The organism is Bacillus basilensis (genome assembly GCF_050630465.1).
Classification (GTDB): domain Bacteria; phylum Bacillota; class Bacilli; order Bacillales; family Bacillaceae_G; genus Bacillus_A; species Bacillus_A basilensis.
This window is the reverse complement of sequence record NZ_JBNTQO010000002.1, coordinates 1-57671: the sequence shown is the minus strand read 5'-3', so window position 1 is coordinate 57671 and position 57671 is coordinate 1. Positions and strand designations below refer to the sequence as shown.

Sequence of the window (57671 nt, the reverse complement as noted above, 5' to 3'; positions counted from 1 at the left end):
GGAAAATACATTTCCACCTTCTCCACATCCGAAGCAATGAAAAATTTGCTTATCAGATGAAACAGAGAATGAAGGAGAATTCTCACCATGAAATGGACAAAGGCCGAAATAGTTACGCCCCTGTTTTCTAAGTTGAACGTATTCACCAATCACTTCTACTATGTCGGATGACGTCCGAATCTGTTCAACAACTTCTTCGGGAATTCTGTTCCCCATAACTCCATCTCCGTGTCGTATTTTGTATTCGATATAAATTAAAAAATTCCTTTATAATTCGACAATATTTTTTCTAAACTTATTAGAAAGTGTTGTCGATTACGTTATCAAACGATTTTGCAGACCCTTTTCTGCGTAACTTCGCAGACACGTACCTACTATATAAAATTGTATCCATTTACTCATCTGTTACAAATGTACCTCCTGGAGACAATACATATGCACTTTTTTACAAGAAGACTAGCAAGTATCATATCCTATGTGATCACGAGATCTGTTTCTTTTGCATGTTGATACATATAAAGAAATCAACTTTAGCTCATTCAGCATCTACATAGATCCAATTTCCCTTGCTGTTTCCTTAAACGATGAGCATACGATGTGACAAACAAAATTTCGACATGAAATTTCGTTCCAACTTGCACAATTTTCAGCCTTCACAGGATATGCATCTGCATCAACTAATACCATATTGATGTTTTGCATATTTCTGTATTCTACATCCCTTCTGCGAATCCTTCCATAATGTGCGTTTTCTTGTATAGATTTTGTCGATTTAACGTAATTACATGTCTTTTCGTAAATCCTATCCCTAGTTTATTCTGAAAAATTAAAGTCTAAACGTAAAATATAGGTTTTTATCACAATTTTTTATTATAATATATTTTCTTCAGCTACGCTACATATCCCTTTATTTTTTCATCCTCTATTTCAGGATAACGAAACCCTACCTTTAACGTAATAAAAGGACAGAAGAATATAAGTATAACCACTCCGGTATAATCTATTACGAAATCAGCAAGGATTGTGTTTCTCACGAGCGAAAAAAGCACATTCACCTTTGGTAAATGTGCTAAAACATTTTTTGGTTTTGCACTGCATTCACAATAATGTTAGCTGTTTCTTCAATCGCCTTATTCGATACATCAATTACTTGACAATTTATTTTACCAACTACATTCTCAAAGTGATCAATTTCTTCTTTAATACGATTAATATTGGCATATGTTGCACCGTCACTTAGTCCAAGTGATTTCAATCGCTCTTTTCGAATATGATTCAACTTATCTGGCGTAATTTTCAAACCGAAACATTTTTCTTTTGCCACTTGATATAATTCCTCAGGTGGATCCACTTCTGGTACAAGTGGTACATTGGCAACTTTCAAACGTTTGTTATGCGCTAAATATTGAGAAAGTGGTGTTTTTGATGTACGCGAAATCCCAATCAACACGATATCCGCTTTTAAAATACCGCGCGCATCTCTACCATCATCATACTTTACAGCAAACTCAATCGCTTCAATCTTTTTAAAATATTCTTCATCTAATCTACGAACAACACCCGGCTCATATCTCGGTACTTGCCCTGTAATTTCTTCAATTTGATCGATTAGAGGCCCGATAATATCATATGCCTCTACGCCTTCTTTTGCAGCCTCTGTTACTAAATACTGACGCATGTCAGGTTTTACTAACGTAAAACAAATAAGCGCTTGATTGCTCTTAGCAATCGAAATCACTTCTTTTAATGTCCCTGTATCTTCTACATACGGCACACGTCTAATATCAGGAGCAAATGGGAATTGCCCCATTGCTGCTCGAACAACCAAATCAGCCGTTTCTCCGACAGAGTCAGATACGACATATACGATTTTATTATCCATTACATTACCTCACTTTAAACAAATTACACTTATTCGTTATTTACTAAGTTTACAAACGCACGTGTAATATTTGTTTTTGTAATTCGTCCAATCACTTCTAAACCTTGTTTCGTATCTTTTACAACTGGCATCGCATCAATCTGTCTTTCTATTAATTCCATCGCAATATCATATAAAGAATCTTCTCTACGACACATCGCAATGTTTGGCATCCTTGTCATGATAATATTAACCGGAAGAGAGGTTAAATCCTGCTTTCCTAAGCTAGCTCGTAATAAATCTTTACGAGATACAACACCAACTAATAGAGTCGATTGATCTACAACGAATAATGTACCTACATCCTCTAAAAACATCGTACAAATTGCATCGTATACTGATACATTTTTATCAATTACAACTGGTCTAGATTGATAATCTTGTACTTTAATTTTCTTAACAGCTTCAGATAATAGCTGTCCCCCAGTTTTTCCCGTATAAAAATAACCTACGCGTGGGCGTGCTTCTAAATAACCAGCCATCGTTAAAATTGCTAAGTCTGGCCTTAGCGTTGCACGTGTTAATCCCAATTGCGCAGCAATTGACTCCCCTGTAATAGGACCGTGATCTTTTACAATCTGAATGATATGTTCCTGCCGTTTATTCAGCTCTATGATAATCACCACCTTTAATGCACAACGAAAAAAGTTATACTATCTCTTAAATATTATATACTAAATATGCTATTCGAAAAAGATAGGATGTAAAAAGGACCATATACGGCCCCAAATTATATTTGAAACTTATCAAGTTGTTCTAAGAAACGTCTTGATTTCAAATAAATCCCGCAATATTCATCATAATATGTATTCAACACTAAACGCATTTGTTTTTTTGTGCTATCCTTCACTGATACATTGCCAAGTCTATGTAAATCGAAGTGGTAGAAAAGACGTAATAATTTATGAACGGCTTCCCCCACTGGTATACGATACTGATCTTGCTCAGCATGACGCGAGCACAGAAAACCGCCTTCCCGGACAGAGAAGGCGACAAAATCTGTTTCTTGATGACAAATCGCACATGTATCAAAGTACGGGCGCATCCCTAATACCGGAAGCATTTTCGTTTGATAAATTAATGATAATACTTCTGAATCAACACCCTCACACATGTAATGCAACGTTTGATATAACATTTCAAATAAATATGGATTATGTTTTTTATCTTCTGTTGCTTTATCAGTTAACTCAACAATAAATGATGCATAAGCAGTTAAAAATATATCCTCGCGAATTTCTTTCATAGTTGAAATAATCTCGCCTTGTTGCAAAGTTCCAAGTCCAGATCCCATTTGTATAAGGAAATGACCATGTGTCATAAGTTGCGAAACAGATGCTAACCGGCTTTTCGGTTTTTTCGCTCCTCTTGCCATTGCACTTACCTTACCAAGTTCTCTTGAGAATATTGTAACAATCTTGTTCGTTTCTCCGTAATCTGTCGTACGGATAACGATGCCCTCAACTTTTTGAAACATGTTCGTCACCATCCAAGGTTTGAACAAAACGGGTCAAGAAATTGGAGAGTCTAGATGCGCTAGCTCCTCTTCATGTTGATCCATCTCATCGTTTACGTCTTTTTCCATTTCTTTCAAAAGCAAATACGTTTCAATGCTTCCTGTTTTGGAGAAAAACTTCCAGGTAAAATCTAGCATAAGAATCCACCTTTCTCAATAAGCGTAGCCTATAAACCAATTTCCTTTGTTGTTATTAAATTGACCCATTTTGTCCATTTTCATGTGAGAAAAATTTTTCCTAATTTATCAAAACTCATAAAACCAATAATCAGCGGATGAACAAAACATCCGCTGATTACAGCTTTACTCTATTTTAGTACTCGTCTTCGCGGAAACCAAGGTCACGAAGCTGAGACATTTTATTGCGCCAATCTTTTTGCACTTTTACCCATACTTCTAAAAATACTTTAGAACCAAGTAATGCTTCAATATCAAAACGAGCTCTCTTACCAACTTCTTTTAACATCTTCCCTTGTTTACCGATAATAATCCCTTTTTGCGATGGACGTTCAACAACAATCGTTGCATTGATATAAACTGCCCCGCCTTCGCGTTTTTGAATTGCATCGATAACAACAGCCACAGAATGCGGCACTTCTTCACGTGTTAAATGTAGTACTTTCTCACGAATAAGCTCTGCAATAATAAATCTCTCCGGATGGTCCGTTACTTGATTATCTGGATAGTATTGTGGTCCTTCTGGTAAATACTTTTTAATCGTTCCAATTAAAGCGTCCACATTATTACCATCTAATGCAGAAATCGGTACAATCTCTGCAAATTCATGTAGTTTGCGATATTGATCAATTAACTCTAATAATTGTTCTGGATGAAGTTGGTCAATTTTATTAATGACTAAAAATACTGGTTGCTTCGTTTCTTTTAACTTCTCAATGATGAATTCCTCACCACGACCAAATCCTTCGACTGCATTGACCATAAACAGAACGATATCAACTTCTTTTAATGTCGTTTGAGCCATCTTCACCATGAAGTCACCTAGTTTATGTTTAGGTTTATGTATTCCTGGTGTATCAATGAAAATTACTTGTGAATCATTTTCTGTATATACGCCTTGAATTTTATTACGAGTTGTTTGTGGCTTGTCACTCATAATAGCAATTTTTTGGCCGATAATACGATTTAAAAATGTAGATTTCCCAACATTCGGTCTGCCAATAATAGAGACAAAACCTGATTTATAACCTTTTCTATTCATGTAAATCCTCCGCTAAAAATGCTCCTGGTAACAATTCTCCGACCGTTGTCTCTTGAACATCACCATGTAAATTTGACAGGTATACTTTCGTATCCTGTTTACATAATTCTACCATAACTTGTCGACATGCTCCACAAGGAGGTACTGGACGCTTTGTATCCGCCACAATCGCGATAGCTACAAACTCTTTATCTCCTTCAGAAACCGCCTTAAATAAAGCTGTTCTTTCTGCACAGTTACATAGGCCATATGATGCATTCTCAACATTACATCCACGATACACTTTTCCATCCTGTGTTAATAATGCTGCACCTACTTGAAATTTAGAATATGGTACGTACGCTTGTTTACGCGCTTCGATTGCTTCTTGAATTAATTGTTTACTATTCATATTCCCGCATCCTTCCTGTTCACAGCTGTGAATAGATACACTCTCTTATTAAAGGCCTTTACGGCACTTCCAAAGCTTAATAAAAACTTTGGAATGCAACTATACCACATACGGTAAAAAGATAATAGCACCAATTATAACAGCTATTATAGCAAACAATAAAACTGCTCCCGCTGCGACATCCTTTGCAATTTTCGCAAACGGATGTATATTGATAGTCGCTAAATCTACGGTTTTTTCCACAGCTGTATTTACCATCTCTAAACTCATTACAATTCCTATTACAATAAGTAATACCATCCACTCTACTTTCGTAATATGGAAATAAAAGCCGCAGCATATAACAATGACTGCGGCTAAATAATGAATTTTCATATTTCGTTCATGACGAAGGCAAAAGAATACACCTGCTATAGCATACCCAAAACTATCTATAAGTTTTCCTTTTTTCATCGCCCTAATCCAAATGCATCTAAAATTTCTTTCTGTCTTCCAAACATTTCTTTTTCATCCTCTTCTGTCATGTGGTCATAACCAAGTAAATGCAAAAAGCCATGTAACGCTAAAAAGCCAAGTTCACGATCAAAAGAATGTCCATACTCTTCAGCTTGTTCTTTCGCTCTCGGAATAGAAATAATAAGGTCACCTAACATACGCGGCATCTCTACACCTACAATTTCCATTTCCCCTTCTCCCATTTCTTCCATAGCAAAGGAAATGACATCAGTAGGCTGATCCTTATCTCGGTAATCACGATTAATCTCGCGAATGCGTTCGTTATCTACAAATGTCACTGATAACTCCGCACCATCCTCTATTTTTTCCATTTGAGCTGCTTTTCCTAATATTTCATGAATTAAATTCACATATTCTTCTTTCACTTCTTCTGTTTCATCAATGAAATCAATTAATAAACTCATTCTTTCTCCTTCTCTTCCGGTGGTTCCGGATATGTAATACGCGAATGGAAAATACCATTTAACGTTTCACATAACGTTCTTCCAACGATTTGTAGTTCCTTAAATGTCAAATCACATTCACTAAATTGCCCATCTTGCAGGCGATCTTTAATAATACTTTGTACTAAATTATTAATTTGATCTGGTGTTGGGTGATTCATAGAACGTACCGCCGCCTCAACACTATCAGCGATACCAACGATTGCCGATTCTTTAGAAGTTGCTTTTGATCCCGGATAACGGAACATCTCTTCTGTATATTTTTCTTTATCTTCTTTAATCGCCTTATAATAAAAATATTTAAGGAGCGTTGTACCGTGATGTTGTCCAGTAATATCAATAATTTCTTGCGGAATATGGTATTCTTCGAGCATCCTTACTCCATCAGTTACATGAGCAATGATAATCTCTTTACTCGTCACAGGATCTAATTTATCATGTGGGTTTTCAATTCCCATCTGGTTTTCAATAAAGAATTGCGGTTGTACTGTTTTTCCTACATCATGATAATATGCCCCTACACGTGCTAATACACCATTTGCTCCAACTGCTTCACAAGCCGCTTCAGAAAGATTCGCTACCATTACACTATGATGATATGTTCCTGGTGCTTCTAACAAAATTCTACGCAAAAGCGGATGATTCGGACTTGATAGTTCCATAAGCTTCATGCTTGATACAATTCCAAGTCCACTTTCTAAATAAGGTAATATCCCCATAGCTAAAACGGAAGAGATAATCCCTGAAAGTGAAGCCATTAATAATTGCGTACCAATTTCAAGAGGTGAAAAATTCCCATTACGTAATAATAATAATGCCGCCAAGACGACTACATTTAAGATAGAAACAAGTATACCAGCTTGCAAAATCATCGTACGACGATTTTTTTCTCTTAAGAAAATACTCACTGATAATGAACTTAATAACACATAAATACCTACACTATAATTCAGTGTACTTGTTACCCCTTCATTAAACATAATACTTCCGCACACAGAAAAAATCATACTTGTTAAAAATACAAATCGATCGCCAATCATTAGTTTTACAAGTATTGTTCCCATCGCAACCGGGACAACATACGCAATTCCTGCATATTCAAGCTTTTGAAACAAACTAATAATTTTCATTAAAACAATCGTGATAGACAAAATTGTAATATACGCTAAAATATACGGTCTATCTTCTCTTTTCCGCTGTAAAAATACTTCAAACTGCTTATGCATAAAGTATAATAACACACCAATGAGCACCGCTAATCCAACATAAGGTTGAAAACTATTACCTTTCTCTAATAAACCGACTAATTTCAACTGATTATACATATCACTTGAAATTGTTTCGCCTTCTCTAACAATAACTTGTCCTTGAAGAATATAAACAGGTGGGACTAAATCCTCTTCCGCTTTCTTCTTCTCTTTCGTTACAACCGGATCATAAAAATAATTTGCTGTAATCGCATATGATCCTAGCGCATTAACAGCTTCCTTCAATCCGCTATTCACATTAAGGCTTTTCATTTCATTAACAAATCGCTCTTTTGCTGCTATTTCTTCGGACATTTTAATATTTCCACCCATAATAACACTAACAGACGTTAAAGCCGCGTTCTTTGCTAATTCTAGTTGATCCGGTTCTGAATTAATAAAGTACAGTAAAATCTCATCAGATAATTCCTTTGTTAAATTAGATGGCAACTTCTTCTTCAACTTTTCTAATTTATTAGCATCGGTCATCTTTTTTTGCTCTTCAGGTCCAGCAGCTTTCATCTCCTGAATTACTTCATTTACCTTGGCAAAAACATCATTTACAATATCTACTCTATTTTGTTTATATTCACTTCTATATGTATATTGATCCCCGACTTTTTGAGCGGCCTCTTGTTTTTTTCTGTCCGTTATAACCTTATCTTCAATTTTAATAGGAGAGTGAATTGTTTTTTTCGCAATAGAATACATATCAACATCTAATTGCTCTGGTTTCACATTATTCATAAGTGCAAAAAACAGCACTGCTCCTAATAAAACGTAAGAAATCCAACTTAGTTTTTTCGAATGTTGTAAATTACGAAACCACTTAGAAATTTCTTGAGATCTTAACATGATTTCAATACCTTCTCCTCTCCAGAAATAAAGTGAAACTATTTATAGCTTTCATTTCTTCTAGCTAACGATACTTTTAGGTAACATTTTTATACACCAGTACCTATAGTTTATTTCTCTTATCTTTTATGATAGTAAAAAATATGCCGTTCGCCAACCTTAATACAAAAAGAAATGACCCTGACAAATAGGATCATTCCATTTTATCATATGCCTCAATAATACGTTGCACCAGTGGATGCCTCACAACGTCCGTTTGTTCTAATGTAATGAACGAAAGACCTGATACACCAGATAAAATGTTAGAAGCTAGCGAAAGCCCTGATTTTACCCCTTTTGGTAAATCTACTTGTGAAGGATCTCCCGTAATAACCATTTTAGAACTAAAACCTAATCTTGTTAAAAACATTTTTATTTGTGCACCCGTTGTATTTTGCGCTTCATCTAAAATAACAAATGAATCATCGAGTGTACGCCCTCTCATATAAGCAAGAGGCGCGATTTCAATTACACCTCTCTCCATCATACGCTGCGTATATTCTTGTCCAAGAATATCGTGCAGAGCATCATACAACGGACGTAAATACGGATCTACCTTCTCTTTCAAATCCCCTGGTAAAAAACCTAAACTTTCGCCTGCTTCTACAGCCGGTCTCGTTAAAATAATTTTCTTTACATACCCTTGCTTTAAAGCTCTCACAGCCATTACTACAGCTAAGTATGTTTTCCCAGTCCCAGCAGGTCCAATTCCAAATACAATGTCATTCTTCTTCATTGCATGAATGTATCTTCTTTGCCCCATTGTTTTTACACGAATGGATTTACCTTTTGCCGTTTTAAAAATTTCTTCTTCATATAACTCTTCAAATTGAGCAATTTTCCCTTGTTGTGCGAGCTGAATTGCATACGCAACATCTCTTTCTGTAATTGACACACCTTTTCGAATAACAACAAGTAATTGCTGTAAGATTTTTTCTACGAGTGTCACAGTTTCAACTGCTCCAGATGCATGAACAGTTTCACCTCTAGTTACAATCGATACATTCAGTTCCCGTTCAATTACTTTTAAATGAGCATCATTGACTCCAAAAAGAGCGATTGCTTCGTTAGTATTTTCCAATTGTTGGTTCATTTCTACTAATTGTTCTGCCATTACTCAGTCTCCTTGAATATCGGATTCGGATATTGGTTGTGGCTCTGCAATATTTTCAATCACAGTATAATGCAATGTGACTTTTAGTTGATCCGCCTCAACCTCTTTACTCAAAATCTTATCACTTACAATCATAGCATGTTCATCCAATTTTTTCTTTAGTTCTTTTTCAGCCATCTCTTTTGCTACTTTCATTGCCTGTTTTTCTGTATATTCCCGGTTCGCTTCTTCCTCTTCTCGCACTATATCTTTTTCGTATGCAATCGGTAGTGTAAAACCAAATAATTTCACATCATGCTTTACACTTTCCGTACGGGAGCGTTTATACTTATCATGTTGAAATCCCCATATTTTTATTTTCGCACTCCCCAATTTAAGGTAATGCTCATTATACGTATTGCCAGTATATACTTGAAATTGCGTCTTCAGTGGCACATTCACATTAGATGTATACCACGTTTCACCATATACAATACCTTTCGCCGAAACAATCGTCTGACTCTCCTCATTACCGTATACCCCCGATACGAGAAGCTGCCCTTTTTCTACATGATCATTTTTTAGAACGACTGGTTTTCCTACTTCAACAAATGTTTTTGTAACAATCGCTTCTTTTTTTGCCACTAAATTTTGCGGTCTTTGTTCCTTTTCTTTTTTCGGCTCATTTTTTTCAACAATTTTAAAGTGGTACGTCGTTCCCCTTATTTCTAGTCCTGCCCAAGTAATCGCATTAATATTGTCTGTCAAATGACGTTGTACATCTTCTACACTAGGCATTTGGAATTGTAATTTTCCTTTTTTAATACCCATTTTGTCCAATTCTTTCATTAATATATATTCTGTTTCAGGTTTCGCTCCTGTAATTTCAATTTTCCAAACCATATTTGATAATGCAATCATGCCAAAAAAGAAAATTAAAAAACCAATTAAGAATCCACTATTTTTAATTAAGCGCTTATTCAAAAAAGGAAAACCGTAACGCCCAATAAAGTATAATTTACATTCATTTTTTCTATAAATCGGCTTGATTTTTTTCACATCTCGTAATAACATACAAAAAACTAACGTTTCATCAGCAATCTTCTTAACGTCCCAAACTAATAATTTTCTACGTACACATTCGTTAACGAACCGTTCCGCTCCTCTACCTTCAATTCGTACCTTTACATATCCAAGCCACTTTATAAACCATTTATTTTTCATCTACTGCCTTCACTACCTTTCCAAAAGTAGACACACTACTTTTCACTTTAATTAGCAAAATAGCTCGTACGAAAATGAAATACAAAGTTTTATTGTCCATAAATAGTAGGGTCAAATTGTTAGAATAAAGAAGAAAAACTTCACATACGGAAGTTTCCCTCACTTCTCTTTCTTTTCGTCTTCTAAAAATGTCACTTGCTCAATTATCCCTTCCAGCAAAAGTTCTTCCGGAAGGATTGTTTTAATAACAAAGGACTGTCCCTTAATTAATAATTGACCATGCTTTAATAACAATCTTACTTCTTTATCTGAAAACACTAATAAACCTCGATGATTTTCTATATAGATATGCACTTGCCCAACAAGCGTGATCCGAGGTAGATCCATTAGCACATCCACTGGCAGGTCTATTTGCTTCGTTAACCAATTCTTCATTTGTTCTAATTTTTTCATCTCAAAAGACCCCCTCTCATCCCATATGTATGAAAAAAGAGCTTGTAATATCACGTCCAAACTGAAAAAAAGCATAAAAAAACGTCTCATACGAAATGAGACGTTTTTTTATGCTAATAGCTGGATAACCAGCTTATTCACAAGTGATCCGTCTGTTTTACCTTTTACTTTCGGCATAACAGCAGTCATCACCTTACCCATATCTGCTTTAGAAGTAGCACCAACTTCAGAAATAACTTGCTTAATTACATTCGCTAATTCTTCTTCCGTTAATTGCTCTGGCAAATATGCGCTTAAAATCTGAATTTCACTTTGCAGTTTATCAACAAGGTCTTCACGACCAGCTTTTTTAAATTCAAGGAGGGAGTCCTTATACTGTTTTACTTCACGAGCTAAAACTGTTAATTCCTCTTCTTCAGTAAGAGTATGTTGCAGTTTAATACCTTCATTTTGTAAAGCAGCCTTAACCATACGAATGACGGTTAATTTTTCTTTTTGTTTATTCTTCATCGCTTGTTTCATATCATCGTTTAAACGACCGAGAAGACTCATAACTTACACCCTCTCTTAGAATTTACGCTTTCTTGCCGCTTCAGATTTCTTCTTACGTTTTACACTTGGTTTTTCATAAAACTCGCGCTTTCTTGCTTCAGCAAGTGTACCAGTTTTAGAAACCGATCTTTTAAAACGGCGAAGTGCATCCTCCAAAGACTCGTTTTTACGAACGACTGTTTTTGACATTCTCTTTCCCTCCCTCCGAAACATCACACTTACATACTAACTTCAGCATGCAAAAAGAAACACTTCTTCAGCATGTCTTTTACGATTATAATACATTTTATCACTTCAGGTCAACTATTTGGCAGAATAAAAGAAGAATAGATGCTCTTCCTTTTTCAAAAACTATGCAGATGGCTGTTATTCTTTTACCTGAAGACAACTATATTTTGGTCATTACACCTTTTTTCATACAGGAATGTACGAAACAACTACTCATTTCATACCTTTTCAGTACTTAACGTCTCCACTAAAAAAAGAAAGCATGCAAATCGTTTCCGTTTGCATGCTTTTTTTGCCCGCTATTTGCCAGGCAGTAAGACCCCCACTCAAAATTCAGCGAAAACAAAGAAGTTAGGTGGGGATCGTGCTGCCCGTAAAAGCCCGATTGGTGAGGGCTAATAATCAGCGGGGGATGAATCCTACGCTGATTACAGTTTCACTTTATGCGCTTGCTGATTCTTTTTTCACATCATCTTCAAGAACACGAACAAATTGCGCTTCATTATATGGATAACCAGCTTTCGTGATTTTCACTTTCACTAGTTTACCAATTAATTCTTCTGACCCTTCAAATACAATTTTCAAGTAGTTATCTGTATAACCTACATATAATCCTTCACGGTCGCCCTCTTTAAATTGCTCTTCTGGAATAATTTCAAGTACTTCGCCTTCAAACTGTGACGCATACTCTTTCGCTAATTGATTAGATAGTTCAATTAAACAGTGAACACGATCGTTCTTCACATCTTCAGGAACTTGATCTTCCATGCGTGCTGCAGGTGTTCCTGTACGTTTTGAGTAAGGGAACACGTGTAACTCAGAGAAGCGATTCTCTTTAATGAAATTGTATGTTTCCATGAATTCTTCTTCTGTTTCACCTGGGAAACCAACGATTACGTCTGATGTAATCGCAAGACCTGGTAACGCTTCTTTCAAACGATCTAAACGCTCTTGGAAGAATTCCATCGTATACTTACGACGCATACGTTTTAATACCGTATTAGATCCAGATTGCAACGGAATGTGTAAGTGACGTACAACTACTTCAGACTTATCTAACACTTCAATTACTTCATCTGAAATCTGACTCGCTTCAATAGAAGAAATACGAAGACGTTTTAATCCGCCTACTTCCGCTTCCATATCACGAAGTAAACCAGCTAAATTATAATCTTTAATATCTTCACCGTATCCACCTGTATGAATACCTGTTAATACGATTTCTTTATATCCTGCATCTACTAATTGCTGCGCTTGTTTAATAACTTCTTTTCCATCACGCGAACGCATTAAACCACGCGCCCAAGGTATAATACAGAATGTACAGAAGTTATTACAACCTTCTTGTATTTTTAAAGATGCACGTGTACGATCCGTGAAATAAGGTACATCCAGTTCTTCGTATACACGTGTTTTCATAATGTTGCGGACAGCATTAATTGGTTGACGCTCTTTGCGGAATTCTTCGATGTATCCTAACATCTTTTCACGATCCTGTGTACCAACTACAATATCTACACCAGGAATCGCCATAATTTCCGCTGGAGATGTTTGTGCATAACATCCAGTTACACAAATAACTGCATCCGGATTTTGACGAACAGCACGTCTAATAACTTGACGACTTTTCTTATCTCCCGTATTCGTTACTGTACACGTATTAATAACATATACATCAGCTTTCTTTTCATATTCAGTTCTTTCATATCCACCTTGTTTAAACAATTGCCAAATGGCTTCTGTTTCATAGTGGTTTACTTTACAACCTAACGTATGGAACGCAACAGTTGACATTGATCATCACCCCATCAATTCAAAATGATACGAAGCAGCACTTAACGCGTATAACGGCGCCGTTTCTGTTCTTAAAATTCTTGGTCCTAAACTACATGGTACAAATTTATGTTCACGAAGCGCTGTAATCTCTTCCTCAGCTAAACCGCCTTCTGGGCCAAATACAATCAATAGCTTTTGACCTGGTTTCATCATCGTTAAAGCTTTCGCAAAATTAGATTTCTCGCCTTGTTTCGCTTCCTCTTCGTAAGCAACAAGACAAACATCATACTCACCACTCATTGAAAGCAATTGTTTAAACGATGCCGGAGCATGTACTTCTGGAACTTCACTTCTATGTGATTGTTCCGCAGCTTCTTTCACAATTTTTCTTAAACGCTCAACTTTTTTATCAGCTTTTTTCGCATCCCATTTTACGATAGAGCGAGATGCTTGAAATGGTAAGAATGCAGCTGCCCCAAGCTCTGTTCCTTTTTGGAAAATTAACTCTAGCTTGTCTCCTTTTGGCAGTCCACTTGCAATCGTCACGAAAACAGGAAGTTCACTTGACGCCTCTACCCATTCTACAATAGCCGTATTAATAAATTCACTGGTAATTTCATCAATTGAACACACTGCTGTTTTTCCGTTTACACAGCAATAAATGCGATCACCAGCTGACATACGCATCACTCTTGCGATATGATGTACGTCATCACCTACAATGCGAATACTTGTCTCATTTACATATTTCTCTTCTACAAAATAACGTTGCATATAATCACCTTAGTAGAGTTTCGTTCCTTTCGTAAGTCAATACTTACGAAAAGAACGAAACGTTATCATTTTTCATATAACAAACGGCAAGTCCCTCACCTTATAGTGAGAGACTCTCCTTTTCATTATAGACTAAAATCTATATTACGCATTTCGTGCAATAATTGCTACCCAATCTTCCATTCGTAACACTTCTTCAATTGTAAATCCAGCTTTTTCTAGCGCCTCAGAAATCACTTTTTCCTTCGCAGCAATAATGCCCGATGTAATAAATAATCCGCCTGACTTCACAACTCTTGCTGCATCTTCAGGGAATAAAAGAATAATTTCTGCTAATAAGTTAGCTACGATTAAATCAACAGGACCTTCAATACCCTCTAAAAGACTATTCTGTCCAACAGATACGATATCATCTGTTTTATTTAAACGTACATTCATTTCTGCACTTTCAACCGCAACCGGATCTAAATCATATGCTTGAACAGAAGCCGCACCTAATTTTGCTGCTGCAATACTCAGTACACCAGAACCTGTTCCTACATCAATGATAGCGTCACCTGGCTGTACTGTTTTTTCTAAAGCACGGATACACATCGTTGTTGTTGGATGAGTTCCTGTCCCAAACGCCATACCTGGATCTAATTCAATAATTTTTTCTTCCGGAGAAGATGGTGTATATTCTTCCCACGTCGGTACAATTGTGAATGTATCAGAAATTTGTACTGGATGGTAATATTTTTTCCAAGCAGTAGCCCAATCTTCTTCATTGACTTCGTTAACGGTAATATTTCCAGTACCAATTTCGATGTCGTAAGATGGAAGCACATCAATAGATGATTTTACACCTGCAATTGTCTCCTGTAAAGAATCCGTTTGCGGGAAATATGCTTTTATTAACACACCTTCCTCCGGGTATTCATCTGGGTTCAATGCATAAATTTCACCATATTGTTGCTCGCGCTCTTTCGTCAACTCCGCCGGGTCCTCAATCGCAACTCCACTAGCACCAGCTTCATGTAAAATATGAGAGACAGCTTCTACTGCTTCTTCTGTTGTATGAATACTAATTTCTGACCATTTCACAATTTACCAACTCCATTTTTTATTTCCATTATTCCCCTTTGAAAGCACGTTTAAGCTTTCCGAATAAACTATCATCCTGCTCTTCTTGTCCTGCAAATTCACGTAATAAATCTTTTTGATGTGAAGTTAATTTCGTCGGTACAACAACACGCACGACTACATATTGATCCCCTTGACCATATCCACGTACGTTCGGAGCACCTTTTCCTTTTAAGCGGAATTCTGTTCCTGTTTGTGTTCCTGCTGGAATTTTCAGCTTCACTTTACCATGAACAGTAGGAACTTCCACTTCAGCACCAAGTGCCATTTGCGCAAACGTTAATGGCATTTCACAAATAATGTGATCTCCTTCACGCTCAAAGAATTCATGACTTCTTACATGAACAACAACATATAAATCTCCTGCTGGCCCCCCATTTACGCCCGCTTCACCTTTTCCAGATACACGAATTTGTTGACCGTTATCGATACCCGCTGGAATTTTAACGTTGATTTTTTTATGTTTACGAACTTTACCAGAACCGTGACATGTCGTACATTTTTCTTTAATCATTTGACCAGTTCCTGAACAATGCCCACAAGCTTGACGGTTTACAATACGACCAAATGGTGTATTTTGCTCTACACTTACTTGCCCTGATCCTGAGCAATGTTTACATGTTTCTTTTGAAGTTCCTGGTTTTGCTCCGCTACCTTTACAAGTATCACATGGATCTTCTACTGGAATCTCGACATTTAACTCTTTACCAAAAATAGCTTCTTCAAAATCTAAAGTAACTTGATATTGTAAGTCAGCACCTTGACGTGGAGCATTTGGATCACGACGTCTGCCGCCACCACCGCCAAAGAATGAACTAAAGATATCTTCGAAACCGAAGCCTCCGCCGAAGTCTCCTCCGCCGCCAAAGCCACCAAAGCCTTGATTTGCACCAGCATGACCAAATTGATCGTATTGCGCGCGCTTTTGATCATCACTTAATACTTCGTATGCTTCTTGTACTTCTTTAAACTTTTCAATTGCATTTTCTTCTTTACTTACGTCTGGATGGTATTTTTTAGCCAAACGACGATACGCTTTTTTTATTTCATCTTTTGAAGCACCCTTGCTAAGCCCAAGGACCTCATAATAATCTCGTTTACTCATAAATTTACAACCCCCGAATCTTTCACATAAACGTAATTTTAACACCGAAAGAAAGTGCTTTGCAACAAAGTTTCCTCACTTACAGTATGCAAAATAAAAAACTTAAGATCCTCACACATTCCTTCTCATTCATACAAAAAGCCAAAGCCAAGGCACGCTTGACTTTGACTTTTTGTCATCTTACTTATTTATTATTACTTATCTTCTTTTACTTCTTCAAACTCTGCGTCTACTACATTGTCTTTCTTCGCGCCAGCATCTTGTGCTCCTTGTGCACCTTCTGCTTGCCCTGCAGCTGCTTGAGCTTGCTCGTATAATTTAACAGTTAATTGTTGTACGATTTCTTGTAAAGCGTCTTTTTTCGCACGGATTTCCTCAAGCTCGTTCTTCTCAATCGCAGCTTGTAATGCTTCTTTCGCTTCTGTTGCTTTTGCAACTTCAGCCGCATCCACTTTACCTTCTAAATCTTTTACAACTTTATCTGTTTGGAATACAAGTTGGTCAGCTTCGTTACGAAGTTCAACTTCTTCCTTACGTTTTTGGTCAGCGTCAGCGTTTGCTTCTGCTTCTTGTACCATACGATCTACTTCTTCATCAGAAAGACCTGAAGAAGATTGGATTGTAATAGCTTGCTCTTTGCTTGTTCCTAAATCTTTCGCACGTACGTTAACAATACCGTTCGCATCAATATCGAATGTTACTTCGATTTGTGGAATACCACGTGGTGCTGGTGGAAGGTCTGTTAATTGGAAACGACCTAATGTTTTGTTGTCAGCTGACATTGGACGCTCACCTTGTAATACGTGAATATCTACTGCTGGTTGGTTATCAGCAGCTGTTGAGAATACTTGTGACTTACTTGTTGGAATTGTAGTGTTACGCTCGATTAATTTCGTGAACACGCCACCCATAGTTTCAATACCTAAAGAAAGTGGAGTTACATCTAATAATAGTACGCCTTCTACATCACCAGTAAGTACGCCACCTTGAACTGCAGCACCTAATGCTACAACTTCATCAGGATTTACACCTTTATATGGTTCTTTACCAGTCTCACGTTTAATAGCTTCTTGTACAGCTGGGATACGAGTAGACCCACCAACAAGGATAACTTTATCTAATTCACTTGGAGCAAAACCAGCGTCTTTTAATGCACGACGAGTTGGCTCTAACGTTCTTTCAACAAGACTTGCTGAAATCTCTTCAAATTTCGCTCTTGTTAATGTTAATTCTAAGTGTAATGGACCAGCAGCTCCAGCACTAATGAATGGTAATGAAATTTGTGTTTGTGTTACACCAGAAAGATCTTTTTTCGCTTTTTCAGCTGCATCTTTCAGACGTTGAAGTGCCATTTTATCTTGGCTTAAATCAATGTTATTTTCTTTTTTGAATTCAGCTACTAAGTGGTCAATAATAACTTGGTCAAAGTCATCTCCACCAAGACGGTTGTCACCAGCAGTTGAAATAACTTCGAATGTTCCGTCTGCTAACTCAAGGATAGATACGTCAAATGTACCGCCACCTAAGTCATATACTAAGATTTTTTGCTCTTCATCTTGTTTTTCTAAACCGTAAGCAAGCGCTGCTGCTGTTGGTTCGTTAATGATACGCTCAACTTCTAAACCAGCGATACGACCAGCATCTTTTGTTGCTTGACGTTCTGCATCGTTGAAGTATGCAGGTACTGTAATAACAGCTTTCGTTACTGTTTCACCTAAGTATGCTTCAGCAGAAGCTTTTAGGTTTTGTAAAATGATTGCAGAAATTTCTTGTGGTGTATAATCTTTACCTTCAACTTCTACTTTGTAGTCTGTACCCATATGACGTTTAACAGACATGATTGTATTTGGGTTTGTAATTGCTTGACGCTTTGCAACTTCCCCAACTTGACGCTCTTCATTTTTGAAAGCTACAACAGAAGGTGTTGTACGGTTTCCTTCTGGATTTGGGATAACCTTTGGTTCTCCACCTTCCATAACAGCTACACAAGAGTTTGTTGTACCTAAGTCAATACCGATAATTTTACTCATGGCGAATCCTCCTACTTTTATGTAAATTATTGATTTACTTTTACCATTGATGGGCGAATCACACGGTCTTTTAGTTTATAACCTTTTTGGAATTCTTCAACTACCGCGTTTGATTCAAATTCACTGTCTTCCACTTGCATAATAGCTTGGTGTTCATTAGGATCAAACTGTTTACCAACAGCTTCAATCACTTCCACACCTTCTTTAGCCAACGCTTCTAGCAATTGACGATGCACCATTTCCATACCTTGTAATAAGGATTTCGTTTGCTCATCACTTGCTTCCACTTGCATCGCTCTTTCAAAATTATCAAGGGCTGGCAAGATGTCTGAAACTAGACTTTGCGCTCTATATTTTTCAGCAGCCTGTTTATCCATTTGGACACGACGCTTATGATTTTCAAAATCAGCTTGTAGACGTAATGTGCGACCTTCCGTTTCCGTTAGTTTCGCTTGTAACTCATCTACTTTTTCTTGTAAAAGAGCAGCCTCACTTTTTTCTTCTACAGTTTCTTCACTGTTTTCTGGCGTGACAGCTTCTTCAACTTGCGCTTCTTTTACTTCTTCTACCACTTGTTCGTTACGCTCTTCCACAATATTCACCTCCTTAAAAGGTATTAGGTATCATGCATAGCATGATTACCTAAGTATTATATATTACACACAGCAATGAAAATGCCATTACTTGAGCGAATGTATTACTCTCATTTACTTTTTAAGTCCATCAGTAAATTGTCTCGTAAATAACTGCAACAAACTAATTACACGAGAGTATTGCATTCTCGTCGGACCTAAAATAGCAATCGTTCCAAGCTGCTCTTCTCCAATCGAATACGTTGCAGAAATTAAACTACAATCTTCCATGGCTGTCGCAGAGTTTTCCCTACCAATTTTCACTTGAATACCGACTTGTTTATGACGCAAAATATCATAAAACTCAGCTTCATTATCAATCATCGTCAGCAAGGATCTTACTTTGTGAATGTCATGGAACTCTGGTTGCGAAAGCATATTTGCTTTTCCTCCAAAGTATATCTTTTCCGATAACGGAACTTGAAATGTACCATCTAACATTTTTATTGCACTATCGTAATTATGAACATACCCACGTAAAACTGTAACAATCTCCTTAAAGATTTTATTATGCAGTTCTTCCATCGGTACACCCGATAGCTTTTCATTTAAAATATTAACCATTTTTTCTAAATCTGATAAATCAACAGATTCCGGAACGGTAATCGTTTTACTTTGTACATGCCCTGTATCAGTTACAATAATAGCGACTGCAGTTTGACGATCAAGCGGCACAATTTGTACATTTTTAAGTTTATTTGTGCTTAACTTCGGTCCAAGAACAATGGCCGTATAATTCGTAAGTTCTGATAGAATTTGAGCCGATTGCTGTGCAATTTTTTCCGCTTCAAAAATTCTTTCAGCAAATAAATCTTTAATTTGTACAATTTCAGCTTTCGGTAAGTTTTGCGGCGCTAAAAGATGGTCTACATAAAATCGGTATCCCTTCTCAGAAGGAACACGGCCAGAAGAACTGTGCGTTTTTTCAATAAAACCTAATTCTTCTAAGTCCGCCATTTCATTTCGAATAGTAGCTGAACTAAATGTAATTTCATCTTTTTTAGCCAACGTTCTAGAACCAACCGGCTGCGCTGATCCAATAAAGTCATCAATAATTGTTTGTAAAATTAAGAGCTGACGTTCCGTAAGCATCTCATCATCACCTCTGTTAGCACTCTTTGTCTTCGAGTGCTAAATCTATTAATAACTTACCAAAATTGACATTCAATTGTCAACGGAAACGTCACGAAATAATGAAACTTTTTCACGTTTATAGAACATTTATTTAATCAATCAAAAATGACTGGAACACTTCATTCCCTAATAATTTTCCTTTTCGTGTTAAACGCACGTATCCGTCTCCCTCTTCAAGCAACCCTTGTTCTTGATTACTTTGCAACTGCTTCGCGAAAACTTGATCCATCTCCATATCAAATTTCTTTTGGAACGCCATTTTAGATACACCTTTTGTTTTTCGAAGCCCTAAGAACAGTTCTTCTTCCATTCTTTCTTTCTCCGTCACTGCGTGGACGTCTAAATATGGAAAATCTGTTTCATCAATCTTATTGAAATATTGCTTCAGTGGCCCTACATTTTGGATACGCTCTCCATTTACATAACTATGAGCCCCAGCTCCAAATCCATAATACTCTTCATTATTCCAGTATGTGAGATTATGTCTACTTTCATTATCACCTTTTGAGAAATTGCTAATTTCATACTGCTTATAACCATGTTTCTCCATTTCATCCATTACCATTTCGTACATTTTCGCTTCGTGATCTTCACCTGGAAGACGTAATTTCCCCTTATTCATTAAGTTATAAAACACTGTTTTCGGTTCCACAATTAATGAATATGCCGAGAAATGTTGTATACCAAGCGTAAAAGCAATATCTAATGTTTCCTTTACGTCTTCTATCGTTTGTCCTGGCAAAGCATAAATAATATCTATATTAATATTTTTGAAGCCCACTTCCTGTGCTTCTCTAATCGCTACAAAGGCATCTTCCCTTGTATGTTTGCGTCCAATTTTCTCAAGCAGTTCATCTCGGAATGTTTGCACACCAAAACTAATTCTGTTCACTCCACCTTCTAGCAATACGTTTAACTTCTCTTTCGGCAAGTCACCTGGATTCGCTTCAAATGTTAATTCACAATTCGGAGCAAACGGACGCAAACGACGGTTAATAATATCGAGTAGCTTTTTTGTCTGTTCCATATTTAACGCTGTCGGAGTTCCCCCACCAACAAAAATCGTTTTCATACTATCAAACGGTACTTTTTGAACCGTGTTTATTATTTCTTTCTCTAGATAATCTAAATATTGATCAACCGGTTGGCGTTCAATGAACACTTTATTAAAATCACAATAGTGACAAATATGCTGACAAAACGGAATATGAATATATGCAGCTTGTACCAAATATAACTCCTACCTTTCTAAAAAGAAAACCTCCGCACTCGGGAGGGTTCTTTACTTCTCTAACGTATTACGAATTTGTTCCATTCGCATTTTTCCCCAATCATACATCATTTCAACGATTGGTAAAAGCGACATGCCTAATTCCGTCATATAATACTCCACTCGTGGAGGAATTTCTGGGTATACTGTTCGATCAACAATCCCATCTTCCATTAACTCTTTTAATTGGTTCGACAAAACTTTATGAGAAATGTTTGGGAATAATCGTTGTAATTCACTAAAACGATGAGGCCCTTCTACACCAAGATGCCACAGTATCACAACTTTCCACTTCCCGCTAATAATAGAAAGGGTTAATTCCTTTTCACAATTAAAATTACCATTTTGTATCTTCTCATGAATATCTTTTCGAATATTTTCGGACATTAACAAACTCCTAACTCTGTATGAACTAAAAAGCATCTCTCACTATTGTAATTGAGAGATACTCAGATGTCTAAAAAGTAATGATACAAAAAGAGAAGCCGTATAAACGGCTTCTTTTTTATATAACAAGTAAATATTAGTTGTCATCCATTTTCAGTACAGCCATGAACGCTTCTTGCGGTACCTCTACAGAACCAACAGACTTCATACGTTTTTTACCTTCTTTTTGCTTATCAAGAAGTTTACGCTTACGAGAAATGTCACCACCGTAACATTTTGCAAGTACGTTTTTACGCATCGCCTTAATTGTAGAACGCGCTACAACTTTGTTCCCGATAGTCGCCTGAATCGGCACTTCGAACTGTTGTCTTGGAATTAATTCTTTTAATTTTTCTACGATTACTTTACCGCGGTCATACGCTGAATCACGGTGTACGATAAATGATAAAGCATCCACTTGTTCATTATTTAAAAGAATATCCATTTTCACAAGTTTAGATGGTTTATAACCAATTAACTCGTAATCAAATGATGCATACCCTTTCGTATTTGATTTCAACTGATCGAAGAAATCATATACGATTTCTGATAACGGGATTTCATACGTTAATGTAACACGTGTTTCATCTAAATATTGCATATCAATAAACGTTCCACGTTTACCTTGGCAAATTTCCATTACAGCTCCAACATAGTCATTCGGAACCATAATTGAAGCCTTCACAAACGGCTCTTCTACACGATCGATAGACTGTGGATCTGGCATATTAGATGGATTATCAACAATAACATCTTCACCGTTTGTTAAATAAACTTTATAAATAACACTTGGCGCTGTTGTAATTAAATCAATCTTAAATTCACGTTCAATACGTTCTTGAATGATTTCCATGTGAAGAAGTCCTAAGAAACCACAGCGGAAACCAAATCCTAGCGCTTGAGATGTTTCTGGTTCAAACTCAAGTGCAGAATCATTTAACTCTAATTTTTCTAACGCATCACGTAAGTCGTTGTAACGCGCAGAATCAATCGGATATAAACCACAGAATACCATTGGGTTTAATTTACGATAACCTGCTAACGGCTCTGCAGCTGGACGTTTCGCGTGTGTAATCGTATCACCAACACGTGTGTCACCAACATTTTTAATCGATGCTGCTAAGAAACCTACATCACCTACTGTTAACTCGTCACGTTGCGTAGTCTTCGGTGTAAATACACCTACTTCTGTTACTTCAAATTCTTTACCAGTTGCCATCATACGTACTTTATCGCCAACTTTTACCGTTCCATTTACAACACGGATATAAGCAATTACACCGCGATACGGATCATATAAAGAGTCGAAAATCATACATTGTAACGGATCTTCTGAATCACCTGTTGGTGCTGGTACTTTCTCAACAATTTGTTCTAAAATTTCTTCAATACCAATCCCAGCTTTTGCTGAAGCAAGTACAGCTTCTGATGCATCTAAACCAATTACATCTTCTACCTCTTGACGTACACGCTCCGGGTCTGCACTTGGTAAGTCAATTTTGTTAATAACCGGTAAAATCTCTAAATTATTATCAAGCGCTAAGTATACGTTCGCTAATGTTTGCGCTTCAATACCTTGTGCTGCATCCACTACAAGAATTGCGCCTTCACAAGCCGCTAAACTACGTGATACTTCGTACGTAAAGTCGACGTGTCCTGGTGTATCAATTAAGTGAAGAATATATTCTTCACCGTCTTTTGCTGTATAGTTTAATTGTACTGCGTTTAATTTAATTGTAATACCACGCTCACGCTCTAAATCCATAGAGTCAAGCAATTGAGCTTTCATTTCACGTTGTGTTAACGCGTTTGTTTTCTCTAAAATACGGTCTGCTAACGTTGACTTTCCGTGGTCAATATGAGCAATGATAGAGAAATTACGAATTTTGGACTGTCTTTTTGCTCTTTCTTCTTTGTTCATCTATGTTCTCAACTCCTAATAGTCTCGCCAATATACACTAGCACTGATTATATCAATAGAGCAACAAAGATTCAATGAAAACTCGTGCTGCTTACGATACAAATCATTCTATCTATATCTTATGCGAACAAACCATAAGAGACAAACCTTTTTCAAATTAAAAAACGGCTGTCTTACAAATCTGTAAAACAACCGTCCTCCGTTTGACTCTTAACTAAAAATTTCTTTTACTTTCCCAACAACTATATCTACCCCAAACTTTGTTACTTCATAAGAAACACTTGCTATCGCCATACCAATTCCTTCTACAACATTAAAACTTCTCAAGCTTTCTAATTGTTTTTGTTTCTCAATTGTCGAAAACGAACTTCCCGAAATTTCTAATTCAGCAACCGCACCCTCTGTTCCTGTCATATGTGCTATTTGTTCATATGACATTTGCTGATAACCTTTCATACTTTTTAAACCATGATTAGCAAGTGACACCCCTGCTATCACCATAAGTAAACATATAGCTGTACTACATATACATAAAAGTGAAAAGTGACTTAAACTATTATCATCTCTTCCCATCAATGTGTGTATGCCCCTGTATTATCTTGGTCAATTTGATGATGCAGCGCTGCATTTAACCCACTCGCTATTACATTTGCCATATCCTCTATGAAAGCATCCACTTCTTTCGGAGTCACCATTAAATTATGGCCAAGAGGAGATAACACTTCATAAATTAATTTTCTCTTCTCTTCATCTTCCAGTGTACCTACAGCACCTAAAAACATATTTCGGCTTTTTTCATCCGGCATATCTTCTTCTGTTAATTTTTTCTTTTCTCCAAATGAAAATCCCGCAGGTAATAAAGATCTTGATGGCTTATGTCCCTCTTTCATCTCTCTTCCAAAGTGCTTCAAAATAAAATCAATTGTATCGCTTGTAATCGAAACGGCATCAACTACAGTCGGAACACCAATAGCAATAACAGGAATTCCTAATGTTTCTTTACTTAGCTCCTTACGTTTATTCCCAACACCAGATCCAGGATGAATTCCTGTATCAGAAATTTGTATCGTACTATTTACTCGTTCAATAGAACGGGCAGCTAACGCATCAATTGCAATGACAAAGTCCGGATTGGTCTTCTCAATAATCCCATAAATAACATCGCTTGTTTCAATTCCTGTAATCCCCATTACCCCAGGACGAATTGCACTAACAGGTCTAAACCCTTCTTCTACACTTTCAGGCTGCAGTTGAAACAAATGTCTCGTTACCAATACATTTTCTACCACTATCGGTCCAAGTGCATCTGGCGTTACATTCCAATTCCCAAGGCCGACGACCAAGCAGCTCGCTTCTTTCGTAACACCAACCTCTTCTAGGAAATAAGAAAATTCTTTCGCAAAAACGCGCTCTACTTTTTGTTGCAGTTCCGTATCTTGTTGACGTATACCTTGTACTTCAAGCGTTAAATAATTTCCAGGTTTTTTACCCATCGATTCAGACGCAACTTCATCAATCGTTACTTTTGTAATGGTAACACCTTCTTCTTCCCTCTCTTTTACAATGACTCCTTGTATTCCATTTTGTTCTTCTTGGCGCTCTTGTAACATTTGATGCGCCTCTACAGCAAGGTCAGTTCTAACGCTATATTTACTTAAATCTAATGGTTCTTTCATCGTATCTCCTCCGTAATTCATAGTAAATATCGTTAGATTTCCCAAAGTTATATAAGGTCATTCTTTCCTTTACGTGAAATTTCATTGATATACTATTGCAATTCTCTTCACCGTTTGATAGAATATCACTTGTTCTATGTAAGAATCGAGTCATTCGATTGCACCAGGGAGGTGAAAAGTATGGCAAACATCAAATCTGCTATCAAACGCGCTAAACTTAGCGAAGAGCGTCGTGCACATAACGCTTCTATCAAGTCTGACATGCGTTCTGCTGTTAAAACTGTAGAAGCTTTAGTTACTAATAACGATCTTGAAACTGCTAAAGAAGCTTTCAAAACTGCTTCTAAAAAACTTGACAAAGCAGCTCGTAAAGGTCTTATCCACCAAAACGCTGCAGCTCGTCAAAAATCTCGCTTAGCGAAACAAGTAAACGCGTAAGGCGTTTAAAAAACGATCCATTTGGGTCGTTTTTTTATATACAAAAAAGTTCACGTTACTTGGTAACGTGAACTTTTTTTGTAACATCACATATGATTTAACCGCATCAAGAAAAACTCAAGTACAAGCTTCTTATCCATCTTTCCTGTCTTCATACTATAATCAGCTTCCGCTAATTCTATAATCACTTTCTTTAGTTCCTCAAAAGAGAAAAACTTCGTTTGATTCATCGCTAACTTTACACGATATGGATGCACACCAATATGAGAAGCAATTTGATTTTGTCCATAACCACGTTGCTGTAACTCTTTCACTTGATGCAGCAAGCGGAATTGACTTACTAATAACGCAAGCAATTTAATCGGTTCCTCTTGCTGCGTAAATAATCCATCCAAAATTTGCATCGCACCCGCGATATCTTTTTTCACCACTTTTTCTGTTAAAGCAAACACATTTTGTTCAACTGATTTTGGCACAAGCTCGGCAACAAGTTTCGATGTAATCTCTCCGCCCATACCGACATATAACGTTAACTTGTCCATTTCCTTCGCCAACATCGTTACATTACTTCCTACAAGCTCTAACAATAAACTAACAGCTGCATTATCAATGTGTACATGCACTTCATCTGCACGAGCAACAATCCACTTCTGAACATCCTGCACCTGCATCGTATTTGCTTCTACTATATCCGCTGTTTTCTTTAATAATTTTGTAATTTTTTTTCGTTCATCCAGCTTTTCGTAAGGCGCAACAAAAACAAGAATAGAAAATGGAGAAGGCTCTCCAATATATTCTTCTAAAATCTTTATGTTTTGCTCTAACTTTTCTTTTTGTGCAGTTAAAAATAGTGGTGATTTTATTAATAGCACTTTACGTTCTCCAAAAAAAGGAAGTGTACGTGCATCCTCAACCACATCTTCTAAATACGCTTCTTCTAAATCATATGTCACAACATTAAACTCACGATCTTCCTCTTCAAGCGCTTCTGTTGTAATAAGCTTTATCGTTTCATTTATAAAAAACGCTTCCGTTCCATACAGTAAATACAACGGAGCAAACTGCTTCTTTTTAATCTTTTTATGTATATCACTACTCATACTTTTTCCTACTCCCTAACTTGGCAATATATATTTATACTAATGCCCTAGCTTTTGTTTTACAAGTACAAAGGAACAGGCTGTATAACCCGTCCCTTTATTTATATTAAACGCCACGCAATAAGCCCCGGGTTTCTTATTGGTGTGCGGTAATCACCTTCCCTTTATTATTCACAATAAAAATTCGAGTATAAGTGCCAACTGTTAACATGCTTGGAAACAAAAAACTCACGTTACTTCCTGATTTAAAAGTAGTAAAAACACTCGATTTCTCTTCATATGGAAATTGTAGATTTTTTTCTGACAATATTTTATACTAAAGTGGAATGTTGGGGAGGGATTCTAAATGAATGATTTTGAACAAAACGTTCAAAGTAAACGCAATGACGCTATTGATTCAGGGGTAGGATTTATCGTCTCATTTGGTTTTTTCGCAACACTTTTCATCATTGCAACTGTTATTAAATTTATTGGTTCTTAAAGACTGCTGCTTACTGGCAGTCTTCTTTTTATCTATTATGTGTTTCATCATATGTGATTTTGCTATGAAAGGTTCCGTGTTCCCCTTTAAAAATATAGGAAATAGCACCTTGCTTATCCGTGCGCCATATTTCAATCCCCATCTTCTCAAAACGCTCTATAACTTCCTTATGAGGGTGCCCATACTTATTACGCTCACCGGCAGAAATAATCGCTATATTAGGCTGTACGGCGCTCAGAAAAGGCACTATAGACGACGTGTTACTCCCATGATGAGCAACCTTTAAAACATCCGCCCGTAAATCTGGGTACGTAGCTACTAAAACCTTCTCTCCTTCTTCTTCTAAATCACCTGTAAACAGCCACGTTACCCCTCCTAATTTTGCCCATATTACAATTGAAGCGTTATTTTCACTTCTTTCTTTTCCCGTTGGAGCTAGTACAAAAAATTCCGCTTCATTTACACTCCAACTCTCCCCTTCTCCCACTTCCCTTATTTTCACTTCCTTTTCTAACGCCTGTTTCTTTATTACTGTTTCTAATACTGCATCTTGTTGCTTTCGGCCAAATACAACTTCTTTTACGGTTATATTTGATAATAACTCTTCCGCAGCACCTATATGGTCCGCATCTCCATGCGTTACGATTAATTTATCGATCGTTTTAATGCCTTCCTTTTGTAAATAAGGAATTAAAATATCATTTCCGACTGAAAATTCATGCTTTTTCCGCTGCCATTCTTCCTTGTTTACACGAATTGTTCCACCGGTATCAATGAGGTAAATCTCTTTATCGTACGGGAGGCGAATTAATATTGCATCTCCCTGTCCAACATCAAGAAATGTAACACTTCCGCTTTCCCGAAAATACGGATATACATAATGACATGTACAAATAAAAAGAAATATACCCGAAGCTATAAACATAATCCCCTTCGATATTCGCCTTTCCCAAACCATCAATATACTAACTATACTCACACAATATAGAGCTACAAGAAGTATAGGTGTTTGCCCGAAATTAAGGCGGATAAATGGTAAGCTTTCACAATAAATTAAAAAATCATTAGAAAGATTCAAACCTATTGATAGTACATTCGCAATTCCTTTTGCAAGAAATGGAATGATTGGTATACATACCAAAATAACAATACTACACGGTAATACAACGAGGGATAAAAACGGAACGTATAGGATGTTCAGAAAAATACTATATGGAGAAAAATAACCGAAGTGATATAACAAAATCGGAGTACTAACGAGCTGTGAAATAAGAGAAATATAAATAGAATTTCGGATCACTCCATTACTACTCTCTAGTAAAAGCGGGGCAGACAAAAGTAAAGCAAAACTACCAACAAAAGAAAATTGAAACCCAATATTATAAATAAGATATGGATCATATATAAGCATACATATAGCCGTTACACTTAAAGCATCGAAGCTAGACAAACGAAGAGAACATATGAAAGCACTCAACATCAAAACTCCTGTTATAGAAGCTCTTATAACAGACGGTGATGCTCCTGCAAAAATCATATATATAGGAATAAAGAAGATAAGACATAATGTTGCTATCTCCCTCGTCACACCACTTCTTAGCAAAATAAAATACACAATTACCATTAACAATACGATATGCGACCCTGAAATTGCCAACAAATGTACAAGACCAAATTGTTGATATCGCTCTTCAACTTCAAATGTCATTTGTAGTCTATCACCAAATACTAACGCATTCATAAAAGCACCTGATTGCTCTGGAAACATTTCTGTAACTCCCGAGATTGCTTGCTGCCTCAAAAGAAGAATCCGTTGCACGAGTGACAATGATGTTTTATGGCATTCAGAAATATATGTAGCATCAAATGTGAAATGAATATTTTGCCTATACAAATAATCACGGTAATTAAAACCATGAAAATTACGGGCTACTTGCGGTTCTTTCCTCTCACCTTCGAATATACATGATACTCCTGCATGTAATTGTCGCAGTTGTTTCTTTTCCAAGGCTGATTTAATTTTGTAACTTAACTGCACTATATTTTTATTCTGATCTTCAACTTGAAATGATAAGCGATCTCCGTTAATAAGAGGTGTGTTTTGTATTACTCCTCTTGTAAGTCCGTAGGGATCTCCTAGAGGCTTATTTTGTCCTTGAACATACGTAGTGTACATAGCGCCACTAAAACACGCTATCATACAAAAAAAGAAGGTTTTACGCGAAGTACGATATAAACAAAAGAAAACATAAAAAACGAAACAACACATCAGTAGTGCAACCGAAGAGGAAAAGGCGATTGCAATCCCTATTATAAATGAGATTGCAACATAGCCCCATTGTCCATGCAACTCATACTCACTCCTTATAGCATCATTTTTGCTTTCGTGAATACATGTTGTAATTCTTCCATTGATAAGTTCTCTTTTTCTAAAGATGCAAATAGTTCTTTTAACTCCATATGACGCTTTTGATCCTCTAACGCTGCAATATCATATTCTAGCGGAACATGCTTCACTGTCACATTCGCTTTTTCAAATAACTCTACGGCATACGGATGATTTTTATAATCCTGTGCATAATAAACTGCTGTAATACCACTTTGAATAATTGCCTTACAGCATTGTAAACAAGGGAAATGCGTAACGTAAATTTCCGCGTCCTCCGTTTTCGCACCAAACTTTGCGCATTGTAATAAAGCATTCATTTCCGCATGAATTGTACGAACACAATGATTATCAATAACGTAGCATCCATCATCTATACAATGTACACCACCTTTAATTGAACCATTATATCCACCAGCAATAATTCGTTTATCACGAACAATTGTCGCTCCTACCGCAAGCCTTGTACATGTACTACGTAGAGATAGTAAATGGCTTTGTGTCATAAAATATTGATCCCATGAAATTCGTTCCATATTTTTCACCTACTTTTTTGTCTACTTGTAGTGTAGCGAATGAAGAAAAACTTCGTCAATCTTTTACGGAATAATAATTTGATCTTTTATTTTTTCCAGAGACTTCACACCAATCCCATCAATCTCTAATAAATCTTCTATTTTCTGAAACGGACCATGTTCCTCACGATATTTCAAAATACTTTCTGCTTTCCTAGAACCGATACCTGTAATTTTTTCAAGTTGTTCTTTAGAAGCTACATTTATTTGAACTTTCCCCTCCCCCTTTGAAACAGCAGCCCCTTCTTGCACTTGTTCGTTTTTATCCGGCACATAAAGGATCATTTGGTCTTGTACCACTTGCGCTAAATTTACCTTTTTCCTATCTGCCTCGGGCAAAAAACCACCTGCCTTTTCAATAGCATCCTTGACCCGGTCCCCTTCTTTCATTTCATACACTCCCTCTTTAACAACAGCCCCTTTCATATCAATTATAATTATTTTTTTCTGCTGCTTTGTATCCGATATTTTCGGTTTACTTTTTTTCTCTATCTCTTTCGCTTGCACATCCGTTGTAATGACCGATCGCTCTGTATGCTGGTTCGTTTTCCAGAAAAGAAGAAAAAGTACAATTCCAATAATAGCTACTAATCCTAACCATTTCTTTGGAAAATCCCACATCATTTTACACCTCTAATCATAAATTTATAACATCATTCATATTGTTTAGGAGAAAGCTGTTACGAAGGAGGGATGAAACATTGAACATAGGAATTATAGGGACAGGGAACATGGGGAATATACTAATCGATGCATTTTTAGAAACCCGTGCTGTCAAACCTTCGTGCCTTACAATTATTAATCGAACGCCAGCCAAAGCATATCATATAAAGGAAAAATACCCTTCTGTTCATATAGCCAAAACTATTGATGAAGTAATCGAACGATCACATCTTATTTTTATTTGCGTAAAGCCGATAGATATATACCCGATCCTACAAAAATACGCTGAACATTTTTCTGATGAAAAGTGCTTAGTTTCTATCACAAGTCCAATATCTCCATCACAATTAGAGACACTTGTACCTTGCCACGTCGCACGTATTATTCCGAGTATTACAAACCGCGCTCTGTCTGGCGCATCACTATTTACATTTGGAAATCACTGCTCTGAAGAGTGGCAACAAAAACTATTTCGCCTATTCAAAAAAATTTCTACTCCCCTTGTAATAGAAGAAGATATAACGCGCGTTTCATCTGATATAGCAAGCTGTGGTCCTGCATTCTTTAGTTATTTATTACAATGTTTCATTAACGCTGCTGTAGATAAAACAAATATTACACATGAAGAAGCCACTACTTTAGTAAGTGAAATGGTCGTTGGAATGGGGAAACTACTTGAAAAAGGGATTTTCACATTGCCTACTTTACAAGAAAAAGTATGTGTTAAAGGCGGCGTTACAGGAGAAGGTATTCGTGTTTTAGAAGAACATGTTGGGGATATGTTTCATAAATTAATCGAGCGGACACACGAGAAATTTGATGAGGATTTAAAATGCGTTGATCAGCAATTCAATAAGCACACATAATAAATACGTCATCGTCATTCCAAATCCTTTTTATCAATACTTACTTTTTTACATTATATTTTCACTTAAACTAGCATTTTCACACTTCACGTATACCATCTTCTTATTATTCTAGAACTAAAATTACAGCTTCTTTACAAAACAAAAGCAACCTTCTCGGTTGCTTTTGTTTTATCCCGCTATTTGCCGGCCAGTAAGATCCCCACCTCAAAACTCAGCGAAAGCAAAGAAGTTCAGTGAGGGATCAACTGCCCGTAAAAGCCCGATTGGTTCAACTAATAATCAGCGGAGGGTGAAGCCCCCCGCTGATTAAAGTTTCACTTTATCCGTTTTTCTTCGCCATGAAGAAAATACGCTCTGTTTGTTCTGTAACTTCAAGTCGCTCAAAATCACCAGTTACGCGAAGTACTGTAAAACCAGCCTCTTCAAGCCATTTCGTTAACTCTTCAACCGGATATGCACGTTGCACGTGACATTCATCAAAACGATGGTACACATCTTCTTCTGGATCTTGAACAAAGAATGTTAAATCATGTTCTACACTATTTGATTCTTCACCAGGGAAGCAATTCCAAATAAGAGAGATTTCCTCTCCATTCACTGTGTATGTTTCATTTTGAAATACATGATGTATTTTATATAAAGAATGTACATCAAATAAAAACAAACCATCTTGACGTAAATGGTGAAACACTCTTCTAAACGTTTCTTGCACTCCATCTTCTTGCAATACATAATTTAATGAATCACAAAAGATCGTTACACAGTCAAACTCACCTGGAACATCAAGTTCTCGCATGTCTTGTTGGTAAAAAGGAATAAAATATCCTTCTCCGCCTAGTTTTTGCTGAGCGACTGTTAACATTTCTTCTGAAAGATCGACACCGATTAAATCGTAACCCTTTTGTACAAGTGGAAGTGTTACATTACCAGTACCGCATGCTACATCAAGAATCTTTGCCTCTTTCATATCCGCTTGCTGTAAACTTTCCTCTGTGAATTCTACCCATTTCTCATAAGGGACATCATTCATTAATTCGTCGTACAACAATGCAAATTGTTCGTATTTCATTGGTCTAGCTCGTCTGTAATATCTTCACGTGGCACATCGCCCCATAGACGCTCTAAATTATAGTGATTACGCTCATCTTTATGGAATACATGAGCAACTACATCTCCAAGGTCAACTAATACCCAACGTGCTTCGTCAAAACCTTCCATACGTTGTACGTCGATTTGGAACTCGTGTGCTTTCGCTTTAATTTCACGCGCAATTGCTTGCACTTGCTTATCTGAGTTACCGTGACAAATAATGAAATAATCTGCAATTGGTGAAATACCTTGCATATTTAGGACAACCATATCTTCTGCTCTCTTATCATCAGCTGCTTTTGCCGCTAATACTAATAAATCTTTATCTTTCATTTACTCATTTCCTCCTTGATAACTGCGTTGTATGTTTGGAATGTTAATGGATAAATCGTTTGATTTTTTTCCATTAAAAATTGAATTGTTCTCTTTAATGCAAATAATAAAGCTTGATTTATATCCGCATATGCGAGTTTACGAGCTTCCTCCACTCCTGGAAACTTCCGACCAGGCTCAATGTAATCTGCTACATAAATTACTTTATCTAACATCGTCATTTTCTCATGACCACTTGTATGATATGTAATAGCTTGCAGGATTTCAGGATCCGTAATGCCTACTTCTTTTTCTACTAAGTATGCCCCAACAGGTGCATGCCATAACTCTTTGTTATAACAAAGTAAATCTTTCGGCAAATCTTCACTTTTAATGATCTCTTCCATTTCTGAAATCGCTCTACACTTCGCATAATCATGGAATATAGCTGCAACTTCAGCTTTTTTTTCATCCACACCGTATAACTTAGCAAGTTCAATTGCTGTCTCCATTACACCAATTGTGTGTATATAACGTTTTTCATGCATTTGTTGTTTGACAATATGAAGTGCTTTCTCACTATTCATACAACCCATTCCTCTCGATATATACCTGTACTTTTTCAGGAAGTAAATATTTGCATGTTTTCTTCTCTTTATATCTCTCACGTAATAAAGATGAAGAAACTGCAAACTCCGGAATTTCCACAGTGGTGATAGGATAAGGTGTATGCAATGTATAACCAGGTCTTGCGACTCCAACAAACGTTACAAGATCAAGTAACACCTCAATGTTATACCACTTCGGTAAATACTCAACCATATCTCCACCAATAATAAAGTGAAACTGCACATCCGGGTGCTTCTTCGTCAATTGTAGCATAGTGTCATACGTATAAGATGGGCCTTTCCTGCTTAGCTCTTCTAAACAAATAGAAAAATGTTCCTCTGCCTCAGTCGCAAGCTCTAACATTTGTAAGCGACTTTCTACACTTGTAATATTCCGCCCTTGTTTATGCGGCGGAATTTGGTTCGGTAAGAACCATACTTCTTCTAAATTCAAAGCGTGATATACTTCATTTGCAATGAGCAAGTGCCCATAATGTGGCGGATCAAATGTACCGCCAATGATGCCAATTTTTCTCAAAAGAAACGCCCCTTCCTTTTACGTACAGCAACTCTCTTCATTTCTATTCGAAGAGAGTTTACTGTTAATAAAAGTTCAATTGGTTTCGCTCTCTACATCATTACGCACTAGCGATAAAAATAGCATATGCTTGTCTTTTTATCGAGGAAGCTTAATTTGCTTATTTTCTCTAGATTCTTTGTATAAAACGATTGTACTTCCAATTACTTGAACGATTTCAGCACGTGCGCCTTTTGCAAGTTCTTCTGCAACTTCACGACGATCGAATTCACAGTTTTGTAGCACACTTACTTTAAATAACTCACGAGCTTCTAAAGTATCTGCGATTTGTTTAATCATATTTTCATTTACTCCACCTTTTCCTACTTGAAAAATTGGTGTTAAATGATGTGCTTGTGCACGTAAAAATCTTTTTTGTTTTCCTGTTAACATATATGTTAGCCTCCAAGCTTTCTTATAACTAATTGTTTCATTCTATCGATATTCGGTACACGCCCTGTCCACATTTCAAATGCAAGCGCCCCTTGATAAACAAACATATCAATACCATTTTGAATCACTGCACCTTGCTCTTTTGCCTCACATAAAATTTTCGTTTCAAATGGATTATAGATTATATCTGATACAATCGTTCCTTTTTTTAACGAAGAAATTTGTAATGGCGTATGTTCAACGCGTGGATGCATACCTATTGTTGTCGTCTGAATGATAATATCATAATTTCCTTGTTCTTCTGTGGCTTTTTCTAACGATAAAGCCACAGAATGAACAGTAGTCGTACATGCAGCAATAAGTTCTTTCACCTTATCTACTGTACGATTAGCTACATCAATCTCTTTTACACCTACATCAGCAAGAGAAAAATAAATAGCTCGACTAGCACCACCTGCGCCAATCAATAAAATACGTTTCTCTTGAAGTGGTTCACTACTAATTGACTGCAGTGCTCGGACAAAACCAATTCCATCTGTATTGTAGCCAATCAATTTTCCATCCTTATGAACCACTGTATTTACTGCACCAATTTGTTTTGCTAGCGGGTCAGTCTCATCCAAATAATCCATAATAGCAACTTTGTGCGGAGTTGTTACATTAAATCCTGAAATACCTAATGCTTTTAAACCTCTTACTGCTTCCCCTAGCACTTCCTCTTTAACAAGAAATGCCTGATAATGGGCATCCATATTCAAGTGTTCAAATGCATCGTTATGCATAACGGGTGATAGTGAATGTCCAATTGGATTTCCGATTACACCATATAATTGTTTCATAAATCCCTCTCCATATTAAATTAAAGATTTACGTAATGAAACACTTACTCCTTTTGGTACGTGTGCAACAATTTTTGCTCCTGGTTCGTTCACAGTAACCCATCCTAATCCAGAGAATACAACATCCGTTTTTGGTTCACGAATATTAAACTCGTATTTCACTAGCTCTGGCATATTTGCTAATTCTTCTGGTGTTGGTGGGCTTAGTAAATCCCCAGCATGATTTTTATACAATTCATCTGCTTTCTCAAGCTTTGTACGATGGATTGTTAAACGATTCGAGAAGTGACAAGTAAATGCACGACGACCACCACTTACATAATCAAAACGTGCCAGTCCACTAAAGAACAATGTTTGTTCTTCATTTAATTGGAACACCATCGGCTTAATTTCTTTTGTTGGTGTAATAAGCTTTAAGCTTTCTTTTCCAACATAATGAGCCATTTGATGGTGGTTAATAATACCTGGCGTATCATATAAAGACGATTCTTCATCTAATGGAATATCAATTAAATCAAGCGTTGTTCCTGGGAAATGGGATGTTGTAATTACATTTTCAGTCTCATCACTAAATTCTTTAATCATACGATTAATAAATGTTGATTTTCCTACATTCGTACATCCAACAACGTAAACATCTTTTCCGCCGCGGTAATACTCAATAGCATCTGCCAGCTCAGCAATCCCTTGTCCCTTCGCTGCACTAATTAAAAAGACATCTTCTGGCTTTAATCCTAGCTGCTTTGCACTATAACGCATCCAATGCTTTACTTTATCATGTTTTACTGACTTAGGAATTAAATCCGCTTTATTCCCAACAAGTAATACCTTATTATTTCCGACGAAACGATGTAAGCCAGGTAACCAGCTACCATTAAAATCAAAAATATCTACAATCTTAACTACTAACGCATCCGAATTTCCAATTCCATTTAAAATACGTAGGAAATCATCATCTGTTAATGATACATCTTGAATTTCGTTATAATGCTTTAAACGAAAACAGCGTTGACAAATTACTTGTTCTTTCTCTAAAGATGAGGCCGGAGCATATCCTACTTCATTTTTATCTTCTGTTTGAATTTCTACACCGCAACCAATACATTTAATTGTTTCAGTCAAACTCTATTCCTCCCAGTTAATTAAACCTTTTTTCTTCATGTTTTTCATAATTCTTCGTTCAATTTTTCGATTAAAGCGCGTTACTAATCCGTCCGTTTGTGCTACCGGTACAACTAAAATCGTATGAAGTCCCACTCGGTTTCCACCTAGAACATCTGTTAGTAACTGATCCCCAATTACTACAACTTCATCTGGTTGCAGGTGCATCTCTTGCATCGCACGCTTAAATGCACGAACAAATGGTTTACGCGCACTATGAATAAATGGGATACCTAATGGATCAGCAAAGTCTTTTACTCGTTGCTCATTATTATTTGAAACGACCGTTACTTGAATGCCTAGCTCTTTCATTTTCAAAAACCACTCTTCAAGTTGCGGCGTTGCATTTGGACGATCCCATTCAATTAAAGTGTTATCTAAATCAGTAATAACGCCTTTAATTCCACGTTTTTTCAAATCTTCTGGTTGAACATGATATACATTCTTCACATATTCATTTGGTAAAAATAGCTTCAATTTCTTTCACCTCTTTGAGGAGTTTTCATAAAAATTTTTCGACAACATATTTCGATATTTAACCTGTGGATAAAATTGTACACATTTTCCACATTAATTTTTCAGTCAATTTGGAATTTACTAACAATCTATACACATTTTATCCACCTAGGTATGTGGATAACCACTCGTTTGTGACTGTCATATTTTTTTGGTACATTAAATGCAACAACGAATCAATCCTTATATTATTAGGAGGTGACTCACCTTGAAAACAAAGCATATGGAACAGTTATCTACCGAGTTACTCACTGAGTCTTATTATAAAGCAAAAGAACTAAAATTAAATCCCGACTTCATTTTACTTATAAAACAAGAAATTATTAGACGCTCATTAGAGGACAAGCTGGTCAAATCGTCTTAATTACATATAAAGTGAATTTTTAATTAGCTAACTTGTAAAAAGAGCCATCCTGCGATGGCTCTCGAATAAACAAGTACTCCCATCTCGGGAACTTCATCATTAAGCATCTTTGTCCATAACTCTTGCTTACAGTTATTAAATCTTTTCTTTACTTATGAGCCAATCGAGTAGCAATTTTTTCACCGAGACGAAGCTCTTGTCCACTCTTCAAATTCTGCACTACTTCTATCATATCTTTTTCAAACAATAACACAACTGTTGAACCAAATGTAAAGTATGCCATTTCTTCACCTTTTTGAACAGTACTTCTTTCATGTAGCAGCTCAATACTATTAACAAACATAGCTCCTACTTTTACAAGCGCCATATGTTCGCCGTCACTATTCACTTCTGTAACAGAACGATAATTTTTTGACAATGGTTCTTTCCCGTATTCCATACCAGCTGCATTTACCGGATATGATTTTCTACCGAGTACAAATCTTTCAGTCACAGAACCCGAAAGTGGACTATGAATACGATGATAATGACTTGGACTTAAATAAATAACCATGTATGTACCACCTGCATATCGCTTTGCACGTTCTTCATTACCTAGCATATCCACAATCGAATAACGCTTGCCTTTAATATCAAATGTTTTTGTGTCCTCAATAGGACCGTGATCAGCAAAAACACCATCAACAGGACTAACGATACTCGATGCATCTGTATCAATACTACGCTTTCCTTCTTTTAGCTTACGCGTAAATAATTCATGCAATGTTCTATATTCCTTCAAACCCTTTTCCATCTCATCTTGATTAATTTGAAAAACTTTCGCATACGATGAAATAATGATAGAGCTCAAACGAGATTGTGCAAATTTACGTAATATATAAGAAGTAAAACGACCATTTGTAAGTTCGATCATAAGTCGATATAATGTACGTCGCAAATTGCGAAACCTCCTAATTAGCCTATAACTTTAGCTTTCCCTTCTTTTCCTTCTATATCATATGTGAAATTGGTTCTTATTCCCACATATCATATAAAACTGGTTCATTATACATGCGGAAAACTAAGTATGGTATTATTCTTAAATTGTTTAGCACCTTCTAATATTACAGATAGAATCCGTCATTTTCAACAGTGAACATGGATTTCTTCTGAACGCAACTCTTTTTCTTTCCTTATTTACAAAAAGAAAAGCAGCCCTTTTTAAAATAAGGCTGCTTGCAATGTACATTATTCTTTCGCTTTTTTCTCTTTCTCTGCTCTTACAAATTCATGGAACATTTTCATTAAAGCGCGCTTTTCAATTCTTGATACGTAGCTTCTGGAAATACCGAGTGCCTTTGCAATCTCCCGCTGCGTTTTCTCTTTATCAAGCCCCAGTCCAAAACGCTTCACAATTACTTCTTTCTCTCGCTCATCTAAAATATCGATATACTCTTTAATCTTTTCTAACTCCATACTAAGCTGGATCATATCAATTACATCTTCAGACTCTGATTTTAATATATCAATAAGCGATATTTCATTCCCCTCTTTATCTTGCCCGATCGGATCATGAAGTGAAACGTCCTTTTTCGTTTTCTTTAGTACACGTAAATGCATCAAAATTTCATTTTCAATACAGCGCGCTGCATACGTCGCAAGTTTTGTTCCTTTTCCTGCCGAATAGCTCTCGATCGCTTTAATGAGCCCAATTGTACCAATTGAAATTAAATCTTCTGCATCTTCCCCTGTGTTTTCAAATTTTTTAACGATATGAGCTACAAGCCGTAAATTATGTTCAATTAACAGATTCCTCGCTTGAGCATCACCTTGCTCCATTAACTCTAAGTACTTTCTCTCATCGTCTGATGATAACGGCTGCGGAAACGCATTATTCTTCACATAAGAAACAAAAACAAACACTTCTCGAACCATATATCCAATTGCGGCGAATAGACTCAAACCTTTCACCTCCGCCAAAATAGTGGTCTTTACTAAGTGTATGTGGGCGTGAGGTTGTTTGTGTCTGTACGATATCATTCCAATATGTTTTTAAGCATAATAATTGTCTCATAAAGCCTCACTGCGTATACTTAAACACTTAAACAAAAGAATGGAGAGTGGAATATGAAATATTTCATTTCCCTCTTGTACCCGAGTAGCTTGTAAGAGATGAACTCCTTGTACGCTCTTGCAAGCTACTTGTACTACAAGGAGGGATTACAAATATGAAATTTGAAAGAACACGTGCTTATACAAGACATCAACGTCAACGTACAATGCGTCGAAAAATGAATATTGCACAACACGCATGGGGATATACTCCTGAAATTGCCGGTATTTTTGCAAAAGGAAAAGTTCACTGTTCTTGTGGAATGTGTAAAATAAAGTGGAGAACAGAAGGACCACCTGCTAGTGTACAGAAGTGGTTATACAAAATTGATACATACGAAAAATAATCGTTCTTTCTAAAAAAGCTTATTTACTCCAAATTTTTTCTCCAGTATGCGCATTAATATAACGAATTTCTCGACTACAATCGAAGGATTCTTTATGATTTTCATCCGTTGTTTGTTTATACAGTAGTTCGTAGTTCGTAGTTCGTTTCCTCTACCTCATTTTCTAAAAACCATTCTAAATTAACTCGCATGGCCTCTCTGTATATTTCTAACGCTTTTTCCTTTGTTACTTTTGGTGTTGTTTCGTATGTGAGCAATTCTTTTATAACATTACTAGATTCTCCTGAGTAATGCATCACAGCACCATTCTCTGTATTAATGTTGATCATAATATAGTTTCCCTCTACATGAATGTCATTTACATATATCGAAAAGGAAAACCTCTCTATCCCCTCTTCCTCTTCATAATTATCCCAAAGTTGAACATACTTTGTTGCATTCGGGAAAATTTGCTCCAAAAATTGAAGTGCTTTGTCTAAACATTGCTCTCGTGATAAGATTGTTTTCCTTTCTTGTTCACCCTTCCACATTAAACAGGAAAGTAATTGATTTGTTTTTTTATCTAAAGTAATTACAACGAAGTTATCATGCTTCAACATTTGGGAATACTTTTTATAGAACTCCTCCATCGAATATGAATTTTTCTCTTTTCTGTCTTTTTGTAATTCTTCCTTCAGTACAAACTTCATCTGAATTTCATACTCATCCTCTTTTTCATCTACTTTTATAAATTTCTCTTTGTCCCAATCTATTAAATCAAGCACATCTTTCCTTTGACTGTTTGTTATCCCTTTAACAACCGGAACTGTAGAAGCTATTCTATAATGATCGGGTCCAAATAAATCTTTACCTGTACTTGCATTAACAAATGCATGACTAGGCTCTGGTTCATATACAAGATGGTACCCTTTTACTTCTTCCCCGTTTTCATACTCACATGAAGAGTGTGTTAAATCTACAAATACAAGTCTCATATCTTGTCTAGCTTTCAAATTTTCTAAAATGACGTTCTCCTCAACAATTTCACTTGGCCATAACGGTTTCTTCTCTATAGCTTTTTGTCCATTATAATGAAAATGCATCACATCACCTAAAGGATGCACTAGCACAACACACCCCGTATTCGGCAATGGATAGCCATTCACTTCTTGCATATAATTTACTTCTTTCCAACCGCGCCTGTCACGCTTAACAGTTACATATGTATAAAATTCATATCCTTCTTTTGTATATTTTTTTAAGAATGTATTTGCAATCACTCTTGCTTTATTGTCCTCTATCGCTTCCTCACCGCTCGAAAAAGCTTTTTCATCCTCTATCCTAAATTCAATTAAACTACCCGTATGTCTATTCAACGTAATTTGTACTTTTCTCTCCTCATCTGCTTTATGCCCCCACCATAATAGATGATATGGGTCATCCACACCTTCTTGATCATCTACAACAAGCCTATAATCATTTGGAATGTTAATAATATGAGCCACCTGCTCTTTTCTTTCTTCATCTTTATGATTCATCATACCGCTCCCTTATTACAATTTAAGGTAATTGTAATAAATAAATACAAAAAATATAAACAAAAAATATAAACAAAAAAAGACTAGAGATATCTCTAGCCTTCTACTTCGTTTCACGATGTAACGTTACTCGCTTTAATCGTGGACAATATTTTTTTAGTTCGATGCGCTCTGGATTATTTCTTTTATTCTTTTTAGAAATGTAATTACGATCTCCGCACTCCGTACAAGCTAAGGTAATATTTACACGCATATGTAATTCTCCTTTCTTTCAAAGATCGCAAATAAAACGTAATGATTACGATTTATATGTTATATAACTTTATTCTATTTGTCAATTGCAAAACAAAAAGGTTCTAAATAGAACCCTTTTATTTTTAGTACTTTATACTTTTTATTAAAATGTCTCATATGTAACAAACTCACTAATCGGCTTTCGATATCCTCGTGGGCGAGTTTTAGTAGTATCACTTTTTCCTATCGTAATCATTAAAACAGGCACTATATGCTCCGGCATATTTAATTCACTTTGTACTGCTCTTTCATCAAAACCGATCATTGGACACGTATCATAGCCATAATATTTAGCTGCGTACATAAACGTCATCGCACTTAACGAAGCATTTCTAATCGCTTCCTCTGCCATGAAGCGTTCTCCTTTTCCTTCATATAACCCTTTCGTTTGCCTAATTGTATCTTCATACTCACATTCATCAATCATCTTTAAAACCTTCATACCGAAATAAATATTTTCAACATTTTGGTATGCTCTCTTATCACCACAAACAAGTATTACTGCAGATGCACTCGATACTTTATATTGCCTAAAAGCTAACTCTTTTAATCTTTCTTTGCGCTCTTGATCACGAATTACAACATAATGCGTATGTTGCAAATTGTAACAAGATGGAGAAAGCTTTGTTAGCTCAAATATTTTTTTAAAATCCTCATCAGGGATTTCTATTCCTTGTACAAATTTCATTGTGGAACGTCTAGCAATTGCCAATTCTTCAAAGTTCACCATATACCCTCCTTAATAACTATAAATTCAAATATACATTAATTTATACAAATTGATAAAGCAAATGAAAACACTTTAAATTATGGATAATAATGATGATTTACAAAAAAAAGACAAAAAGCTGAAACAATTAGTTCATACGAAATTCACATGAATCTATTACTATAGGAATTGTACATAGTGAACTTATTAACAATCACGTTTATTCATATAGAATCTTACTCGAAAGGAGCTGAAATTATGAAAACTAAATATCGTTTTATGATCTCATCATTTGCTGCTTGCGCTTATATGATTTGGTATTTAGTATAATAACAACCTCACTTGTAAATAGGAAAAGGTGTGTATATAAATGGAATATAATCAATCAACAGTTAACTACTGGAAAGCTTTTGTACTACCATATACATTTGCTTTAGAAGAGTTAAAAACTAAATTTGAAATTATGAACCGGGAAGCCCAATTTTTAGAGGATTACAACCCGTTTGAACATATAAAAACAAGATTAAAACAACCTGAAAGTATTATTAAAAAGCTTGAACGTAAAAATTTATTACCGACAGTTGAAAATGCCCAAACGCATTTACAAGACATCATCGGCATTCGTATTACATGTTGCTTCGTAGAAGATATTTATCATTTAAAAGAAGTCATTCAAAAGCGTGAAGATATGGAAATCATAGAGGTAAAAGATTATATTGCTAATCCAAAGGGAAACGGCTATAAAAGTTTACACATGATTATTAAATATCCTTTATCACTAAATTCTGGTACAAAAGAAGTCTTTGCAGAAATTCAGTTACGTACGCTTGCAATGGACTTCTGGGCAAGTTTAGAACATAAACTTTATTATAAATATGAAGGGAAAATACCTGAGTATTTAAAAGATGAACTACATGATGCAGCAATGAAGGCTGAAGATCTTGATAATAAAATGGCGACCATTCGCCAAGATATTGATGATATCGAAGCATGCTCAAATCAAATTATGTTACCACTATAAAAAAAGGTTCTCGCCAATGAGAACCTTTTTTATTTCGCTATTTACAGGCAGGAAGGCTCCTTGATTAAAGTTTCACTTTATTTCTTCCCTATCGTGCGAACTTCTTCAATTTTCCAGCCATCCTCTTCTTTTCCAAGTGCATACTGTACTTTCTTCTGAAGAGTGACCTCCCCGTCTAGTTCCTTTTCCTTTGTTTCAACAACAACATACCCTGCTTTACTAACTTTCATGTCTACATGTTCCAATTCAATTTTCTTATTTCCCTTTTGAAAAGCTGCTTCTTTTTGCGTTTTTAAGTCTTCAGCACTAGGCATCTTCTTTGAAAATAACTCCATATGTTCAGCAAGATTTTTTTCATTTGTCGTCCGTACAAACTCCTCCATAACATCTTGAATCGATTTCTCTTCTTCTTTCGTTATTTGTACCTTTTTCTCAGCTTTTGTAGTAGTGGATTTTTGTTCTATCTGATTCTCTTTAGATTGACATCCAACTAGCAATAATACACCTATTAGAAGGGATCCTATCCCTCTGAAAAAAAACCTCATCTTCCCATCTCCTAAAAAGAAAAGTGAGGCATTTCGCCTCACTTCCATTTATAATTAGCGTCTTCCTTTATTCGGATCCCCACCGCTAACAATATCAAAGACACGTTTAGCGATATTTGTATTTTCTTGAACGCCAGAGAACAAGTATTTACCGGGGCCAAATGCATATACGTTTACATCTTCCCCTGTATGTCCACCTGTTGTCCATCCTGTAACCGAACGCTTATTGAAAATATCTTCAATCGCATTATCAATCTTTGTAACATCTTTTGAAGGAGCAATATCGTTTACCGCTTTAATTTCTTCTGGTGTTAATTGTAAATCAATATATTTTTTCAATGTTTCTTCTACATTTGCACCTTTTGCAATCTCATTTGCCATGAAGTCTGGTGTGCGTTTTGCAGCTTTAATTGGATCTACTTTAAAGTTATACTCACCATTCGCACCTAAAGATAATCCGCCAGTAGCGTGGTCTGCCGTTGCAACGACTAACGTATTTTTATCTTTTTTCGCAAACTCAATCGCTGCTTTAAATGCTTTTTCAAAGTCTTCCATTTCACTCATTGCACCAACGATATCATTATCGTGTCCAGCCCAGTCGATTTGACTTCCTTCAACCATTAAGAAGAAACCATTTTTATTTTTGTTCAAACGCTCAATTGCTGCATTTGTCATTTCTTCTAATGAAGGTGTTTTATCGGTACGGTCAATCATTTTATCTAAACCGCCCGGCGCAAATAAACCAAGAATTTGATCATTTTTATCATTTAACAATTGATTACGATCTGTTACATAGCTATAACCAGATTTCTTAAATTCTTCTGTAAGATTGCGATCTTTTCTAACAAAGTTATTTACACCACCGCCAAGCATAACATCTACCTTATGCTTCCCTTTAACTTTTTCATCAAAATAATCATTTGCAATTGCGTCCATATTTTTACGGCTAATGTCATGCGCACCGAAAGCCGCTGGGGTTGCATGTGTAATTTCAGAAGTTGCAACTAATCCTGTTGATTTCCCTTTTTCTTTCGCTTGTTCAAGAACAGTTTTCACTTCTGCTTTATCATTATCAACCGCGATTGCTGCATTATATGTTTTAATCCCTGCTGACATAGCTGTTGCTGCCGATGCAGAGTCTGTAATATTTTCATGTTCATCTTCTGGATATGTTTTTTGTGTTCCTACAAGATGCTTATCAAATTCTGTAGATTCCATCTCAAAAGTTTTTGAATTATCTTTCATATAACGGTGAGCCGTCATATATGAAGGGCCCATACCATCCCCAATTAATACAATAACATTTTTAATCTTTGCATTGCTTCCGCTCTCATCTGCATTTACTTCACTAGAACGTGTAAAATTCCATGTTGCCACCGAAGTAACTGCTAACGACGCCACAACTGCAAATGGCCATGCTTTTTTCACAAACTTTTTCACTGTATTGTCCCCCTAATTAGGTTATTCATTTCCCACTATCAAATTTAACGGAAGACTATTAAGAGAAAATTAGTTATATGTAAATTTTTTGTTAACTTATGTAAATATCAGTTATAATTTGTATAACTTTGTCTGTTCATACCAACCATCTTCCCCTTTACAATCAAAATATAAACAAGTTGGATTTCATTTAACGTAAATCTCTTATTTAACATTTTCAATCTACTTTTATGAAAATTAATAGAAATGTGGTGAATATTTATGAAAATAATAAAACTAGATGAAACTTTTATTTTTGATTTACTCGACCTTTGCAAAGCTATTGGATGGTTACAAGATAAAGTATTTATGAAAAAACAATTCGAAATGTATCTTTCGCTCGGCACACTTATCGGTTATATGCATGAAAATAAACTGATTGCAGCTGGAGGAGTATTTCCTTTTAAAAATAGTTTTTCTACTATTGGCATGTTAATTGTCCATCCTAATTTTCAAGGCCAAGGCATCGGACGTATTTTGTTTAATTACTGCTTAGAACACACTCCCCCAAAACAATTAATTGCACTTATTGCAACAAAAGCCGGCGAGCCTCTTTATACATCATGCGGATTTCAAACAGTAACGAAGATTCATCGTTTTGAAAAACAAACTACTAAGACACATATCACTCATACACAACAAGTAAAAGAAAAAGACTTTATATCGCTTATTTCTCTCGATCAAATTACAACTGGTGCCGATCGTTCTTTACTTTACTCATTACTATTACCAAGAACCAGCCACTCTTTTAAAATTGAGAGACATAACTGTATAGAAGCTTTTTCCTTATGTATACAAAAAGGTAATATATTATGTATCAATCCACTTATCGCCAAACGAGAAGAAGATGCTATTCAATTACTACAAAACATATGTGAATGTTGGAATGGCACAGTAAGGATTGATGTCCCACATTCACAGTTTTCATTTCGCAAATTTCTTCAAACAGAAAATTTCCAGGAAACGCTCCTTTCACCTCTTATGATAAAAAATGGTAGCCAACTTCCTGGAAATCGTAATATGCTATTTGCTATGATAGATACAGCGTTATGTTAGAAAGGGGACACCTAATTGAAGCGATTTAGCTATTTTATGGTAGGTTGTCTTACTCTTACACTATTAGTAGGATGTAGTGCAGCAGAAAAGCCAGTAGAACAAGTAAAACAAGTTAAAAATACACTTACAGCAAAACTAGCTACCGAGGAAAAAATGGTAGAAATAGATGGTCAAACCATTTACTTCAAAAAGATTGGTAATGAAAAACCACCTTTACTTATGATCCATGGATTTGGAGGATCCTCAGATGGTTTTCAAAAGATTTACTCAGACTTAGCAAAAGATCATACAATTATTTCTGTAGATGCTTTAGGATTTGGACGCTCATCTAAGCCGATGGATTTTTATTATTCTTTCCCCACTCATGCAAATTTGTATTATAAATTAATGAAAAAACTAGGTTACGATTCGTTTGCAATACTGGGGCATTCAATGGGCGGAGAAATTTCTCTTAATTTAACATATTTATATCCTGAAGCCGTTACCCACCTTATTTTAACTGATGCTACAGGCGGTCCTCATACATTCGTTAATAAACAAGGTTCACCGAAACCTCAGTTGTCGACTGATTTAAATACCGTTTCTGCTATTGCAGATTATGATGAGAGCAAAGTGAAATTTAAACGTAATGATGAAGAGCATTACAATAAAATGAAATTATGGCCTAGACGTCTTCAAATCAATGCAAATGAAATGAAACAACCAACCTTAATTATATGGGGAAGAAATGATAGTAGCGTTTCTTGGAAGGAAGGAGAAACATATCATCAATTCTTAAAAAATAGTACTTTCCATGTTATTGAAAAAGGTTATCATGCACCGTTTCGCCAAGAACCACAGGAATTTGTAGGGTATGTAAAAGATTTCTTTAAAAACAATCCGATACAATTTGAAAAATAACATAAGCGGGTATCTCATTTTGAGATACCCGCTTTCATATATTAAGCAGCTTGCTTTTGGCGTTTTTGAGTTTTTGATCCTAAAACTTTTGGGATAACAAAGCCGTCAAGTCCAAGTTTTCCAGCATTCATACCAGAAACAAGAACGAACATAGATAAGATAACCATTTCAGGGTTCACACCAATTGACCCACTAAACATATAGGAAAAGTTCATTAAAAGACCGAAAAAGACCGCTGTTTTTGTTAAACAGCCCACAATTAAACCAATTCCGACTAAAATTTCTCCCCACGTTACAAGTGTATTAAATAGATCAACGTTTGGAATTGCGAAATCTTGTAAAAATGATGCCCACCAAGATTGAACAGCCGGTTGTGCTCCTTTAGATTTTTCAATTGCACCTTGTAAATAACCCGTTGCATCGAATCCTTTTCCTTGTAGTTTACCAATTCCAGCCATTAACCATGTGTAACCAAGATACACTCGGATTACTGCTAGCACAAAAGAAACTGCTTTGTTTTCTCTTAAAAATTGAATAACCATATCTTCCTCCTAAAGTTGTAATTAAGTTAGTTACAGGTAATATAATAACATTAGTTACTTATTTTACAAACGTTAATTATGAATAATTTGTGACATGTGTATGAAACATTAAAAACTAACGTTTATATAGTAACTTTTATTATCTGTAAAAACTTGAACATATCATACCATAAGTGATAATGGTTTTCATTGAAGAAAATGTAAAAAAAATGTGAGTTAAATGTGAAACGCATTTATTCGAATATAGAATAAACGTGTTTCATACTACTTATAGAATCGAAATGTACGTGTCTCCTCATCAATTAACCTCGCTTCTTGAAATGCTTCTTCTAACGTTTTTTTATGGTTAATAACCCCGTAAAATAAGCGTATTGTAAACATAAGTGCTGCATTCCCATCTATATAATCTATCGATCCAATATACGATTTTTCTCCACTACGTAAAAAAGATTCTGCTAGTTTTCGCTCCCCTAACGTACACCCACTATTTACAATATGTGTATTATGCAATTTTGCATATTTATAAATTTCTACTGCACCAAAGTATCCCCTCGATTCATCTTGTTCATATATATCTTCACCTAACTCTTCCATGACAAACTCTCCTTCATCACCATGAAAGCAAAAAACAACATAATTAATATCATTATATAAACCCTTTCCAGAAAGAATATCGATGAACTCTTTCGGTCTACCAATCCAGTATGTTATAATTTTCGCCCCAAAATATTCAAGTGATGCTCGGATTGATTGCGCCTCTAAATCAGAATTAAAGCCAACTACTAGTGCAACCTTCAACATACACCCTCCATCCTATAATTAGATTTCATCAATTAAACTTTTAAGGGATACATTCATTTCATATATACCCGTTTCTTGCAAAAAATCAGATCTAGTTAAAACGACATTCTGTAAATATTGCCTATATGCTGTAATTGTCCCGTCGTGAGATACAATGCAAATTCTTTCAGCACCTAGCTCATAACACCAAAGAAGAAATTCATCTACTATTTGCTGAAAACGATTCTCTGAAATAGTATTTATACCTTCCGTCCATAACTGCTTATTTGTACTTTTCGCAATCGAGAAATGTGGAAATAAATTTGTTATTATTCCCTGATCTACTATGTGATCACATGGTAATGTTTTCGCTCCTTCTCGATAAGGAAAAATACGTGGGGATATATATGGGTGGACGAGTTTTTGACAAGCTACTTTCGCACTCCATATTGTCGCCGTTTGCAAAGTTCTAAGTGTAGGACTAACAATTAATATATCCGTCTCTTGCAATGGCACATTGCATTGAAGTGATTTAGCCTGATTCCTTCCCTCATCCGTTAATGGTGGATGAAGCACTTGTAAACTTGACGGCAAATCTTTTGTATGTTCTCCTTCACCGTGCCGCACAAAGATGAGTTTCATACTCATCCTCCTCTCGCTAAGTAATCCTCTTACATATTTCTTCCCTATTCCATCCTTTATTCCTGCTATGTGAAAAACCGATATGTAAAAAGTATTTTACATAACAAAATTGGAAAACATTACAATTGTATATGTAAAACACTTTTTACAACAGGGAGGGAAATTCTAAATATGAAATGGATAACCATCTTAATCGGAATGATTATATGGGGATATATAAACGGATTTTTTAGCAGTGATAAAACTGCTAATCCTTGGATTACAGATGATGAACGTGAAACAAAAATTAAGCAGAAGGCAATTATTGCAAGCTGGTCCGGTGTTTTTATGTTTTGTACCATTAACCTCTTAAACAAATGGTTAGGTGTAGGAACGAGCGATACATCACCTTACTTACCAACTTCTGTCGCAACTATTTTAAAAGAAAATGTAGAGTTACAAATTTTATTTATGCTATTTATTACGTACGGCATATTTTACGTATACTATCGAAGAAAACTCAGTGCTTAACTTTTTTATCTCATGATTATCCTCCTAAATGGTTATAGTAATTAGGACGAAATGAAAGGAGCGATAGAAAAATGAGTAACTCGAATGACTTTTTAGATACACTGCATGAAAAACAAGCAAAAGATGAACAAAATAGAAAACGTCAGGGGAACGGAAACCCAGCGAAAAAAAAGCCAAATAAAACACATAAATAACAATAAAAAAACCTGCCTAAAATTATCTTTTAGGCAGGTTTTTTATTCTTCTTTCACCGAGATGACATTTTCCCAATTCCATTTCTCATAATACCACGCTGGTACATCTATATTTTCAATCCACTTTTCCTGTTTCCCATCTTTATGAGCAAGCCATACATCCGCTTTCTTACGGTCTGAACGTATCCAAATTAATTGATTACTCTTCTTCATGAAAATCGGGTGATAATCCCCTTTCTTGTTAGTTTCCTTTGTGATTTGATGCTGTGCATTGCTTGTACTATCGACCTCATATAAAGATGGTAGTGGCCTTTTTTCTGGTGGAGTTTCTATCCCTGCCTCTTTTGCTCGTGAAACGATAATTACTCTATCGTTCTTCCATGCAAAATCCCAATCAACATATCCTTTCGGCGTAAATATGTTCTGCTGAAGTGCTGGCAATTCCTTTACTTTTAAATTTTTATTTTCTAATGCAACTCTTCCGCTCCCTTCAATATAAGCTAATATATTTTTTGATGGTGCCCATTGAAACCATTGTGCATTTAATAACATTTGATCTACTTTTTCAAACCGACTGCCATCTGCACGAACTAAGCAAAGCGTATTACTATCAGCTGACCATGAAGCTGTCGGTACTGCTAAAAATGAAATCCACTTTTGATCTGGTGACCATTTAAAGCCACTTGCAACTAGTGCTAGGAAATCATCATGTTCATTTGGCAATGCATACAAATGCTTCATTTTGTGAGGATTCATATGTGCATCTTTTTGCACTTCATATAGCTGAGCCCCTGTCCATCCTGTTGGAAGTAAGTGTGCTTCAGAAGATACAAGAAAGTTCTTTCCATCGGGGTACCATGCATAATCACCTACACCAGCCGATACATTTTCAAAATCTGCATTCTTTTTTTCTACATCAAATGTATTTAATGTACCTGTAAATATAAATGCAATTATATTTTCTGTTGGTGACCATTGATAATTCGATGCTTCTGAGTGAAACGGCGTAACTTTCTTTCCGTCTTTCAGCCGATATAACTCAAGAATACTTTGTTTCTTTCCTTTTACATATGCTAGCCACTCCCCATCATATGACCACTTCGGCCCTGTTATGTTCTCTCCTTTTGTAAGTTGTTTTTCTTTCCCATCAACTTTAATCCAAAGGTTATGATGACGAATAAAAGCAATTTTCCCTCCGCTATTTTCTGCTTTAGTAATAGTAATTGAACTTAAAAATATGAATAATACTGTTATGACACTTGCTAAAACCTTTTTCATAACACTCCTCCATTTCCCCCATAGCATTCCTCACACCCCACCTACAATATGTGAAAAATCCCCTATTCGACATAATTCATAGAGGATTGGTATGAATTATGTCGAAAGTATAGTTTAGCCAACATTCGTTTATATGTTTTATAACGAAAATGCAAGATAACTTTTCGGAATATTCGAACTTTTTATTAGGGGGAGTTTCAATGAAAAAAACTACATCTACACTATTAAGTATGGCGCTCGTCTTTTCAAGTTTTGGAGCTTTAAGCGCCCATGCTGAGTCACTGCAAAAGGAGAAGCAATTTAGTCCACAACTAAAAACAACGATTGAACAGTGGGGAGAAAATAAAATTGCTCAACATGTTGAAACAAAAACAACAAAAGAAATATCTGTCATTGTAGAATTGCAACATGCGCCTCTTGCTGCGCAAAGTAACATTCAGCATGCTCCAGATTTACAAAATAATAATGCGCAGTCTTATCATGCCGAGCTTAAAAAGGCACAAGAAGATACGACTAAGAAAATAAAAGAAAAAGCACCTGGTGCAAAAATTAAAGAAGTTTATAATACGTTATTTTCTGGTTTCTCTATTTCAGTTCCTGGAGATCAAATTACTGCTCTTGCTTCTTTACCTGAAGTAAAGGCGGTCTATCCGAACTTAACATATAAATTGCATGAAACATCAAAAAGTACCGCTAACGAAGAAGTACCAAATATTGGCGGACCGACAATTGGTGCGCCTGAAGCATGGAATTTAAAAGACCCATCTGGCAAACCGCTTGATGGAAAAGGTATGAAAGTAGCCATTATCGACTCTGGCGTAGACTATACACACCCTGACTTAAAGGCAAATTATATCGGTGGATATGACACTGTCGATGAAGATAACGATCCAATGGATGGTAACGTACATGGTACTCATGTCGCTGGAATTATTGCTGGGAATGGAAAAATTAAAGGCGTTGCTCCAAATGCTTCTATTCTAGCCTATCGTGTTATGAATGACGGTGGAACTGGTACAACAGATGATATTATTCAAGGTATTGAACGAGCAATTCAAGATGGTGCTGATGTGTTAAATCTATCCCTTGGACAAGATTTAAATGTACCTGATCAACCTGTAACATTAACGTTAGAACGTGCAGCAAAACTTGGGGTTACTGCAGTCGTTTCGAATGGAAATGACGGACCAAAACCTTGGTCTGTTGATGCACCAGAAAATGCAAGCAGCGTTATATCAGTTGGAGCATCTACTGTTTCTATCCCGTTTCCAACATTCCAAGTAGCTGGTTCCAGCAAAACATATCAAGGGCTACCGTTATCAAAATCAGATTTCCCAATAGGAAATGATTCTCCGCTTGTATATGTTGGCTATGGTAGTCCAAGCGATTATGCAAAACAAGATGTGAAAGGAAAATTTGCACTTGTTTTACAAGGTACTTCTAGTACGTTAGTAAAAGCTGAACAAGCGAAGCAAGCTGGTGCAATTAGTGTACTATTAATTTCTACAGAAAAAGAAATCAATATTATGCCTGAATACTTTGCACGTGAAAACCTAGCCCTTCCAGTTATGCAATTATCAAATGTAGATGGTGAAGAGTTGAAAAACTTAATTACAAAGCGCAAGAAAAATATAAAAATTGGACAACCCGTTCCGACTGAATTAATTAGCAACTTCAGTTCCAGAGGTCCGTCACAAGGAAGTTGGCTTATAAAACCAGATATCGTTGCTCCTGGCGTACAAATTACTAGTACAGTGCCACGAAGCGGCTATGAATCTCATAACGGAACAAGTATGGCTGCTCCGCAAGTAGCTGGAGCGGTTTCCCTCTTGCGTCAAATGCATCCTGATTGGACCACGGAACAATTAAAAGCATCTCTTGTCAATACAGCAAAAACTTTAAAAGATGTAAATGAAAATACGTATCCTGTTATGACGCAAGGATCTGGCTTAATTAACATTCCAAAAGCTGTTCAAACAAATGTATTAGTAAAGCCTAACAATGTCAGCTTCGGTCTTATAAAGCCAAATAGCGGAAAAGTAAAACTGACGCAAAATATTACGTTACAAAATCTTTCTAATAAAAAGAAAACCTTTTCAACTCGTGTAGAATTACTGGATGCAAACACAAAAACAAAAATAAAAACTTCTGTTCCTTCATCGATTAGCGTACAACCAAATAGTAATACGGAAAAGCCATTTACTATCACTGTCGATAGCTCACTACCACAAGGTGTGTATACTGGGAATGTATATGTAAAAGAGCAGGGAGCGAAAGAAGAAATTAGAATTCCATTTACATTTAGTATCGACCCTAAAGATTACAAACGTATTGATGGTCTCGAAATTTTGAATTCTACTTTTAGTCCAAACGGGGACAACATATTAGATGATAATCTCATCAACTACTATTTAGTTGCTCCAGTGGAAGATGTAACGTTACACGCTAACTTAGTTACAAAAGAACGTGTAACGTACCAAGGCATGATTTATCAAGGAAAAAATGAAACAGCAGGTTATAAACCTTTCAAATGGAATGGTACAAAAATAGATGGATCACCACTAGCGAATGGTTTATATCAAATTGAAGCTGTTGCCTCTAACTCAGGGGGCGAAACGAAACAAACAGGGGCTGTATTTATTGACCGAACTGCACCAAAATTGACACATGAAGTTGATCAAGAAAATCTTGTAATTAGAGGAAAAGTTGACGATATTCTACTAGATTGGATGACAGAATCTGGTTGGGTAGCACCTGGAATTCCAGTGAGACTACAGTATGAAATAAACGGAAATGGTATATGGGAACAGGCATTCCTGAACCCTTGGGAGAAAAGCTATGACATTTATTTCGATCGTACTCAATTACAAGAAGGTAAAAATACAGTTCATCTTGTTGCAACCGATGCAGCTGGAAATACATCTAATTTAAATGCTGATTTAGATGTGAAATAAAAAATTATTGTTGACAATTTTTCAAATATAGTTTTATAATACAAAACATAGTTTAGTTGAATGAATTATATATTGGCTTTGAAGGAATACTAGTAGCGACTTATATCCCTGTCTCAGAGAACTGATGGTTGGTGCGAATCAGTACATATACAAGCGTGAATTACAATTCTGGAGCTTCTTTCCCGTAATGCTTTTTATGCATGAAGAGAAAGACGGATCTTTCCGTTATCGTAAAGTGAGTGGTAAACAATTACTTGTTTACAAATAGGGTGGTACCGCGATTTTTATCGTCCCTATCGGATTTTCCGATAGGGACTTTTTTGCGTCTGTCCTTTTACATAATTTCATATATACGCGTTGAAAGAATCGCAGTAGTATCTTATATCCCTGTTACAGAGAGCTAATGGTCGGTGAAAATTGGCACATATATAAGTACGAATTACAATTCTGGAGCTTCTTTTTCGTAGTGCTTTTACGCATGAAGGAAAAGACGGAGTTTTTCCGTTATCATTAATTGAGATGTAAGTATATTTTCACTTACAAATAGGGTGGTACCGCGATTCTTTCGCCCCTATCGGATTTTCCGATAGGGGCTTTTTCTATTTCTCACAGAAACAAATGTTAAATAATTCCGAATCTTATGATAAAATTTTATAAGCGCTTACAAATTTGAAAGGGGGTGGTACAAGCTATACGAAACCGATATTTAATTTTACAGAAAAAAAGGAGGATGTCTAAATGACAAAGAAAACAGAAATTCCATCGCATTTAAAACCATTCGTATCCACACAACATTATGATCAATACACGCCGGTGAATCACGCTGTGTGGCGTTACATTATGAGACAAAATCATAGCTTTTTAAAAGATGTTGCTCATCCAGCCTATGTGAACGGACTACAATCATCTGGTATTAATATAGATGCAATTCCTAAAGTAGAAGAAATGAATGAGTGTTTGGCACCAAGCGGCTGGGGTGCTGTAACGATTGACGGGCTTATTCCTGGAGTAGCATTCTTTGATTTTCAAGGCCACGGATTATTACCAATTGCAACAGATATTCGTAAAGTAGAAAATATCGAGTATACACCGGCTCCTGATATCGTTCATGAAGCTGCAGGCCACGCACCAATTTTACTTGATCCTACATATGCAAAGTATGTAAAACGCTTTGGACAAATTGGAGCAAAAGCTTTCTCTACAAAAGAAGAACATGATGCGTTTGAAGCAGTTCGTACATTAACAATCGTAAAAGAAAGCCCGACTTCTACACATGAAGAAGTTGCAGCTGCTGAAAATGCGGTACTTGAAAAACAAAAATTAGTTTCTGGCTTATCAGAAGCTGAACAAATTTCACGCCTTTTCTGGTGGACAGTGGAATATGGATTAATTGGAGATATAGGCGATCCAAAAATATATGGTGCTGGCCTCCTTTCTTCTGTTGGCGAAAGTAAACATTGCTTAACAGACGCTGTAGAAAAGGTTCCATTCTCTATCGAAGCATGTACAAGTACAACTTATGACGTAACAAAAATGCAACCACAACTATTTGTTTGTGAATCATTTGAAGAATTAACAGAAGCACTTGAGAAATTTGCTGAAACAATGGCCTTTAAAACAGGTGGTAAAAAAGGCTTAGAAAAAGCAATTCGCTCTGAAAACCATGCCACTGCTGAGCTAAATAGCGGATTACAAATTACAGGTACATTCACAGAGACAATTGAAAACGATGCAGGTGAATTGATTTATATGCGAACAAATTCGCCAACAGCATTAGCAATTCACAATAAACAACTAGCGAATCATTCTACGGCTGTACACAGTGACGGCTTTGGAACACCAATTGGATTACTCACTGAAAATATTGCATTAGAAAATTGTACAGATGAGCAATTACAATCATTAGGAATTACAATTGGAAATACAGCAGCATTTACTTTTGCAAGTGGTATCCATGTAAAAGGAACGGTAACAGCTATTGAAAAAAACGATAAAAAGATTGCTCTTATATCCTTTATCGATTGTACAGTTACTTATAAAGACAGTTTATTATTTGATGCTTCATGGGGTGCTTTTGATATGGCTGTTGGTTCAAAAGTCACTTCTGTATTCCCAGGAGCTGCAGATGCGGCATCGTTTTTCCCAGTTGATGAAGGAATAGAAGAAACTCCAGTACCTCTTACATTAACTGAGCTCGATCGTATGTATCAAACAGTTCGAGCTATTCGAAATGAAGGTATTTTACACGACGCGCATGTCGAGCAATTAGTAGCAATTCAAGAAGTATTAAATAAAATTTATGGTAAAGAATGGCTACTTCGTCTTGAAATATTAGAATTACTTTTAGAGCATAACAAAGGGCACGAAACATCAGCAGCACTATTACAACAACTGTCTACTTTCACAACCGACGAAGCTGTAACACGTCTTATTAACAATGGTCTTGCGCTACTGCAGGTAAAGGATGTGAAAAATGATGCTACGATTAACTGAAGAAGAAATTCAAGAGGAATTATTGAATGTAGATAAATGGATGGTAAAAGATGAAAAATGGATTGAACGAAAATATATGTTTTCCGACTACTTAAAAGGAGTCGAATTTGTCTCTGAAGCCGCCAAACTATCAGAAGAACATAATCACCATCCATTTATCCTTATCCAGTATAAAGCAGTTATTATTACTTTGTCATCTTGGAATGCAAAAGGTTTAACGAAACTAGATTTTGAGCTTGCGAAGCAATTTGATGAACTATTTTTACAAAACGAAAAAGCAATTATAAGAAAATAAAAAAGAGAAGCCTTTTTGATATGATCCCCTTATAGTAGACAGGAAAAAGAAAGCACATTAACCTGTTTACTATGGAGGGGATTTTTCTGT

The 57671-nt window shown here is 36.1% G+C and carries 62 protein-coding genes, 1 pseudogene and 2 other annotated features (1 of these 65 running past the window's edge); of the genes and pseudogenes, 13 read left to right on the top strand and 50 right to left on the bottom strand.

Annotation, left to right across the window (positions count from 1 at the left end; translation table 11 throughout):
* The 27 genes from dnaG to gpr all read right to left on the bottom strand — a co-directional run.
* On the bottom strand, positions 1 to 216 hold the beginning of the coding sequence (gene dnaG, locus ACQVV1_RS03635; protein WP_199677512.1) for a DNA primase. 1581 nt of this gene lie to the left of the window's left edge; the window shows 216 of its 1797 coding nt (coding positions 1-216); its start codon is at positions 214 to 216; its stop codon lies beyond the left edge, outside the window.
* Positions 217 to 1069: 853 nt separating this feature from the next.
* Positions 1070 to 1882 (bottom strand): pyruvate, water dikinase regulatory protein, encoded by an 813-nt coding sequence (locus ACQVV1_RS03630; RefSeq protein WP_060632300.1) that lies wholly within the window; start codon positions 1880 to 1882, stop codon positions 1070 to 1072.
* A gap of 29 nt (positions 1883 to 1911) precedes the next feature.
* The gene (gene ccpN / locus ACQVV1_RS03625; RefSeq protein WP_000583758.1) at positions 1912 to 2544 is read right to left on the bottom strand and encodes a transcriptional regulator CcpN; all 633 of its coding nucleotides are present in this window, start codon (positions 2542 to 2544) and stop codon (positions 1912 to 1914) included.
* A 107-nt stretch (positions 2545 to 2651) separates the two neighbouring features.
* Positions 2652 to 3398, bottom strand: coding sequence for a DNA repair protein RecO (gene recO, locus ACQVV1_RS03620; RefSeq protein WP_063222930.1), 747 nt, complete (start codon positions 3396 to 3398; stop codon positions 2652 to 2654).
* A 33-nt stretch (positions 3399 to 3431) separates the two neighbouring features.
* On the bottom strand, positions 3432 to 3575 hold the full coding sequence (locus ACQVV1_RS03615; protein ID WP_000883924.1) for a YqzL family protein: 144 nt from the start codon (positions 3573 to 3575) through the stop codon (positions 3432 to 3434).
* Between the two features lie 175 nt (positions 3576 to 3750).
* Positions 3751 to 4656 carry a GTPase Era gene (gene era, locus ACQVV1_RS03610; RefSeq protein ID WP_048531222.1) on the bottom strand — a complete coding sequence of 302 codons (906 nt, stop codon included), beginning with the start codon at positions 4654 to 4656 and terminating at the stop codon, positions 3751 to 3753.
* A complete protein-coding gene (locus ACQVV1_RS03605; protein WP_001086294.1) occupies positions 4649 to 5047 on the bottom strand; it encodes a cytidine deaminase in 399 nt (132 codons plus the stop codon). Before ACQVV1_RS03605 ends, era begins: the two co-directional genes overlap by 8 nt.
* Positions 5048 to 5146: 99 nt before the next feature.
* Entirely contained in the window at positions 5147 to 5500 is a 354-nt protein-coding gene (locus tag ACQVV1_RS03600) for a diacylglycerol kinase family protein (protein WP_242252267.1), read from the bottom strand.
* On the bottom strand, positions 5497 to 5967 hold the full coding sequence (gene ybeY / locus ACQVV1_RS03595; RefSeq protein ID WP_242252268.1) for an rRNA maturation RNase YbeY: 471 nt from the start codon (positions 5965 to 5967) through the stop codon (positions 5497 to 5499). The genes ACQVV1_RS03600 and ybeY overlap by 4 nt, the downstream gene beginning before the upstream one ends.
* Positions 5964 to 8108, bottom strand: a complete 2145-nt coding sequence (locus ACQVV1_RS03590; protein WP_431168631.1) for an HD family phosphohydrolase — start codon at positions 8106 to 8108, stop codon at positions 5964 to 5966. Before ACQVV1_RS03590 ends, ybeY begins: the two co-directional genes overlap by 4 nt.
* Positions 8109 to 8301: 193 nt before the next feature.
* Positions 8302 to 9261, bottom strand: coding sequence for a PhoH family protein (locus ACQVV1_RS03585; RefSeq protein ID WP_016086243.1), 960 nt, complete (start codon positions 9259 to 9261; stop codon positions 8302 to 8304).
* A 3-nt stretch (positions 9262 to 9264) separates the two neighbouring features.
* A complete protein-coding gene (gene yqfD / locus ACQVV1_RS03580) occupies positions 9265 to 10464 on the bottom strand; it encodes a sporulation protein YqfD (RefSeq protein WP_242252269.1) in 1200 nt (399 codons plus the stop codon).
* A 159-nt stretch (positions 10465 to 10623) separates the two neighbouring features.
* On the bottom strand, positions 10624 to 10917 hold the full coding sequence (yqfC, locus tag ACQVV1_RS03575; protein ID WP_000732265.1) for a sporulation protein YqfC: 294 nt from the start codon (positions 10915 to 10917) through the stop codon (positions 10624 to 10626).
* Between the two features lie 108 nt (positions 10918 to 11025).
* The gene (locus ACQVV1_RS03570) at positions 11026 to 11469 is read right to left on the bottom strand and encodes a GatB/YqeY domain-containing protein (RefSeq protein WP_060632306.1); all 444 of its coding nucleotides are present in this window, start codon (positions 11467 to 11469) and stop codon (positions 11026 to 11028) included.
* Between the two features lie 15 nt (positions 11470 to 11484).
* On the bottom strand, positions 11485 to 11658 hold the full coding sequence (gene rpsU, locus ACQVV1_RS03565) for a 30S ribosomal protein S21 (protein WP_000048061.1): 174 nt from the start codon (positions 11656 to 11658) through the stop codon (positions 11485 to 11487).
* Between the two features lie 480 nt (positions 11659 to 12138).
* Complete coding sequence (mtaB, locus tag ACQVV1_RS03560; protein ID WP_431168630.1) at positions 12139 to 13491, bottom strand: tRNA (N(6)-L-threonylcarbamoyladenosine(37)-C(2))-methylthiotransferase MtaB; 1353 nt, start codon at positions 13489 to 13491, stop codon at positions 12139 to 12141.
* A 6-nt stretch (positions 13492 to 13497) separates the two neighbouring features.
* Positions 13498 to 14247: a 16S rRNA (uracil(1498)-N(3))-methyltransferase gene (locus ACQVV1_RS03555; RefSeq protein WP_242252271.1), complete on the bottom strand. Its 750-nt coding sequence runs from the start codon at positions 14245 to 14247 to the stop codon at positions 13498 to 13500.
* A gap of 144 nt (positions 14248 to 14391) precedes the next feature.
* Positions 14392 to 15330, bottom strand: coding sequence for a 50S ribosomal protein L11 methyltransferase (gene prmA / locus ACQVV1_RS03550; protein WP_063222923.1), 939 nt, complete (start codon positions 15328 to 15330; stop codon positions 14392 to 14394).
* A gap of 28 nt (positions 15331 to 15358) precedes the next feature.
* Positions 15359 to 16474 carry a molecular chaperone DnaJ gene (dnaJ, locus tag ACQVV1_RS03545; protein ID WP_063222922.1) on the bottom strand — a complete coding sequence of 372 codons (1116 nt, stop codon included), beginning with the start codon at positions 16472 to 16474 and terminating at the stop codon, positions 15359 to 15361.
* A gap of 194 nt (positions 16475 to 16668) precedes the next feature.
* A complete protein-coding gene (gene dnaK, locus ACQVV1_RS03540) occupies positions 16669 to 18504 on the bottom strand; it encodes a chaperone protein DnaK (RefSeq protein ID WP_063222921.1) in 1836 nt (611 codons plus the stop codon).
* Between the two features lie 26 nt (positions 18505 to 18530).
* Positions 18531 to 19097, bottom strand: coding sequence for a nucleotide exchange factor GrpE (gene grpE / locus ACQVV1_RS03535; protein WP_063222920.1), 567 nt, complete (start codon positions 19095 to 19097; stop codon positions 18531 to 18533).
* A 114-nt stretch (positions 19098 to 19211) separates the two neighbouring features.
* Complete coding sequence (gene hrcA / locus ACQVV1_RS03530; RefSeq protein ID WP_060632311.1) at positions 19212 to 20228, bottom strand: heat-inducible transcriptional repressor HrcA; 1017 nt, start codon at positions 20226 to 20228, stop codon at positions 19212 to 19214.
* 133 nt (positions 20229 to 20361) lie between these two features.
* Positions 20362 to 21501, bottom strand: a complete 1140-nt coding sequence (gene hemW / locus ACQVV1_RS03525) for a radical SAM family heme chaperone HemW (RefSeq protein WP_242252272.1) — start codon at positions 21499 to 21501, stop codon at positions 20362 to 20364.
* Positions 21502 to 21552: 51 nt separating this feature from the next.
* Entirely contained in the window at positions 21553 to 21927 is a 375-nt protein-coding gene (locus tag ACQVV1_RS03520) for a winged helix-turn-helix transcriptional regulator (RefSeq protein WP_060632313.1), read from the bottom strand.
* Between the two features lie 136 nt (positions 21928 to 22063).
* A complete protein-coding gene (gene lepA, locus ACQVV1_RS03515; protein WP_060632314.1) occupies positions 22064 to 23887 on the bottom strand; it encodes an elongation factor 4 in 1824 nt (607 codons plus the stop codon).
* 210 nt (positions 23888 to 24097) lie between these two features.
* Positions 24098 to 24463 (bottom strand): YqxA family protein, encoded by a 366-nt coding sequence (locus ACQVV1_RS03510; RefSeq protein ID WP_242252273.1) that lies wholly within the window; start codon positions 24461 to 24463, stop codon positions 24098 to 24100.
* Entirely contained in the window at positions 24460 to 25563 is a 1104-nt protein-coding gene (gpr, locus tag ACQVV1_RS03505; protein WP_063222917.1) for a GPR endopeptidase, read from the bottom strand. The genes ACQVV1_RS03510 and gpr overlap by 4 nt, the downstream gene beginning before the upstream one ends.
* Positions 25564 to 25743: 180 nt before the next feature.
* On the opposite strand from gpr, the gene rpsT reads away from it, so the two are divergent.
* Positions 25744 to 26001 carry a 30S ribosomal protein S20 gene (rpsT, locus tag ACQVV1_RS03500; RefSeq protein WP_060632317.1) on the top strand — a complete coding sequence of 86 codons (258 nt, stop codon included), beginning with the start codon at positions 25744 to 25746 and terminating at the stop codon, positions 25999 to 26001.
* 86 nt (positions 26002 to 26087) lie between these two features.
* Here the strand turns inward: rpsT and holA are convergent, their stop codons facing one another.
* Positions 26088 to 27101 (bottom strand): DNA polymerase III subunit delta, encoded by a 1014-nt coding sequence (gene holA / locus ACQVV1_RS03495; protein WP_063222916.1) that lies wholly within the window; start codon positions 27099 to 27101, stop codon positions 26088 to 26090.
* 346 nt (positions 27102 to 27447) lie between these two features.
* Here holA and ACQVV1_RS03490 point away from each other — a divergent pair, with 346 nt between their 5' ends.
* Complete coding sequence (locus ACQVV1_RS03490) at positions 27448 to 27582, top strand: YqzM family protein (protein WP_000997609.1); 135 nt, start codon at positions 27448 to 27450, stop codon at positions 27580 to 27582.
* A gap of 28 nt (positions 27583 to 27610) precedes the next feature.
* Here ACQVV1_RS03490 and ACQVV1_RS03485 read toward each other — a convergent pair whose 3' ends face one another.
* From ACQVV1_RS03485 to comEA, 3 genes are all read right to left on the bottom strand, one after another.
* Positions 27611 to 29932, bottom strand: a complete 2322-nt coding sequence (locus tag ACQVV1_RS03485; protein ID WP_242252274.1) for a DNA internalization-related competence protein ComEC/Rec2 — start codon at positions 29930 to 29932, stop codon at positions 27611 to 27613.
* Between the two features lie 14 nt (positions 29933 to 29946).
* Positions 29947 to 30504, bottom strand: coding sequence for a ComE operon protein 2 (locus ACQVV1_RS03480; protein WP_063222914.1), 558 nt, complete (start codon positions 30502 to 30504; stop codon positions 29947 to 29949).
* Between the two features lie 63 nt (positions 30505 to 30567).
* Positions 30568 to 31167, bottom strand: coding sequence for a competence protein ComEA (gene comEA, locus ACQVV1_RS03475; protein ID WP_309259340.1), 600 nt, complete (start codon positions 31165 to 31167; stop codon positions 30568 to 30570).
* 77 nt (positions 31168 to 31244) lie between these two features.
* Between comEA and comER the strand changes: the two genes are divergently transcribed.
* Positions 31245 to 32072: a late competence protein ComER gene (gene comER, locus ACQVV1_RS03470; RefSeq protein WP_242252276.1), complete on the top strand. Its 828-nt coding sequence runs from the start codon at positions 31245 to 31247 to the stop codon at positions 32070 to 32072.
* A 322-nt stretch (positions 32073 to 32394) separates the two neighbouring features.
* Here the strand turns inward: comER and ACQVV1_RS03465 are convergent, their stop codons facing one another.
* The 8 genes from ACQVV1_RS03465 to ACQVV1_RS03430 form a co-directional block, all read right to left on the bottom strand.
* Complete coding sequence (locus tag ACQVV1_RS03465) at positions 32395 to 33144, bottom strand: class I SAM-dependent DNA methyltransferase (RefSeq protein ID WP_063222911.1); 750 nt, start codon at positions 33142 to 33144, stop codon at positions 32395 to 32397.
* Positions 33141 to 33497 carry a ribosome silencing factor gene (gene rsfS / locus ACQVV1_RS03460; protein ID WP_063222910.1) on the bottom strand — a complete coding sequence of 119 codons (357 nt, stop codon included), beginning with the start codon at positions 33495 to 33497 and terminating at the stop codon, positions 33141 to 33143. Before rsfS ends, ACQVV1_RS03465 begins: the two co-directional genes overlap by 4 nt.
* Complete coding sequence (yqeK, locus tag ACQVV1_RS03455) at positions 33494 to 34063, bottom strand: bis(5'-nucleosyl)-tetraphosphatase (symmetrical) YqeK (RefSeq protein WP_242252277.1); 570 nt, start codon at positions 34061 to 34063, stop codon at positions 33494 to 33496. Before yqeK ends, rsfS begins: the two co-directional genes overlap by 4 nt.
* Positions 34056 to 34622 carry a nicotinate-nucleotide adenylyltransferase gene (nadD, locus tag ACQVV1_RS03450; protein ID WP_242252278.1) on the bottom strand — a complete coding sequence of 189 codons (567 nt, stop codon included), beginning with the start codon at positions 34620 to 34622 and terminating at the stop codon, positions 34056 to 34058. The genes yqeK and nadD overlap by 8 nt, the downstream gene beginning before the upstream one ends.
* Positions 34623 to 34760: 138 nt before the next feature.
* Positions 34761 to 35054, bottom strand: coding sequence for a ribosome assembly RNA-binding protein YhbY (gene yhbY, locus ACQVV1_RS03445; RefSeq protein WP_000955224.1), 294 nt, complete (start codon positions 35052 to 35054; stop codon positions 34761 to 34763).
* A 5-nt stretch (positions 35055 to 35059) separates the two neighbouring features.
* Positions 35060 to 35893 (bottom strand): shikimate dehydrogenase, encoded by an 834-nt coding sequence (gene aroE, locus ACQVV1_RS03440; RefSeq protein WP_242252280.1) that lies wholly within the window; start codon positions 35891 to 35893, stop codon positions 35060 to 35062.
* 15 nt (positions 35894 to 35908) lie between these two features.
* Positions 35909 to 37015: a ribosome biogenesis GTPase YqeH gene (yqeH, locus tag ACQVV1_RS03435; RefSeq protein WP_060632327.1), complete on the bottom strand. Its 1107-nt coding sequence runs from the start codon at positions 37013 to 37015 to the stop codon at positions 35909 to 35911.
* 3 nt (positions 37016 to 37018) lie between these two features.
* Positions 37019 to 37531 (bottom strand): YqeG family HAD IIIA-type phosphatase, encoded by a 513-nt coding sequence (locus ACQVV1_RS03430; protein WP_063222906.1) that lies wholly within the window; start codon positions 37529 to 37531, stop codon positions 37019 to 37021.
* 247 nt (positions 37532 to 37778) lie between these two features.
* Between ACQVV1_RS03430 and ACQVV1_RS03425 the strand changes: the two genes are divergently transcribed.
* The gene (locus ACQVV1_RS03425) at positions 37779 to 37934 is read left to right on the top strand and encodes a sporulation histidine kinase inhibitor Sda (RefSeq protein WP_000850094.1); all 156 of its coding nucleotides are present in this window, start codon (positions 37779 to 37781) and stop codon (positions 37932 to 37934) included.
* A 148-nt stretch (positions 37935 to 38082) separates the two neighbouring features.
* Here ACQVV1_RS03425 and ACQVV1_RS03420 read toward each other — a convergent pair whose 3' ends face one another.
* Both ACQVV1_RS03420 and sigK read right to left on the bottom strand, forming a co-directional pair.
* Complete coding sequence (locus ACQVV1_RS03420; RefSeq protein ID WP_063222905.1) at positions 38083 to 38871, bottom strand: phosphatidylserine decarboxylase; 789 nt, start codon at positions 38869 to 38871, stop codon at positions 38083 to 38085.
* A gap of 290 nt (positions 38872 to 39161) precedes the next feature.
* The gene (gene sigK / locus ACQVV1_RS03415) at positions 39162 to 39875 is read right to left on the bottom strand and encodes an RNA polymerase sporulation sigma factor SigK (protein WP_000051382.1); all 714 of its coding nucleotides are present in this window, start codon (positions 39873 to 39875) and stop codon (positions 39162 to 39164) included.
* Positions 39876 to 40141: 266 nt separating this feature from the next.
* Here sigK and ACQVV1_RS03410 point away from each other — a divergent pair, with 266 nt between their 5' ends.
* Positions 40142 to 40372 (top strand): hypothetical protein, encoded by a 231-nt coding sequence (locus ACQVV1_RS03410; protein ID WP_242252281.1) that lies wholly within the window; start codon positions 40142 to 40144, stop codon positions 40370 to 40372.
* A gap of 19 nt (positions 40373 to 40391) precedes the next feature.
* Here the strand turns inward: ACQVV1_RS03410 and ACQVV1_RS03405 are convergent.
* From ACQVV1_RS03405 to ACQVV1_RS03395, 3 genes and pseudogenes are all read right to left on the bottom strand, one after another.
* Positions 40392 to 41892, bottom strand: a pseudogene (locus ACQVV1_RS03405) (YcdB/YcdC domain-containing protein).
* Positions 41893 to 41992: 100 nt separating this feature from the next.
* On the bottom strand, positions 41993 to 42142 hold the full coding sequence (gene rpmG / locus ACQVV1_RS03400; RefSeq protein WP_001265617.1) for a 50S ribosomal protein L33: 150 nt from the start codon (positions 42140 to 42142) through the stop codon (positions 41993 to 41995).
* Between the two features lie 144 nt (positions 42143 to 42286).
* A complete protein-coding gene (locus ACQVV1_RS03395) occupies positions 42287 to 42913 on the bottom strand; it encodes a nitroreductase family protein (protein ID WP_242252283.1) in 627 nt (208 codons plus the stop codon).
* A 349-nt stretch (positions 42914 to 43262) separates the two neighbouring features.
* Between ACQVV1_RS03395 and ACQVV1_RS03390 the strand changes: the two genes are divergently transcribed.
* Positions 43263 to 43913, top strand: a complete 651-nt coding sequence (locus ACQVV1_RS03390) for a GTP pyrophosphokinase (RefSeq protein WP_000456215.1) — start codon at positions 43263 to 43265, stop codon at positions 43911 to 43913.
* A 77-nt stretch (positions 43914 to 43990) separates the two neighbouring features.
* Here ACQVV1_RS03390 and ACQVV1_RS03385 read toward each other — a convergent pair whose 3' ends face one another.
* Positions 43991 to 44458, bottom strand: coding sequence for a hypothetical protein (locus tag ACQVV1_RS03385; protein ID WP_431168629.1), 468 nt, complete (start codon positions 44456 to 44458; stop codon positions 43991 to 43993).
* A 54-nt stretch (positions 44459 to 44512) separates the two neighbouring features.
* Entirely contained in the window at positions 44513 to 45898 is a 1386-nt protein-coding gene (locus ACQVV1_RS03380) for an alkaline phosphatase (RefSeq protein WP_431168628.1), read from the bottom strand.
* A 261-nt stretch (positions 45899 to 46159) separates the two neighbouring features.
* On the opposite strand from ACQVV1_RS03380, the gene ACQVV1_RS03375 reads away from it, so the two are divergent.
* Together ACQVV1_RS03375 and ACQVV1_RS03370 are read left to right on the top strand one after the other, a co-directional pair.
* Complete coding sequence (locus ACQVV1_RS03375) at positions 46160 to 46993, top strand: GNAT family N-acetyltransferase (protein WP_242252286.1); 834 nt, start codon at positions 46160 to 46162, stop codon at positions 46991 to 46993.
* A 15-nt stretch (positions 46994 to 47008) separates the two neighbouring features.
* Positions 47009 to 47893: an alpha/beta fold hydrolase gene (locus ACQVV1_RS03370; RefSeq protein ID WP_063222898.1), complete on the top strand. Its 885-nt coding sequence runs from the start codon at positions 47009 to 47011 to the stop codon at positions 47891 to 47893.
* Positions 47894 to 47934: 41 nt separating this feature from the next.
* Here ACQVV1_RS03370 and ACQVV1_RS03365 read toward each other — a convergent pair whose 3' ends face one another.
* From ACQVV1_RS03365 to ACQVV1_RS03355, 3 genes are all read right to left on the bottom strand, one after another.
* A complete protein-coding gene (locus tag ACQVV1_RS03365) occupies positions 47935 to 48435 on the bottom strand; it encodes a DoxX family protein (protein WP_242252288.1) in 501 nt (166 codons plus the stop codon).
* A 264-nt stretch (positions 48436 to 48699) separates the two neighbouring features.
* On the bottom strand, positions 48700 to 49236 hold the full coding sequence (locus ACQVV1_RS03360) for a delta-aminolevulinic acid dehydratase (RefSeq protein ID WP_431168627.1): 537 nt from the start codon (positions 49234 to 49236) through the stop codon (positions 48700 to 48702).
* Positions 49237 to 49254: 18 nt separating this feature from the next.
* Positions 49255 to 49857 (bottom strand): histidine phosphatase family protein, encoded by a 603-nt coding sequence (locus ACQVV1_RS03355; RefSeq protein ID WP_242252290.1) that lies wholly within the window; start codon positions 49855 to 49857, stop codon positions 49255 to 49257.
* Between the two features lie 171 nt (positions 49858 to 50028).
* Between ACQVV1_RS03355 and ACQVV1_RS03350 the strand changes: the two genes are divergently transcribed.
* Positions 50029 to 50367 carry a hypothetical protein gene (locus ACQVV1_RS03350; protein WP_063222894.1) on the top strand — a complete coding sequence of 113 codons (339 nt, stop codon included), beginning with the start codon at positions 50029 to 50031 and terminating at the stop codon, positions 50365 to 50367.
* 71 nt (positions 50368 to 50438) lie between these two features.
* The gene (locus tag ACQVV1_RS03345; protein ID WP_000071861.1) at positions 50439 to 50561 is read left to right on the top strand and encodes a DUF4023 domain-containing protein; all 123 of its coding nucleotides are present in this window, start codon (positions 50439 to 50441) and stop codon (positions 50559 to 50561) included.
* Positions 50562 to 50603: 42 nt separating this feature from the next.
* Here the strand turns inward: ACQVV1_RS03345 and ACQVV1_RS03340 are convergent, their stop codons facing one another.
* A complete protein-coding gene (locus ACQVV1_RS03340; RefSeq protein WP_242252291.1) occupies positions 50604 to 51839 on the bottom strand; it encodes a TolB family protein in 1236 nt (411 codons plus the stop codon).
* Between the two features lie 200 nt (positions 51840 to 52039).
* Here ACQVV1_RS03340 and ACQVV1_RS03335 point away from each other — a divergent pair, with 200 nt between their 5' ends.
* The 3 genes from ACQVV1_RS03335 (at position 52040) to ACQVV1_RS03325 (ending at position 57581) form a co-directional block, all read left to right on the top strand.
* Positions 52040 to 54793: a S8 family serine peptidase gene (locus tag ACQVV1_RS03335; RefSeq protein ID WP_431168626.1), complete on the top strand. Its 2754-nt coding sequence runs from the start codon at positions 52040 to 52042 to the stop codon at positions 54791 to 54793.
* 69 nt (positions 54794 to 54862) lie between these two features.
* Positions 54863 to 55091: a binding site (T-box leader), on the top strand.
* Between the two features lie 50 nt (positions 55092 to 55141).
* Positions 55142 to 55369, top strand: a binding site (T-box leader).
* Between the two features lie 162 nt (positions 55370 to 55531).
* Positions 55532 to 57286 carry an aromatic amino acid hydroxylase gene (locus ACQVV1_RS03330; protein WP_242252293.1) on the top strand — a complete coding sequence of 585 codons (1755 nt, stop codon included), beginning with the start codon at positions 55532 to 55534 and terminating at the stop codon, positions 57284 to 57286.
* Entirely contained in the window at positions 57267 to 57581 is a 315-nt protein-coding gene (locus ACQVV1_RS03325; protein ID WP_242252294.1) for a 4a-hydroxytetrahydrobiopterin dehydratase, read from the top strand. Before ACQVV1_RS03330 ends, ACQVV1_RS03325 begins: the two co-directional genes overlap by 20 nt.
* The last annotated feature ends 90 nt before the right edge of the window (positions 57582 to 57671 follow it).

Coding starts and splice junctions, on each gene's coding strand:
- ACQVV1_RS03630 (WP_060632300.1), bottom strand. CDS start 1,882: ATGGATAATAAAATCGTATATGTCGTATCTGACTCTGTCGGAGAAACG.
- recO (WP_063222930.1), bottom strand. CDS start 3,398: ATGTTTCAAAAAGTTGAGGGCATCGTTATCCGTACGACAGATTACGGA.
- ACQVV1_RS03615 (WP_000883924.1), bottom strand. CDS start 3,575: ATGCTAGATTTTACCTGGAAGTTTTTCTCCAAAACAGGAAGCATTGAA.
- era (WP_048531222.1), bottom strand. CDS start 4,656: ATGAATAGAAAAGGTTATAAATCAGGTTTTGTCTCTATTATTGGCAGA.
- ACQVV1_RS03605 (WP_001086294.1), bottom strand. CDS start 5,047: ATGAATAGTAAACAATTAATTCAAGAAGCAATCGAAGCGCGTAAACAA.
- ACQVV1_RS03600 (WP_242252267.1), bottom strand. CDS start 5,500: ATGAAAAAAGGAAAACTTATAGATAGTTTTGGGTATGCTATAGCAGGT.
- ybeY (WP_242252268.1), bottom strand. CDS start 5,967: ATGAGTTTATTAATTGATTTCATTGATGAAACAGAAGAAGTGAAAGAA.
- ACQVV1_RS03590 (WP_431168631.1), bottom strand. CDS start 8,108: ATGTTAAGATCTCAAGAAATTTCTAAGTGGTTTCGTAATTTACAACAT.
- ACQVV1_RS03585 (WP_016086243.1), bottom strand. CDS start 9,261: ATGGCAGAACAATTAGTAGAAATGAACCAACAATTGGAAAATACTAAC.
- yqfD (WP_242252269.1), bottom strand. CDS start 10,464: ATGAAAAATAAATGGTTTATAAAGTGGCTTGGATATGTAAAGGTACGA.
- yqfC (WP_000732265.1), bottom strand. CDS start 10,917: ATGAAAAAATTAGAACAAATGAAGAATTGGTTAACGAAGCAAATAGAC.
- ACQVV1_RS03570 (WP_060632306.1), bottom strand. CDS start 11,469: ATGAGTCTTCTCGGTCGTTTAAACGATGATATGAAACAAGCGATGAAG.
- rpsU (WP_000048061.1), bottom strand. CDS start 11,658: ATGTCAAAAACAGTCGTTCGTAAAAACGAGTCTTTGGAGGATGCACTT.
- mtaB (WP_431168630.1), bottom strand. CDS start 13,491: ATGTCAACTGTTGCGTTCCATACGTTAGGTTGTAAAGTAAACCACTAT.
- ACQVV1_RS03555 (WP_242252271.1), bottom strand. CDS start 14,247: ATGCAACGTTATTTTGTAGAAGAGAAATATGTAAATGAGACAAGTATT.
- dnaJ (WP_063222922.1), bottom strand. CDS start 16,474: ATGAGTAAACGAGATTATTATGAGGTCCTTGGGCTTAGCAAGGGTGCT.
- dnaK (WP_063222921.1), bottom strand. CDS start 18,504: ATGAGTAAAATTATCGGTATTGACTTAGGTACAACAAACTCTTGTGTA.
- hrcA (WP_060632311.1), bottom strand. CDS start 20,228: ATGCTTACGGAACGTCAGCTCTTAATTTTACAAACAATTATTGATGAC.
- ACQVV1_RS03520 (WP_060632313.1), bottom strand. CDS start 21,927: ATGTCCGAAAATATTCGAAAAGATATTCATGAGAAGATACAAAATGGT.
- lepA (WP_060632314.1), bottom strand. CDS start 23,887: ATGAACAAAGAAGAAAGAGCAAAAAGACAGTCCAAAATTCGTAATTTC.
- gpr (WP_063222917.1), bottom strand. CDS start 25,563: ATGAAAGAACCATTAGATTTAAGTAAATATAGCGTTAGAACTGACCTT.
- rpsT (WP_060632317.1), top strand. CDS start 25,744: ATGGCAAACATCAAATCTGCTATCAAACGCGCTAAACTTAGCGAAGAG.
- holA (WP_063222916.1), bottom strand. CDS start 27,101: ATGAGTAGTGATATACATAAAAAGATTAAAAAGAAGCAGTTTGCTCCG.
- ACQVV1_RS03490 (WP_000997609.1), top strand. CDS start 27,448: ATGAATGATTTTGAACAAAACGTTCAAAGTAAACGCAATGACGCTATT.
- ACQVV1_RS03480 (WP_063222914.1), bottom strand. CDS start 30,504: ATGGAACGAATTTCATGGGATCAATATTTTATGACACAAAGCCATTTA.
- comEA (WP_309259340.1), bottom strand. CDS start 31,167: ATGATGTGGGATTTTCCAAAGAAATGGTTAGGATTAGTAGCTATTATT.
- ACQVV1_RS03465 (WP_063222911.1), bottom strand. CDS start 33,144: ATGAAATACGAACAATTTGCATTGTTGTACGACGAATTAATGAATGAT.
- rsfS (WP_063222910.1), bottom strand. CDS start 33,497: ATGAAAGATAAAGATTTATTAGTATTAGCGGCAAAAGCAGCTGATGAT.
- yqeK (WP_242252277.1), bottom strand. CDS start 34,063: ATGAATAGTGAGAAAGCACTTCATATTGTCAAACAACAAATGCATGAA.
- yhbY (WP_000955224.1), bottom strand. CDS start 35,054: ATGTTAACAGGAAAACAAAAAAGATTTTTACGTGCACAAGCACATCAT.
- aroE (WP_242252280.1), bottom strand. CDS start 35,893: ATGAAACAATTATATGGTGTAATCGGAAATCCAATTGGACATTCACTA.
- ACQVV1_RS03410 (WP_242252281.1), top strand. CDS start 40,142: ATGAAATTTGAAAGAACACGTGCTTATACAAGACATCAACGTCAACGT.
- rpmG (WP_001265617.1), bottom strand. CDS start 42,142: ATGCGTGTAAATATTACCTTAGCTTGTACGGAGTGCGGAGATCGTAAT.
- ACQVV1_RS03395 (WP_242252283.1), bottom strand. CDS start 42,913: ATGGTGAACTTTGAAGAATTGGCAATTGCTAGACGTTCCACAATGAAA.
- ACQVV1_RS03390 (WP_000456215.1), top strand. CDS start 43,263: ATGGAATATAATCAATCAACAGTTAACTACTGGAAAGCTTTTGTACTA.
- ACQVV1_RS03385 (WP_431168629.1), bottom strand. CDS start 44,458: ATGAGGTTTTTTTTCAGAGGGATAGGATCCCTTCTAATAGGTGTATTA.
- ACQVV1_RS03375 (WP_242252286.1), top strand. CDS start 46,160: ATGAAAATAATAAAACTAGATGAAACTTTTATTTTTGATTTACTCGAC.
- ACQVV1_RS03365 (WP_242252288.1), bottom strand. CDS start 48,435: ATGGTTATTCAATTTTTAAGAGAAAACAAAGCAGTTTCTTTTGTGCTA.
- ACQVV1_RS03360 (WP_431168627.1), bottom strand. CDS start 49,236: ATGTTGAAGGTTGCACTAGTAGTTGGCTTTAATTCTGATTTAGAGGCG.
- ACQVV1_RS03355 (WP_242252290.1), bottom strand. CDS start 49,857: ATGAAACTCATCTTTGTGCGGCACGGTGAAGGAGAACATACAAAAGAT.
- ACQVV1_RS03350 (WP_063222894.1), top strand. CDS start 50,029: ATGAAATGGATAACCATCTTAATCGGAATGATTATATGGGGATATATA.
- ACQVV1_RS03345 (WP_000071861.1), top strand. CDS start 50,439: ATGAGTAACTCGAATGACTTTTTAGATACACTGCATGAAAAACAAGCA.
- ACQVV1_RS03340 (WP_242252291.1), bottom strand. CDS start 51,839: ATGAAAAAGGTTTTAGCAAGTGTCATAACAGTATTATTCATATTTTTA.
- ACQVV1_RS03335 (WP_431168626.1), top strand. CDS start 52,040: ATGAAAAAAACTACATCTACACTATTAAGTATGGCGCTCGTCTTTTCA.
- ACQVV1_RS03330 (WP_242252293.1), top strand. CDS start 55,532: ATGACAAAGAAAACAGAAATTCCATCGCATTTAAAACCATTCGTATCC.
- ACQVV1_RS03325 (WP_242252294.1), top strand. CDS start 57,267: ATGATGCTACGATTAACTGAAGAAGAAATTCAAGAGGAATTATTGAAT.